Source organism: Mycobacterium sp. NPDC006124, from assembly GCF_040614235.1.
Taxonomy (GTDB): Bacteria; Actinomycetota; Actinomycetes; order Mycobacteriales; family Mycobacteriaceae; genus Mycobacterium.
Window position 1 is genome coordinate 55,965 of the sequence record NZ_JBEXUA010000009.1, and the last position, 56,770, is coordinate 112,734.

At 68.1% G+C, this 56,770-nt stretch carries 56 protein-coding genes, 1 other RNA gene and 1 pseudogene (2 of these 58 only partly in view); 32 read left to right on the forward strand and 26 right to left on the reverse strand.

Annotated elements, in window-relative coordinates:
- The 9 genes from ABZ195_RS19020 to ABZ195_RS19060 all read right to left on the reverse strand — a co-directional run.
- Positions 1-730 carry the 5' portion of a ferric reductase-like transmembrane domain-containing protein gene (locus ABZ195_RS19020; RefSeq protein ID WP_355220468.1) on the reverse strand. The gene continues 635 nt to the left of window position 1, outside the view, so the window shows 730 of its 1,365 coding nt (coding positions 1-730); its start codon is at positions 728-730; its stop codon lies beyond the left edge, outside the window.
- Positions 731-773: 43 nt separating this feature from the next.
- A complete protein-coding gene (locus tag ABZ195_RS19025; RefSeq protein WP_355220470.1) occupies positions 774-1,577 on the reverse strand; it encodes a phosphatase PAP2 family protein in 804 nt (267 codons plus the stop codon).
- A gap of 90 nt (positions 1,578-1,667) precedes the next feature.
- Positions 1,668-2,036: a transfer-messenger RNA gene (gene ssrA, locus ABZ195_RS19030) on the reverse strand.
- A gap of 64 nt (positions 2,037-2,100) precedes the next feature.
- On the reverse strand, positions 2,101-2,868 hold the full coding sequence (locus ABZ195_RS19035) for an aldolase/citrate lyase family protein (protein WP_355220472.1): 768 nt from the start codon (positions 2,866-2,868) through the stop codon (positions 2,101-2,103).
- A 15-nt stretch (positions 2,869-2,883) separates the two neighbouring features.
- Entirely contained in the window at positions 2,884-3,840 is a 957-nt protein-coding gene (locus ABZ195_RS19040; protein WP_355220474.1) for an aldo/keto reductase, read from the reverse strand.
- A complete protein-coding gene (locus tag ABZ195_RS19045; RefSeq protein ID WP_355220476.1) occupies positions 3,840-4,658 on the reverse strand; it encodes an ATP-binding cassette domain-containing protein in 819 nt (272 codons plus the stop codon). The genes ABZ195_RS19040 and ABZ195_RS19045 overlap by 1 nt, the downstream gene beginning before the upstream one ends.
- A complete protein-coding gene (locus ABZ195_RS19050; RefSeq protein ID WP_355220478.1) occupies positions 4,655-5,467 on the reverse strand; it encodes an ABC transporter ATP-binding protein in 813 nt (270 codons plus the stop codon). The genes ABZ195_RS19045 and ABZ195_RS19050 overlap by 4 nt, the downstream gene beginning before the upstream one ends.
- 1 nt (position 5,468) lies before the next feature.
- A complete protein-coding gene (locus ABZ195_RS19055; protein ID WP_355220480.1) occupies positions 5,469-6,410 on the reverse strand; it encodes an ABC transporter permease in 942 nt (313 codons plus the stop codon).
- Positions 6,407-7,342 carry an ABC transporter permease gene (locus ABZ195_RS19060; RefSeq protein ID WP_355220676.1) on the reverse strand — a complete coding sequence of 312 codons (936 nt, stop codon included), beginning with the start codon at positions 7,340-7,342 and terminating at the stop codon, positions 6,407-6,409. Before ABZ195_RS19060 ends, ABZ195_RS19055 begins: the two co-directional genes overlap by 4 nt.
- 274 nt (positions 7,343-7,616) lie before the next feature.
- On the opposite strand from ABZ195_RS19060, the gene ABZ195_RS19065 reads away from it, so the two are divergent.
- The 6 genes from ABZ195_RS19065 (at position 7,617) to ABZ195_RS19090 (ending at position 14,200) form a co-directional block, all read left to right on the forward strand.
- Positions 7,617-9,194 carry an ABC transporter substrate-binding protein gene (locus ABZ195_RS19065; RefSeq protein WP_355220482.1) on the forward strand — a complete coding sequence of 526 codons (1,578 nt, stop codon included), beginning with the start codon at positions 7,617-7,619 and terminating at the stop codon, positions 9,192-9,194.
- A 34-nt stretch (positions 9,195-9,228) separates the two neighbouring features.
- Positions 9,229-10,416, forward strand: coding sequence for an exo-alpha-sialidase (locus ABZ195_RS19070; protein WP_355220484.1), 1,188 nt, complete (start codon positions 9,229-9,231; stop codon positions 10,414-10,416).
- Positions 10,413-11,108 carry an SDR family oxidoreductase gene (locus ABZ195_RS19075; RefSeq protein ID WP_355220486.1) on the forward strand — a complete coding sequence of 232 codons (696 nt, stop codon included), beginning with the start codon at positions 10,413-10,415 and terminating at the stop codon, positions 11,106-11,108. The genes ABZ195_RS19070 and ABZ195_RS19075 overlap by 4 nt, the downstream gene beginning before the upstream one ends.
- 76 nt (positions 11,109-11,184) lie before the next feature.
- Entirely contained in the window at positions 11,185-12,390 is a 1,206-nt protein-coding gene (locus ABZ195_RS19080; protein ID WP_355220488.1) for a four-carbon acid sugar kinase family protein, read from the forward strand.
- Entirely contained in the window at positions 12,387-13,412 is a 1,026-nt protein-coding gene (gene pdxA / locus ABZ195_RS19085; RefSeq protein WP_355220490.1) for a 4-hydroxythreonine-4-phosphate dehydrogenase PdxA, read from the forward strand. The genes ABZ195_RS19080 and pdxA overlap by 4 nt, the downstream gene beginning before the upstream one ends.
- Before the next feature lie 11 nt (positions 13,413-13,423).
- The gene (locus ABZ195_RS19090) at positions 13,424-14,200 is read left to right on the forward strand and encodes a DeoR/GlpR family DNA-binding transcription regulator (RefSeq protein WP_355220492.1); all 777 of its coding nucleotides are present in this window, start codon (positions 13,424-13,426) and stop codon (positions 14,198-14,200) included.
- A 13-nt stretch (positions 14,201-14,213) separates the two neighbouring features.
- On the opposite strand, the gene ABZ195_RS19095 is transcribed toward ABZ195_RS19090, so the two are convergent.
- From ABZ195_RS19095 to prfB, 8 genes are all read right to left on the reverse strand, one after another.
- On the reverse strand, positions 14,214-15,245 hold the full coding sequence (locus ABZ195_RS19095; protein ID WP_355220494.1) for a tetratricopeptide repeat protein: 1,032 nt from the start codon (positions 15,243-15,245) through the stop codon (positions 14,214-14,216).
- Positions 15,242-16,474 (reverse strand): AAA family ATPase, encoded by a 1,233-nt coding sequence (locus ABZ195_RS19100; RefSeq protein ID WP_355220496.1) that lies wholly within the window; start codon positions 16,472-16,474, stop codon positions 15,242-15,244. Before ABZ195_RS19100 ends, ABZ195_RS19095 begins: the two co-directional genes overlap by 4 nt.
- Positions 16,475-16,540: 66 nt before the next feature.
- A complete protein-coding gene (gene smpB, locus ABZ195_RS19105; protein WP_355220498.1) occupies positions 16,541-17,038 on the reverse strand; it encodes an SsrA-binding protein SmpB in 498 nt (165 codons plus the stop codon).
- Between the two features lie 2 nt (positions 17,039-17,040).
- Positions 17,041-17,937, reverse strand: a complete 897-nt coding sequence (gene ftsX / locus ABZ195_RS19110) for a permease-like cell division protein FtsX (RefSeq protein ID WP_355220500.1) — start codon at positions 17,935-17,937, stop codon at positions 17,041-17,043.
- Positions 17,938-18,627, reverse strand: coding sequence for a cell division ATP-binding protein FtsE (gene ftsE, locus ABZ195_RS19115; RefSeq protein ID WP_355220678.1), 690 nt, complete (start codon positions 18,625-18,627; stop codon positions 17,938-17,940).
- A 41-nt stretch (positions 18,628-18,668) separates the two neighbouring features.
- Entirely contained in the window at positions 18,669-19,205 is a 537-nt protein-coding gene (locus tag ABZ195_RS19120) for a hypothetical protein (RefSeq protein WP_355220502.1), read from the reverse strand.
- On the reverse strand, positions 19,202-20,173 hold the full coding sequence (locus tag ABZ195_RS19125; RefSeq protein ID WP_355220504.1) for a mechanosensitive ion channel family protein: 972 nt from the start codon (positions 20,171-20,173) through the stop codon (positions 19,202-19,204). The genes ABZ195_RS19120 and ABZ195_RS19125 overlap by 4 nt, the downstream gene beginning before the upstream one ends.
- Positions 20,163-21,278 carry a peptide chain release factor 2 gene (gene prfB / locus ABZ195_RS19130; protein ID WP_355220506.1) on the reverse strand — a complete coding sequence of 372 codons (1,116 nt, stop codon included), beginning with the start codon at positions 21,276-21,278 and terminating at the stop codon, positions 20,163-20,165. The genes ABZ195_RS19125 and prfB overlap by 11 nt, the downstream gene beginning before the upstream one ends.
- A gap of 122 nt (positions 21,279-21,400) precedes the next feature.
- On the opposite strand from prfB, the gene ABZ195_RS19135 reads away from it, so the two are divergent.
- Positions 21,401-22,765, forward strand: coding sequence for an FAD-dependent oxidoreductase (locus tag ABZ195_RS19135; protein ID WP_355220507.1), 1,365 nt, complete (start codon positions 21,401-21,403; stop codon positions 22,763-22,765).
- Between the two features lie 68 nt (positions 22,766-22,833).
- Here the strand turns inward: ABZ195_RS19135 and ABZ195_RS19140 are convergent, their stop codons facing one another.
- Positions 22,834-23,241 (reverse strand): PPOX class F420-dependent oxidoreductase, encoded by a 408-nt coding sequence (locus tag ABZ195_RS19140; RefSeq protein ID WP_355220509.1) that lies wholly within the window; start codon positions 23,239-23,241, stop codon positions 22,834-22,836.
- 60 nt (positions 23,242-23,301) lie between these two features.
- On the opposite strand from ABZ195_RS19140, the pseudogene ABZ195_RS19145 reads away from it, so the two are divergent.
- A pseudogene (locus tag ABZ195_RS19145) lies at positions 23,302-24,557 on the forward strand (DUF222 domain-containing protein).
- On the opposite strand, the gene ABZ195_RS19150 reads toward ABZ195_RS19145, so the two are convergent.
- Positions 24,554-25,003, reverse strand: a complete 450-nt coding sequence (locus ABZ195_RS19150) for a hypothetical protein (protein ID WP_355220511.1) — start codon at positions 25,001-25,003, stop codon at positions 24,554-24,556. The pseudogene ABZ195_RS19145 and the gene ABZ195_RS19150 sit on opposite strands and share 4 nt — an antisense overlap.
- Before the next feature lie 24 nt (positions 25,004-25,027).
- Between ABZ195_RS19150 and hisN the strand changes: the two genes are divergently transcribed.
- The 4 genes from hisN (at position 25,028) to ABZ195_RS19170 (ending at position 29,593) form a co-directional block, all read left to right on the forward strand.
- Positions 25,028-25,810 carry a histidinol-phosphatase gene (hisN, locus tag ABZ195_RS19155; protein WP_355220512.1) on the forward strand — a complete coding sequence of 261 codons (783 nt, stop codon included), beginning with the start codon at positions 25,028-25,030 and terminating at the stop codon, positions 25,808-25,810.
- Between the two features lie 93 nt (positions 25,811-25,903).
- Positions 25,904-27,313, forward strand: coding sequence for an acyl-CoA dehydrogenase family protein (locus ABZ195_RS19160; RefSeq protein WP_355220514.1), 1,410 nt, complete (start codon positions 25,904-25,906; stop codon positions 27,311-27,313).
- A gap of 35 nt (positions 27,314-27,348) precedes the next feature.
- Entirely contained in the window at positions 27,349-28,557 is a 1,209-nt protein-coding gene (locus ABZ195_RS19165) for an acyl-CoA dehydrogenase family protein (RefSeq protein ID WP_355220516.1), read from the forward strand.
- Positions 28,558-28,594: 37 nt separating this feature from the next.
- Entirely contained in the window at positions 28,595-29,593 is a 999-nt protein-coding gene (locus ABZ195_RS19170) for an acryloyl-CoA reductase (protein WP_355220518.1), read from the forward strand.
- Between the two features lie 36 nt (positions 29,594-29,629).
- On the opposite strand, the gene ABZ195_RS19175 is transcribed toward ABZ195_RS19170, so the two are convergent.
- Positions 29,630-30,601, reverse strand: coding sequence for an alpha/beta hydrolase family protein (locus ABZ195_RS19175; RefSeq protein ID WP_355220520.1), 972 nt, complete (start codon positions 30,599-30,601; stop codon positions 29,630-29,632).
- Between the two features lie 240 nt (positions 30,602-30,841).
- Between ABZ195_RS19175 and ABZ195_RS19180 the strand changes: the two genes are divergently transcribed.
- The 11 genes from ABZ195_RS19180 (at position 30,842) to ABZ195_RS19230 (ending at position 40,780) form a co-directional block, all read left to right on the forward strand.
- Positions 30,842-31,408: a helix-turn-helix domain-containing protein gene (locus ABZ195_RS19180; RefSeq protein ID WP_355220522.1), complete on the forward strand. Its 567-nt coding sequence runs from the start codon at positions 30,842-30,844 to the stop codon at positions 31,406-31,408.
- A 33-nt stretch (positions 31,409-31,441) separates the two neighbouring features.
- A complete protein-coding gene (locus ABZ195_RS19185; RefSeq protein ID WP_355220524.1) occupies positions 31,442-32,590 on the forward strand; it encodes an acyl-CoA dehydrogenase family protein in 1,149 nt (382 codons plus the stop codon).
- A gap of 74 nt (positions 32,591-32,664) precedes the next feature.
- Positions 32,665-33,045, forward strand: a complete 381-nt coding sequence (locus tag ABZ195_RS19190) for a nitroreductase/quinone reductase family protein (RefSeq protein ID WP_355220526.1) — start codon at positions 32,665-32,667, stop codon at positions 33,043-33,045.
- Between the two features lie 106 nt (positions 33,046-33,151).
- On the forward strand, positions 33,152-34,294 hold the full coding sequence (locus tag ABZ195_RS19195; protein ID WP_355220528.1) for a homogentisate 1,2-dioxygenase: 1,143 nt from the start codon (positions 33,152-33,154) through the stop codon (positions 34,292-34,294).
- The gene (locus ABZ195_RS19200) at positions 34,294-35,460 is read left to right on the forward strand and encodes an alpha/beta hydrolase (RefSeq protein WP_355220530.1); all 1,167 of its coding nucleotides are present in this window, start codon (positions 34,294-34,296) and stop codon (positions 35,458-35,460) included. Before ABZ195_RS19195 ends, ABZ195_RS19200 begins: the two co-directional genes overlap by 1 nt.
- Before the next feature lie 32 nt (positions 35,461-35,492).
- The gene (locus ABZ195_RS19205) at positions 35,493-36,698 is read left to right on the forward strand and encodes a CoA transferase (protein ID WP_355220680.1); all 1,206 of its coding nucleotides are present in this window, start codon (positions 35,493-35,495) and stop codon (positions 36,696-36,698) included.
- Entirely contained in the window at positions 36,695-37,612 is a 918-nt protein-coding gene (locus ABZ195_RS19210; RefSeq protein ID WP_355220532.1) for a hydroxymethylglutaryl-CoA lyase, read from the forward strand. Before ABZ195_RS19205 ends, ABZ195_RS19210 begins: the two co-directional genes overlap by 4 nt.
- An 8-nt stretch (positions 37,613-37,620) precedes the next feature.
- Positions 37,621-38,232, forward strand: coding sequence for a TetR/AcrR family transcriptional regulator (locus ABZ195_RS19215; protein ID WP_355220533.1), 612 nt, complete (start codon positions 37,621-37,623; stop codon positions 38,230-38,232).
- A 12-nt stretch (positions 38,233-38,244) separates the two neighbouring features.
- Positions 38,245-39,483 carry an acyl-CoA dehydrogenase family protein gene (locus ABZ195_RS19220; protein WP_355220535.1) on the forward strand — a complete coding sequence of 413 codons (1,239 nt, stop codon included), beginning with the start codon at positions 38,245-38,247 and terminating at the stop codon, positions 39,481-39,483.
- Positions 39,480-40,460, forward strand: a complete 981-nt coding sequence (locus tag ABZ195_RS19225) for a phosphotransferase family protein (RefSeq protein WP_355220537.1) — start codon at positions 39,480-39,482, stop codon at positions 40,458-40,460. Before ABZ195_RS19220 ends, ABZ195_RS19225 begins: the two co-directional genes overlap by 4 nt.
- Entirely contained in the window at positions 40,457-40,780 is a 324-nt protein-coding gene (locus ABZ195_RS19230) for a DUF6285 domain-containing protein (protein ID WP_355220539.1), read from the forward strand. Before ABZ195_RS19225 ends, ABZ195_RS19230 begins: the two co-directional genes overlap by 4 nt.
- Before the next feature lie 4 nt (positions 40,781-40,784).
- Here the strand turns inward: ABZ195_RS19230 and ABZ195_RS19235 are convergent, their stop codons facing one another.
- Entirely contained in the window at positions 40,785-41,426 is a 642-nt protein-coding gene (locus tag ABZ195_RS19235; RefSeq protein WP_355220541.1) for a class I SAM-dependent methyltransferase, read from the reverse strand.
- 50 nt (positions 41,427-41,476) lie between these two features.
- Here ABZ195_RS19235 and ABZ195_RS19240 point away from each other — a divergent pair, with 50 nt between their 5' ends.
- Positions 41,477-41,863, forward strand: coding sequence for a nuclear transport factor 2 family protein (locus ABZ195_RS19240; RefSeq protein WP_355220543.1), 387 nt, complete (start codon positions 41,477-41,479; stop codon positions 41,861-41,863).
- A 6-nt stretch (positions 41,864-41,869) separates the two neighbouring features.
- Here the strand turns inward: ABZ195_RS19240 and ABZ195_RS19245 are convergent, their stop codons facing one another.
- Positions 41,870-42,154 carry a hypothetical protein gene (locus tag ABZ195_RS19245; protein WP_355220544.1) on the reverse strand — a complete coding sequence of 95 codons (285 nt, stop codon included), beginning with the start codon at positions 42,152-42,154 and terminating at the stop codon, positions 41,870-41,872.
- 1 nt (position 42,155) lies between these two features.
- Positions 42,156-44,990, reverse strand: coding sequence for an AAA family ATPase (locus ABZ195_RS19250; protein WP_355220545.1), 2,835 nt, complete (start codon positions 44,988-44,990; stop codon positions 42,156-42,158).
- 140 nt (positions 44,991-45,130) lie between these two features.
- On the opposite strand from ABZ195_RS19250, the gene ABZ195_RS19255 reads away from it, so the two are divergent.
- Positions 45,131-46,879: a GMC family oxidoreductase gene (locus ABZ195_RS19255; RefSeq protein ID WP_355220547.1), complete on the forward strand. Its 1,749-nt coding sequence runs from the start codon at positions 45,131-45,133 to the stop codon at positions 46,877-46,879.
- Here ABZ195_RS19255 and ABZ195_RS19260 read toward each other — a convergent pair whose 3' ends face one another.
- From ABZ195_RS19260 to ABZ195_RS19270, 3 genes are read right to left on the reverse strand one after another with little or no spacing between them, the layout of a single operon-like run.
- A complete protein-coding gene (locus ABZ195_RS19260) occupies positions 46,880-47,461 on the reverse strand; it encodes a hypothetical protein (protein WP_355220549.1) in 582 nt (193 codons plus the stop codon).
- A gap of 23 nt (positions 47,462-47,484) precedes the next feature.
- On the reverse strand, positions 47,485-48,594 hold the full coding sequence (locus ABZ195_RS19265) for a hypothetical protein (RefSeq protein ID WP_355220551.1): 1,110 nt from the start codon (positions 48,592-48,594) through the stop codon (positions 47,485-47,487).
- Complete coding sequence (locus ABZ195_RS19270; RefSeq protein ID WP_355220552.1) at positions 48,594-51,221, reverse strand: LuxR C-terminal-related transcriptional regulator; 2,628 nt, start codon at positions 51,219-51,221, stop codon at positions 48,594-48,596. Before ABZ195_RS19270 ends, ABZ195_RS19265 begins: the two co-directional genes overlap by 1 nt.
- Positions 51,222-51,351: 130 nt before the next feature.
- Between ABZ195_RS19270 and ABZ195_RS19275 the strand changes: the two genes are divergently transcribed.
- The 7 genes from ABZ195_RS19275 to nuoF all read left to right on the forward strand — a co-directional run.
- Positions 51,352-51,747: a hypothetical protein gene (locus tag ABZ195_RS19275; RefSeq protein WP_355220554.1), complete on the forward strand. Its 396-nt coding sequence runs from the start codon at positions 51,352-51,354 to the stop codon at positions 51,745-51,747.
- Positions 51,748-51,929: 182 nt separating this feature from the next.
- Positions 51,930-52,304 carry an NADH-quinone oxidoreductase subunit A gene (locus ABZ195_RS19280; RefSeq protein WP_355220555.1) on the forward strand — a complete coding sequence of 125 codons (375 nt, stop codon included), beginning with the start codon at positions 51,930-51,932 and terminating at the stop codon, positions 52,302-52,304.
- Positions 52,305-52,310: 6 nt separating this feature from the next.
- Entirely contained in the window at positions 52,311-52,868 is a 558-nt protein-coding gene (locus ABZ195_RS19285; protein ID WP_355220557.1) for an NADH-quinone oxidoreductase subunit B family protein, read from the forward strand.
- On the forward strand, positions 52,865-53,557 hold the full coding sequence (locus ABZ195_RS19290) for an NADH-quinone oxidoreductase subunit C (protein WP_355220559.1): 693 nt from the start codon (positions 52,865-52,867) through the stop codon (positions 53,555-53,557). Before ABZ195_RS19285 ends, ABZ195_RS19290 begins: the two co-directional genes overlap by 4 nt.
- A complete protein-coding gene (gene nuoD, locus ABZ195_RS19295; protein WP_355220561.1) occupies positions 53,557-54,873 on the forward strand; it encodes an NADH dehydrogenase (quinone) subunit D in 1,317 nt (438 codons plus the stop codon). Before ABZ195_RS19290 ends, nuoD begins: the two co-directional genes overlap by 1 nt.
- The gene (gene nuoE, locus ABZ195_RS19300) at positions 54,870-55,718 is read left to right on the forward strand and encodes an NADH-quinone oxidoreductase subunit NuoE (protein WP_355220563.1); all 849 of its coding nucleotides are present in this window, start codon (positions 54,870-54,872) and stop codon (positions 55,716-55,718) included. The genes nuoD and nuoE overlap by 4 nt, the downstream gene beginning before the upstream one ends.
- On the forward strand, positions 55,715-56,770 hold the 5' portion of the coding sequence (gene nuoF / locus ABZ195_RS19305) for an NADH-quinone oxidoreductase subunit NuoF (protein ID WP_355220565.1). Its footprint extends 258 nt past the window's final position; the window shows 1,056 of its 1,314 coding nt (coding positions 1-1,056); its start codon is at positions 55,715-55,717; its stop codon lies beyond the right edge, outside the window. Before nuoE ends, nuoF begins: the two co-directional genes overlap by 4 nt.

Genomic DNA, 56,770 nt, shown 5'->3' on the forward strand with positions numbered 1-56,770 from the left:
CGGGTTGCAACGTCACCGTGTAGACCCCGCCGCGTTCGGGTCGAACCGAGGCCACCGTCCATCGCCGACGAGTCCGCATCACCGGGCGCACGATGCGAACCCATACGAACACCGCGAGGAAGCCCGCGGTCATGAAGACCCACAGCACCCGCTTCCACGGCTGATTGACGTAATGGCCGATCAATTCGACGTGCACCAAGGCGGCGACGATCGCGACGGTGGACAGCACCAGGTGCACGCCCTGCCACACTTCGTAGGAGATGCGCAAGGCCGCCCGCCACACCGATGTGACGATCACCGCCAGCAGGCACAGAATCGACAGCGTGCCGAACCGGCCGGCCCAGGGGGCCGTGAACGGATTGACGCGCTCGAGATAGTCCGCGTTCACCACCGCGATCAGGAGCACCGGATGGGCGAGGATCAACGCGGTGGCGAGGTATCCCATGTAGCGGTGGAAGTGCACCAGGGCGTCTTCGCCGAACGGCGCAGCTACGACCTTGACGCGGGCCACCAGCACGAACTGCAGGCCCATCATCGACAAACCGACGAATCCCAACGCGACGGTGAACTCGCGCCAGAACCCACGATCGTCGTCGACGACTCCGATCACCGCGAAGATCAGCGGCGCCACCACCACCGCTACGTAGGCACCGAACCACAGTGGTCCGCGCAGAGCCGTTGGCAAAGCTCGCCTACGCGTCGGAGCCATCCGAGGGATGCGTGTGGACATCTCGAAACCATAGGCAACCAGGGCTGATTGCGGGCGACATCGATCAGGGATCTCGTCGACGATTGCCAGGCGATCGATCAGACGCACGACGTGGACGTCGGCTTCGGTCATGCGCCGACTCCACGCTCGGTCGGTGAATGATGGCCGACCCCGCGGCGACGACAGCTGCGCCAAGGAACATCCCGCCGATCACGTCTCCGAAGAGGTGCGCGCGGACGAACAGCGCAAGGGCGGCGACGAACAGCACGCTGACGACGACCACGGCCGCCCAGGTCGCCTTCGTCGGACGCGACCGCCCGGCGGAGGCGCAGACCGCGATCATGCCCAGCAACGTCGCGGCACCGGTGACGTGGCCCGACGGGTAGGAGTGGGCGAATTCGGCGACCTTCGCCATGTCGAACGGCGACCCGTCGCCCAGCTTGGCGAGGTTGTCGGGCGTCCGCGTCACCACTGCCTTGAATATCTGCTCGACGATCGCGCCAATGCCGACCGCCCCGATCACGACGACGGCCCGCAACGGGGATCTCGCCCGCCACGCCAGCAGCGTTCCGCTCGCCACCCCGGCGATCGCGACATGAACTGGCTTGCCGATGAACTCGAACGTGTGTCCGGCCAGCTCACGCAACCCTCGGTTGCCTCGGTGAAGGTCGACCCAGTTCCACATCGACGTGTCGAGATCGGTCAGCCACACCAAGTTGATCTGCAGCGCCACGAGCGTCAGAACGCTGGCGTTGCCGGCGGACAGCAGCATCATCCCCGCACGGCCCCCACGACGAAGGGCGGCCGCAAACAGAACTGCGGCCGCAACGATCAGTGCGATCTCGATGATGACGTCGACGGCGACCATTGTGCACGACGTCGACTTTCGACGACGACCGGTGCACGGCTCGGACACAAGAAAGGCCCCCCAGTTCTGGGGGGCCTGACCTGCGGTTTCTGGTGGAGCTGCCGGGAATCGAACCCGGGTCCTACGGCATTCCCTCGAGGCTTCTCCGTGCGCAGTCCGCTATGTCTCTACTTGGATCTCTCGTTCACGCGGACGAGACGAGATGACGATCCCAGTCGCTGTTTGATGTCCCCGTACATCCCGCGACCGGACGTATGGGTTTGTCCCTCTAGATGACGCCAGGGTCCGAGTCGAGGGCTCTCTCGGTCTGACGGACACACCGTCGCTTAGGCAGCGAGGGCGTAGTCGCGCTGATTGGAATCGGCGCTTAATTGGTTGCAACGACGCTTACGGTGGTCTCTTGCCTGCACCGGCACGCTTCCCTTGATTCGATGCGCGAAGTCGAAACCGTTCAGCCCCTCGCACCCCTGCCGAACTTCAGCAGGATGTTCATCGTACCGCCTTCAGCACGATTGCCCAGCGATTAATTCCCGCCCGTCGCGGCATTGAGGTGCGCGGCGGAGGTTGCCTTCAGGTGGGTCAGGTCCGAGGCCACCGAGGCGAAGGTGAACCCCTCGGCAAGTCGACGCGCGGCCACCGCTCCCTCGGGGGTGTGAATGCCCGCGGCGACGCCCGCCGCCGCGGCGGCCTCCCGGACCCGGGTGACCGCGGCCTCGAACTCGTCGGCCACCGCGGGATCCTGGGGATGCGCCCCGCCCACGGCCAGCCGCAGATCCGACGGACCCACGTACACCCCGTCCAGGCCGGGCACGGCGCAAATCTCCTCGACGTTGGCCAGGCCCTCGGGCGTCTCGATCATGGCGAGCACGACGGTGTCGCGGTCGGCGTCGGCCGGCACCGGCCCGATCCGCAACTGGGATCGCATCGGACCGTAGGACCGGATGCCGGTGGGTGGGTAGGTGGCCGCGGCGACCGCCCTGGCCGCCCCGGCCGCGTCGTTGACCAACGGCACGATGACCCCGGCCGCGCCGGCGTCGAGAGCCCGTCCGATCGGAGTCGGGTCGTTGGCCTCCACCCGCACCAGACCCACCGGCCCGGCCGCGGCGTCGACGGCCGTGAGTCCGGCGACCATCCCCGAGTAACCGATCAGACCGTGCTGCAGATCCAGTGCGAGGTAGTCCCACCCGACGTAGGCGAGCCACTCGGTGGCCACCGGGCAGTCCAGGACCGACCAGTAGCCCAGGATGCGTTCCCGGTTCCGTAGGCGGGCGGCGAATTCCCGTGCGCTCATGTGGAGATACCTTCCTCAGCGGTTGTAGTTCGGCATGGGCCCCCGCAGCGCGGCGCCGACGTCGTCGCACGCGTCGACGACGTCGCGCTCCAGCGGCCCCTTGGCCACCGCGGCGATGTTGGCCCGTAGGTGTTCGACCTTCGAGCCACCCAGCAGGAGAGGTCCCGCCGCCGGGCTGGACACCAGCCACCGCAGCGCCAGTTCGGTCAGCGGCACGTCGGCCTTCTCGGCGATGAGCGTCAACTGCTCGATGCCCTCGAATATGGCGGTGTTCCAATATCTTTGCTTGTACATCTGCGCCAGTCGCGAATCTCCGAAGCGGCCGTCGGCGGGTTCGTCGTCGAAGGAGTGCCGCCCGGTGAGCAGGCCGCCCCCGAGCGGGTTGTAGACCATGGTCGCCAGACCGGTCACCCGGGCGAATTCGACGTATTCGTCCTCGATCCGGCGGGCCAGCAGGTTGTAGAGCTGCTGCGCCACGACGGGTCTCGGCATCCCGAGGTCGTCGGCGAGGTGGTTGATCTCCGCGATCTGCCAGGCTGCGAAGTTGGACACACCGAGCGCCCCGACCTTGCCCTCGCCCATCAGGTCGGCGACTGCCGAGAGCGTCTCGCCGATGGGCGTGGCCCGGTCGGGCTGGTGCAGATAGAACAACTCGACGTGGTCGGTCCCGAGGCGGGCGAGGCTGCCCTCGACGCTGGCGCGCAGACCCGCCGGCGACAGCGGCGAGTGGTCGCCGGCATCGGGATGCGGCATGCCCGCCTTGGTGGCCAACGAGACTCGGTTGCGACGCCCTTCGAGCAGGCGGGCCAGCATTCGTTCGGTCTCGCCGCCGGCGTAGCCGTTGGCGGTGTCGACGTGGGTGACGCCGGCGTCGAGCGCGACGTCCAACATCGCCGCCGCGCCGTCGAGGTCGACGGTGTCACCGAAGGTCATGGTGCCCAGCACCAGGTCGGACAGCTGAAGGTTGGACACTATGCAACTCCCTGGGCGACGACGCTTCGTGGTTTGAGGCCGACCATCGTGGTCGGGTCGAGCGCGGCAGCGCGCAACGCCTTGGTATATGGCTCGCGAGGATCGGCCAAGACCTCGGCGGTGGCGCCCCGTTCCAGGATCCGCCCCCCGCACATCACCACGATGGTGTCGCTGATCTCGCGCACGACACCGAGGTTGTGGGAGATGAACAGATACGTCAAGCCGGTGTCCCGCTTGATCTCTCGCAGCAAGTCGAGCACCTGCGCCTGTACCGAGACGTCCAAGGCGCTGGTCGCCTCGTCGCACACCAGCAGATCGGGTCCGCTGGCCAGCGCCCTGGCGATCCCGATGCGCTGGCGCTGTCCGCCGGAGAACTCCGCGGGCTTGCGGTGCAGCGCGGTCGTCGGCAGCCCGACGCGGTCGATCAGCTCGGCCGCCTTGCGGTCGCGGGCCTGCCGGTTGCGAATACCCTGCAGCCGCAACGGTTCACCCACGATGTCGACGGCGCTCAGATGGGGGTCGAGTGACCCGTACGGATCCTGGAACACCATCTGGATGCGAGAGCGAAACGGGCGTAGCGCCTTCTCCGACAGGCGCGAGACGTCGACGCCGTCGAACCGGATGGCACCCGAGGTGGGGGTCAGCAGGCGGACGATGGACTTGGCCAAGGTCGACTTCCCGCACCCGGACTCACCGACGACGGCCAGCGTGGTGCCGGCGTCGACGGAGAAGCTGACCGAGTCCAGGGCGCGGAATACGCCGTTCGCGCCCGGATATTCGACGACGAGGTTCTCTACTTCGAGCAGCGGGGTGGTCATGCCGGAATTCCCGTGGGGACGTGCCGCTCGAGCCGTGGCACGGCGTCGAGCAGCTTCTTGGTGTAGGCACTTCGCGGATTGCGCAACAGGTCCTCGGCGCCGCCGCTCTCGACGAAGCAGCCGCTCTTCATCACGAAGATCCGATCCGACATCAGCCGGGCGACGCCAAGATCGTGGGTGATCAAGAGCATGCCGACGCCGGTGCGCTCCTGCAATTCGAGCAGCAGGTCCAAGATGGAGGCCTGCACGGTCACGTCGAGTGCGCTGGTGGGTTCGTCGGCCACGATGAGTTCCGGTCCGGCGGCCAGGGCCGCCGCGATGAGCACGCGCTGCAGCATGCCGCCGGAGAGTTGATGCGGGTACTTCGCCAGTTGGTCGGCGGGCTTGGGGATGCGCACCTGCTCGAGCAGTTCGACCGCACGGGCATTCTGCTTCGTGCGGCCGCGCACCCCGCTGTGACGGATGGCGTCGCGCAGCTGCGCCCCGACGGTGTGCACCGGACTCAGCGCCGTCATCGGGTCCTGCGGGATGAGCGCGATGTGCTTGCCCCGGACCTTCTCCAGTTCCCCTGGCCTGCCGAGGATCTCGCCGCCCTGGAACGTGGCGGACCCGGACAGCACGGCCAAGTCGTCGGGCAGCAGGCCGAGGATGCCCATCGCGGTGGTGGACTTGCCCGAGCCGGATTCGCCGATGATGGTGACCGTTTCGCCGGCGTCGATGTGGAACGAGACCCCGTCGACGGCGCGAATGACGCCACCGGCGGTGATCAGCTCGACCTGCAACTCGTCGACGGTCAAGAGGTTGCCCATCTCAGCTCTCCTTCTTCTTGCGCAGCGAGAACCTGGCCAGCAGTCCGGTCTTGGGGCCTCCGCTGCGGTCACGCAGTCCGTCGCCGAGCAGGTTCACCCCGACGACCAGCAGGGCGATCACCAACCCGGGCAGCGTGACCAGCCACCAGGACGTGGTGACGTAGTCCTGCCCGTCGGAGATGATGCGACCCCAGGTGGCGAAGGGCCGCTGTGGACCCGCGCCGAGGTAGCTCAGGGCGCTCTCGAGCAGTACCGCCTGGGCGAGCAGCAGCAACACGACCAGCGAGACCTGCTTGATGATGTTGGGGATCACGTGGCGCACCAGGATCGCGACGTGGCCGAGTCCCAGCACGTGCGCGGCCGCGATGTAGGGCTTCTCGCGTTCGACCAGCGTGAGCGATCTGGTGAGGCGGGCGATCTCCGGCCACTGTGCGATGGCGATGACGAACGTGATCACCGGGATCGAGGGGCCGAAGAGCGCGACCACCAGGAGCAGCATCATCAGCAGCGGCAGCGACAGCTGGGCCTCGAGCAGGCGGCTGACGACGGTGTCGATCCAGCCCCCGCGGTACCCCGCGAGCGCGCCGAGCGTCAGCCCGATCAGTCCGGAGACGACGACGGCGAGCACGCCGATCGCGAGGGAGACCTGGCCGCCGAACAGCACCCGCGCCAACAGGTCTCGGCCCAACTGGTCGGTGCCGAAGAGGTGACCGTCGGTCAGCGGCGGCAGCCGGCGTCCGGACAATTCGGTGGCATCGGGTGACGGCAGCGGCAGCACCCTGGCCAGCGCCACCGGGGCGATGACGATCAGGGCGGCGATCGAGCCGACCCAGATCTTGACCCTGCTGTCACGGGCTCGTCGGGTGGCGCCGGCACTGGCGACGTCGCGCGGCGTGACGGCCGACGGCCGGGGCTGATCTGGGGCGTCGATCACGGTGGTCACTTGGACGTTCCCTTCCCGAGCCGGACCCGCGGGTCCAGGAGCGGATAGCAGAGGTCGACGAGCAGTTGAACGAGGACCGCGAGCACCGCGGTGACCAGGACGGTGGCCTGGATCAGCGGGTAGTCGCGGGTCTCGAGAGCGCGGACCACGAGCGAGCCGACGCCAGGCCAGGCGAAGACCACCTCGACGACGACCACGCCGTTGAGCATCGAGGCGAATCGGGTGCCCAGCGCCGTCAGGACCGGGATGGCCGAGTTGCGCATGGAATAGCGCCAGATCAGCTCGCGCTCGGACACGCCACGCGACCGGCCGACGGTGATGTATGGCGACGCGAAGGCGCCGACCATCTCGCGGCGCACCATGCGGGAGATGAGGGCGATCTGCAGCACCGCGATCGTGACCGTCGGGAGCACCAGACTCGACCAGGTGGTGAAGCCGGCGGCCGGAAAGACCGGGACGAGTACCGCGAACAGGGTGATCAGCATTAGCCCGGTCCAGAAGTCCGGCATCGACTGACCGGCGATCGTCACCGCGTTGGCGGCGAGTTCGCGGCGGGTGTCGGCGCGGCGGGCCATCCAGACCCCGAGCGGAACGGCCACCAACGTGGTCAGCGTGATCGCCGCAACCGACAGCGTGATCGTGTACGGCAGGCGGGCGAGGACGACGTCGAAGGCCGGCGCCTGGAAGGAGTACGACGTGCCCAGGTCGAGGTGCAGCAGACCCTGCAGGTAGCGCAGGTATTGCACGAAGACCGACTGGTCGAGCCCCATGGTGACCCGGATCTTGGCCAGGTCTTCCGTCGTGGCCAACGGCCCCGCCATCGCGTAGGCGGGATCGCCCGGTGCCAGGCGGATCAGCACGAACACGGTGGTGAGGGTCAGGAAGACGGTCAGAAGGCTCTGACCGAGCCGCTTGAGCACGTAGCGCGGCATCGCTCCGCCCGGCACGCGGAACGTTCCGCGGCGCCGGCCGGCGGCGGTGGGCGCCGCCGCCGGAGGCGGTGGTGCGAGCTGTTGAGTCATCGGCGACCTTTCGAACGCGTTGTTACTCAGCTCACAATGGCACTAGTGCGCGTTTTGCGCAAGAACCATTTCGTTTCTTGCGCGTTGTACGCATCAAGGCTTACAGTCGGACTGTGTCAGCGATCACACGCCGCCCATCCGGCAGCGGCCGCCGACTGCCCCGTAACCCTCAGCTCGGAGGTCGATGGTGACCAAACCCATTCTGGCTCAGCCGTTCTCGCGGAGGACGCTGTTTCGATCCAGCCTCCTACTCGGCGCCGGCCTGGCCGTCGGCACGGCCGCCGGTTGCGCCACGCCCACCGGTCGGCCCGGCCCCACCACGGTGAGCCTGGCCCTGAACCGCTCGCTGGTCACCCTCGACAACAAGCTGCTGCAGTACGACGCCGCGCTGACCGTCCAACGGGCCGTCCGCCAAGGACTCACCGAGATCGACCAGAACCTCAAGCCGCGACTGGTGTTGGCCGACGTCTTCGAGTTGCGTTCTCCCACCCAGTGGTTCGTCCATCTGCGGCCGGGCATCCGCTATTCCGACGGCTCCCCCGTGCGCGTCGAGGACGTCGCCACCGCACTGAAGATGTACAGCCAGGTCAGCGGTTCGTTCGTCGGCACCTTCTTCCCCGAGTGGCCGACGGTGGAGAAGATCGACGACTCCAGTTTCACGCTCAACACCCAACGCCCCATCCCGGTGCTGGACTACTTGATGTCCAACATCCTGATCACCCCGGCGGCGGCCAACCGGCCCGAAGACCTCCAGACCGGCGTCGGCACGGGTCCCTACGTGGTGACCCAGTCCGATCGTGGTTCGGGCACCTACACTCTGGCCCGCAACGAGAAGTACTGGGCCGCAGCACCGCTCGTCGAATCGGTGCGCGTCCGGTTCATGCCGGACGAGTCCAGCCGCGTGGTGGCACTGCGCAGCGGGGAGGTCGACGTCATCGACTCCATCACCCCCGACGCCACCGACCAGATCGCCGGCCTGTCCGGGGTGGCGGTCGACCGGGCCGACGGCGTCCGGCTCAACCAGTTGTTCTACAACTTCCGCAAACCGTCGAACAGTCCGATGGCCGACGCCCGAGTGCGCCGCGCGCTCACCTACGCCATCGACGGCAGGTCCCTGGTGAACGACGTCATGCAGGGCTCGGCGACCGCCTCGCGCGGCGTCATCCCCCTGAGCCTCGACGGGGCGATCGAGACCGGCGAATACACCTACGACCCCGACCGCGCGAAGTCCGAACTGAACGCACTGGGACTCCGCGACCTGAAGATCAAGATCATCTGGGAGAGCGGCGAATTCGCCGCCGATACCGACATCATGGAATCGGTGCTGCAGATGCTCTCCGCCGTCGGCGTACAGGGCACGCTCCAGCAGTTCGAACCCGGGGGTGACATCGCCACCTGGCGCCAGGGCAAGGCCGGCGACTGGGACGTGCTCGGCAACGGCTATCCCAGCCCCACCGGCCTGGCGTTGACGATCCTGCAGGGCATGTACGCCGGCACCGCCGCGAAGGAGGCCACGCGCGACACCTACCACGGGTACCTGTTCCCCGAGATCACCGACGTCATCACCAAGGCCTCCGAGGAGGCCGACCCAGCCCAGCGCGCCGCACTGCTGGCCGACGCCCAACGCAAGATCTGGACGACCTGTCCGATGATGTGGTCGTTCGTCCCCAAGGCGGTGCTGGGCCGCCGCACGCGGATCGACGGGCTGACGCTGCGCCCCACCAACTCCTACGACCTCGCCGCCATCTCACTGAAGGGCTGACACCGTGTCTTCCAGCGAAGCATCCGTTGCCGCCATGCCAGCCGACGGAGTCCTCCGCGGCACCGCGGAACGGGGTCGCCGCGAAACCCTGCTGCCCGCGCCGCGCGTGCAGAATCACGCCGCCAACCTGGCGGTGCTGCCCGACGGCTCACTCGGCTGCGTGTGGTTCTCCGGCACCCAGGAGGGGGTGCCGGACATAGCCGTCTGGTTCTCTCGGCTGACGCCCGGCGAGACGGCGTGGTCGGAGCCGGTGCAACTCTCCGACGACCCGACGAGATCGGAGCAGAATCCCGTTCTGCACGTTCATGATTCCGAGCAGGTGTGGCTCCTGTGGACCTCCCAGCACGCCGGAAATCAGGACACTGCCCGCGTACTGCGCCGAATCTCCCCCGACGGCGGTCGGACGTGGGGCCCGACCCAGACGTTGCTCCCCGAGACCACCGACGGCGGAGTCTTCGTCCGGCAACCGCTGGTGGCGCTGCCCAGCGGGCGACTGCTCCTGCCGATCTTCCACTGCGTGCGCCTCCCGGGGCGCCGGTGGGTCGGCGACCGCGACTACAGCAGCGTCATGGTCTCCGACGACGGCGGCCGGACGTGGCGCGAGGTCACGGTGCCCGGTAGCACCGGTGAGGTCCACATGAACATCGGCAGGCTCTCCGACGGTCGGCTGGTGGCCCTGTATCGAAGCCGGTGGGCCGACCACGTCTACCGCAGCACCTCCGACGACGACGGGGACACCTGGACCGAACCAGAGCCCACCGAACTGCCGAACAACAACTCCTCGATCCAGTTCGTTGTGCTCCCGGGCGATCGAATGGCATTGGTGTTCAACGAGTCCAGCGCCGCCGACGCCACCGCGCGGCGCACCTCGCTCTACGACGAGATCGACGACGACGGCCTGGCCGACGCAGCGGCGCCGGAATTCGAGTCCGTCGACCTCGCCGACGGCGACGACCGCCGGGCCTTCTGGGGCGCCCCGCGGGCCCCGATGACCCTGGCGATCTCCGACGACGCCGGGCTGACGTGGCCGACGCGACGCAACATCGAAGTCGGCGACGGGTACTGCCTGTCCAACAACTCCCGCGACGGGCTGAACCGCGAGTTCTCCTATCCGAGCATCACCGCCGGCGAGGGCGTGCTGCACGTCGCGTTCACGCGCTTCCGGCAAGCGATCGAGTACGTCGAACTCGACGACGAGTGGATCACCTCGGACGACCGATGACCGAAGTGCAGTCGGAGTCGAGACACGCGGTCGTCACCGGTGCGAGTTCGGGCATCGGCGCGGCAGTGGTGCGTCATCTCCTCGAGGAAGGCTGGCTGGTCACGGGATTGAGCCGGCGCGCACCGGACTTCGTCGACGACCGCTTCACCTGGCTGGAGGCCGACCTCGACGACTTCTCGCGACTCGACGCTCAAGCCCGGGCACTCGGCGCCGCCGACGCCGTCGTGCACGCGGCCGGACTACAGCATTCCGCGCCACTCGGTCGCTTGAATCCAGAGCACGCACTGCAGATGTGGCGCATTCACGTCGGGGCCGCCGAGGTCGTGGTCAACGCCATGGCACCCGAATTGCGCGACGGGGCGCGCATCGTGCTGGTCGGCAGCCGCACCATGACCGGCAATGCCGGCAAGAGTCAGTACGTCGCCACCAAGTCCGCGCTCACCGGCATGGCCCGGTCCTGGGCCGCCGAACTCGTCGACCGAGGCATCACCGTGAACGTCGTGGCACCCGGGCCCACCGACACGCCGATGTTGACCGACCCCGCGCGCGCCCACACGCCGCCGAGGCTGCCCCCATTGGGTCAGTTGATCGAACCCCGTGAGGTGGCCGGCCTCATCGGCTTCCTGTTGAGCCCTCTGGGCCGCAACGTCACCGGTCAGGCGATCGTGCAGTGTGCGGGGGCATCGCTGTGAACTACTGCGCGAATCACGCATACTTGCTACCATCAGGTGCGCGTTTCGCGCAATCGATGGCATTGGGAGACGTCGCATGACCGAGCACACGGGCACGCACCCCGCGGTCGTCGTGCTGGCCGACGACCTCTCCGGTGCCGCGGAGACGGCGAGCGCCTTCCTGGGACGCCGCCCCTCGGTCAGCCTGCACCTCGAGTCGGGCATGATTCGCGAAGGCGACGCCGACATCCACGTCGTCGACCTCGACACCCGCTCGCGGACCGCCCCCGAGGCTGGGCAGGCATTGCGCAACGCGCTCACCGCCGTCGCACCCGACGCCATGGTGGTCACCAAGATCGACTCGCTGCTGCGTGGCCACGTCGGCGAATGGGCCCGCGTCCTCGCCGAACGAGGACCCGTCGTCGTCGCCGCGGCACTCCCCGCGCTCGACCGCACGGTCCGAGACGGCGTCCTGCACGTTGCCGGTGTCCCGCTGCATCGGACCCGCGCCTGGCACGCGGAACCGTCGACGCCCCCCGCTGCGGTGTCCGACCTCTTCGCCAATCTCCCGACGACGACGATCGCCGTCGGTCCCGACCTCGTCGGCCGACTCTCGGCGGCCGCCGAGCAGGGCCGAATCGCGGTGTGCGACGCCGCCACCGACGATGATCTGGACGCGATCCTGCGGGCGAGTCGCGCCGTCCCCCACGCCCACCTCGTCGGCACCGCCGCCCTTGCGAAGGCACTGGCGCGCACGCTGCCGATGGCCGCGCCGACGGTAGCTCCCACGGCCCGTATCGCCGCATCGATCCTCATGGTGGTGGGTACTGCCGAACCCGTTGCCGCCGAACAGGTTCGGCGGCTCGTCGCCACCGGCGCGACGCGTCTCACCCTCGACGCCGACGATCTCCTCGGTGGCACCGTGGACCCCGCCGCCCTGGCCGATGCGCTCGATCGCGGATCGGTAGTCGTCACCATAGGCGGCGACGTCCGCCCGGCCCTAAGTGGCGCACTGTCTTCCGCGTTGGCCCGGTTCGTCGCCGCCGGACAGTCCCGGCACAGCCCGGACCTGATGCTCACCGGCGGCGCCACCGCCCGCGCCGTCATCGAGGCCATCGGGGTGAGGACGCTGCACCCGGTCCACGAAGTGCACCACGGGGCCGTCGCCTCCGTCGCCTCCGACGGTCGCACCGTCGTCACCCGCCCGGGCAGCTTTGGTGACGCAGACAGCCTGGTCGCCGTCGCCGCCTACTTCGCGCACCAAACTCCCTCCGTCCCAACTCAACCGAAGGCATACACATGACAGTCCTGACCAGCAAGGCCGCCCTGCCCGTCATCGCGGTCACGATGGGCGACGGCGCCGGCATCGGGCCGGAGGTCATCGTCCGGGCGCTCCTCGACGACGTGGCCACGAGCTTCTGCGACCCGATCGTGATCGGTGACGCGAAGCGCCTCGTCCAGGCCGCCGAGATCCTGGGGCTCGACGTCGACGTCGTCACCGTCGAGGGGATCGCCACCGCGGAGAAGGCTCCCGGCCGCATCAACGTCGTCGACCTCGACTTGCTGCCCGCCGACCTGCCGTGGGGTCAGCTGTCGGCCGTCGCCGGACACGCGGCCTACGAATATCTGCGCGTGGCAGCCGAACTCGCCGTCCGCGGCGACGTCCAGGCGATCTGCACGGCCCCGTTGAACAAAGAGGCGCTGCACGCGGCGGGGCACGTCTTCCCCGGCCACACCGAGCTGCTCGCCCACTTCACCGGCATCGACGAGGTGTCGATGATGCTCTCGACGCCGAAGATGAAGGTCATCCACGTCACGACGCACATCGGGCTGATCGACGCCGTCTCGCGCATCGAGCCCGGCCTCGTGGAGCGCACCATCCGTCGCGGGTACGAGGCGCTGGTCCGATCCGGTGTGCCCCAACCGAAGATCGGCGTCTGCGGCATCAACCCGCACGCCGGGGAGAACGGACTGTTCGGGTACGGCGAGGAAGAGGAGAAGATCATCCCCGCCGTCGAGCGTCTCGTCGCCGAGGGCATGGACATCCACGGACCACTGCCCGCCGACACCGCGTTCTTCCTCGCCGGGCGCGGCGACTACGACCTGATCGTGGCCATGTACCACGACCAGGGTCACGGTCCCGTCAAGGTGCTGGGACTCGAATCGGGGGTGAACATCACCGTCGGCCTGCCGGTGATCCGCACGTCCGTCGACCACGGCACCGCCTTCGACATTGCGGGCAAGGGGATCGCCGAGGCCGGTAGCATGGTGGAAGCGCTTCGCCAGGGTGCCGAAATGGCAACCAGCACAGCACGTGTCGACTAGGAAAGAACGAGATGCCGGTTCGTGGTTCAGAGGCGCGGCGCGCCGAGATCGTCCACCTCGCGCGGTCGAGCGGGCTGGCGAGCGTCGAGGAGCTCTCGGTGCAGTTCGGCGTGACCGCCTCCACCATCCGCCGCGACCTCGGACAGTTGACGTCCCAGGGCCTCATCGCGAGGACCTACGGCGGTGCCATCGCATTGGACCGTCAGCCGGAATCCTCACTGCGCCAACGTGCCCTGGAGGGGTACCAGGCCAAGCACGACATCGCCCGATGGGCGGCCCGGCAGGTCCAACCCGGTGAGACCGTGCTGCTCGACGCCGGCACCACCGTCGGTGCGATGGGCGAATACCTCTGCGACGTCGCGGGCCTCACCGTCGTCACGGCCGGCCTCACCGCCCTGGAAGCGCTCGCCGACGCCGACGACGTCCGCGTCGAATGCATCGGCGGCACGCTGCGTCATCTCAGCCAGGGATTCGTCGGCCCGATCGCAGAGGCCAGTCTGCAGCGCCTCACCTTCGACCGGGCGTTCCTCGGGGCAGACGCGGTCGACGCCGCGCTGGGCATCTGCGAGGCAGAGCTGGAGCAGACCCGGCTCAAGGAGATGATGATCGAGCGGGCCGGCACCGTCTACGTCCTGGCCCACGAGAGCAAGCTGGGCGGCCGGCCGTTCCACGCGTGGGCGCCGATCCCGCCGGGAACCACGTTGGTCACCGACGACTCCGCGACCGACGCACAGACCGAGCCCTTCGCCTCTGCGGGTCTGACCGTGGTCCGCGCACCCCGCTCCTAGACGTCCCCACGCGTCAGCCGCCGGCGAACCGCCCGACCAGCGTCACCACGACGGCGCCGAACAGCAGTGTCGGGCCGACGACCTCGACCACCGTCAGGCCCTCGCAGACGACCGCAAGCACACCCAGCGGTATCGCGGCGACCAACAGCACGACTCGCACCGCGAGGGTCCGCTGCGCGCGCAGCGCCGAACGCCACGTGCGGCTCGGGACCACGCGGCTGAGCCACCCCGCGTATCCCGCCAACGCCAGCGTGCAGACGCCGACGGCAATCCGGTGTCCCACGTCGGGAGTGGTGCCCTGCCCCACCGCGGGGATGCTGATGACGATCACCCACCCCAACACCAGCACGCCCACGGTCGCCAGGCGCAGCAGCCGAGCCAAGGCGATGCCGATGTTGCGGCGCGCCAGGTCACCGAGGTCGGGATCGAGGCGGGCCGCACCGAGGAAACCCTTCAGCGCGGCCGACCACTTGCTGCGGGCGAGGCGGTTGACGCCGATGTTGTGAATGGCCGACGCGTTGCCTGGATCCAGTCGAAGCGCTTCCTCATACGCGCGCGTCGACTCCTCGGACCGGCCCAGCCGGGCCAGGATCTGGCCGCGCAGGACGTGGCTGTCGGCGCTGGCGGGATCCAGCCGCAACGCCTCGCCGATCACCACGAGGGCGTCGTGGGGACGTCCGACCTTCATCAGCATCTCGGCGTAGACGAAGTGGGCCAGCCGGTCGTGGGGCGCAGCGGCGACACCGCGCCAGGCCATGTAGAGGGCCTGCTCCACCCATCCTGCTCCGTCGAGGGCCACGGCGTAGATGCGCATCGCGAAGCCGTACTCGGGTGAGATCGACAGTGCGGCAAAGGCATTCTGGGTGGCAGCGGAATGCTCTCCAGCCAGCACCTGCACCCGGGCCAGGTTGGCCAGCAGAACCGCGTCGTCGGGCGAGGTGACCAGCGCCTGCCGCAACACCTGCTCGGCGCGGTCGAGGTTGCGGGCGTCGGCGTACGCGGTGGCGAGGGCGACCACGCCCTCGGTGTCACCGGCAGCGGTCAACGCAACTTCTTGCGGCGCAGGTAGTTCGCCAGCTCGTCGTAGGTTCCGTCCCCGTTGGCGAACTCGACGACGTTGCGGGCGGTGTCGAACCACGGTCCGGCGCTCGGCCGGATCTGCTTGAGCGCCGCCTCGACGTCGTTCATCCGGACCGGACGCACCTCCCCCGCCCGCAGCGTGTCGGCCATCGCGAGTTGCGTTGCCGTATCGCAGACGTGGGCGATGTCCGCCCCGGAGAAGCCCTCGGTGCGTTTGGCCACGGCCGCGGGGTCGATGCGTTCGACCGGCCGGTCGCGCAAGTTCATCCGCACGATGGCCGCCCGCGCGTCGGCGTCGGGCAGCCCGACGAAGATCATCCGGTCGAAGCGACCCGGCCTGCGCAGCGCCGGATCCACGTCCCACGGCATGTTCGTCGCGGCCAGCACGTAGACCCCGTCGTTGGACGAGGTGGCCGTATCCAGTTCGGCGAGAAGTGCGTTGACCACGACGCGCAACCCCGAACTGTTGCTCAGCGCTGCCCGTCGCTGGCCCAGCGCGTCGACTTCGTCGAAGAACAGCACGCACGGCGCATTGCGGCGCGCCGTCTCGAAGATGCGGTTCAGTGCGCGCTCGCTGTCGCCGAGCCAATGCTGCAGCACGTCGGCGATGCCGACGGCGTAGAAGTTCGCCCCGAGTTCGCCGGCCACCGCCCTGGCCAGGTAGGTCTTGCCGCACCCCGGCGGACCGTACATCAGCAGGCCGCCGCGGGCGTTGACCTTGTAGGCCCGCATCAGTTCCGGATTGCGGATGGGGCCCAGCAGTGACACCTCGAGCCGTTGCTTGACCACCTGCATGCCCACGACGTCGGCGAGGGTCACGTCGCTGCGCCGGACCGCGTCGACGTCGGCGTCGTCGATACCGTCGGCGGACTCGGCCTCACCGTCGACGAAGGCGGGACCGATGATGTCGGACACCTCCTCCTCGGCGGCCGACCAGTTGAACTCCGGCGTCGGGCGCGACGGGGCCGGCTCCGGGGCGGTGCCGGTCGCCAGGCCGGCGGTGCACCTTTGCAACAGGGTCAGGGCAGCGGCGCTGGAGGCGTCCTGCGCCAGCGCCGCGCTGCAATGGGTGAGCGCCTCGGTGAAACTGCCCTGCTGGATCAGCAACTCGACGAGGTGAAGCCGGAGTTCCATGGCGTCGGGAGTGCGTTCGACGGCGGCCGTCAACTTGCGGATCACGGCGTCACTGGCCATTCCGTACCCCCTCCGCTCGGCGCACGTTCGATCCTACTGACGGCCTCTCGACGACGGCGTGACCGGTCACATGCCCTTGGAACGCCTACCCAGTTCGCGGATCACTTCGCGGTCGGCGTCGCGCTTGGCCAGATCCTGGCGCTTGTCGTGGGCCTGCTTGCCGCGGGCCAGGGCCAGTTCGACCTTGACCTTGCCGTCGGTGAAGTACAGCGACAGCGGTACCAGGGAGAGGTTGCCGTCCCTGATCTTGCCGATGAGATTGTCGATCTGACCGCGGTGCAGCAGCAGTTTCCGGTTGCGGCGCGGTGAGTGATTGGTCCACGAACCGTGGTGATACTCCGGGATGTGCAGGTTGCGCAGCCACACTTCGCCGTCGTCGACGGTCGCGAAGGAGTCCGCCAACGAGGCCTGCCCCTCGCGGAGGCTCTTGACCTCGGTGCCCATCAACGCCACCCCGGCCTCGAAGGTCTCGAGGATCGAGTAGTTGTGCCGCGCCTTGCGGTTGGTCGCGACCACCTGGTTGTTGCGGTGCTTCTTGACCTCCGCGGCCGACTTCTTCGCCACCGTTAGCGCCGGACGTACAGCCGCAGGGTGACGTAGGCCGTGACACCGGACATCGCCAAACCGAGGAACAACATGATGGGTGCGCTGAAGTAGAGGACGTCCTTGTAGTCGACCTCGGCGATGAGGTTGGCGTCGTAGAACTGCTTGAGCGCCCTCTCGAGGAACAGCGCCCGCACCAGGATCAGACCCCCGATCGCGATGACGACACCGATGAGTGCGGCCAGCATCGCCTCCACTAGGAACGGCAGCTGGGTATACCAGCGACTCGCGCCCACCAAGCGCATGATGCCGATCTCCGTTCTTCGGGTGTACGCCGCGACTTGAACCATGTTGGCTATCAGCAGGATCGCGCCGACGGCCTGGACGAGCGCGATGGCGAAGGCCGCCGCGCTCAACCCGTCGAGCACCGCGAACAGCCTGTCGATGAGATCCTTCTGGTTGAGCACGTTGAGGACGCCGGGTTGGGCCCGCAGCGCGTCGTCAAAGTCCTTGTGCTGTTCGGGGTCGTCGAGCTTCACCACGAATGATGCGGGAAAGGCGTCCTTGCCCGCAACGTCTTTGTACTGCGGGAACTTCTTGATCGCGTCCTCGTAGGCGTCGCCCTGGTTGAGGAAGCGGACCGACTTCACGTCGGTGCGGTCCTCGATCTTCTTGCGCACCGCCTTGCAGGGATCCCCGTCGCACGTGGGGTCGTTGGCCGAGATGTCGTTGGTCAGGAAGACCTGGCTCTCGACGCGGTCCAGATAGATGCCCTTCGAGCTGTCGGCCAGCCGGACGACGAGCAGGCCGCCGCCGAACAGGCCGATCGAGATGGCGGTCGTCAAGATCATGGCGACCGTCATGGTGACGTTGCGACGAAGCCCTGTTAGGACCTCGTTGACGAGAAAGCCGAAGCGCACTTACCGATCCATTCCATAGACACCGCGCTGTTCGTCGCGGATCAGTCGTCCCAGCTCGAGTTCGATGACTCGCTGGCGCATCGAGTCGACGATGTGATGGTCGTGGGTTGCCATCAACACCGTCGTCCCGGTGCGGTTGATCCGCTCGAGCAGATCCATGATGTCCTTGCTGGTCTCGGGGTCCAGGTTGCCGGTCGGCTCGTCGGCCAGCAGCACCAGCGGCCGGTTGACGAACGCGCGCGCGATGGCGACGCGCTGCTGCTCACCGCCGGAGAGCTCGGAGGGCAACCGCTGGGCCTTGCCCGACAGGCCGACCATCTCCAGGACGTCGGGCACCACCCGGTCGATCACGTCGGAGCGCTTGCCGATCACCTCCAGTGCGAAGGCGACGTTCTCGAAGACCGTCTTCTGCTGCAGCAGCCGGAAGTCCTGGAACACGCAGCCCAACACCTGCCGAAGTCCGGGGATGTGCCGGCTGGGCAGCTTGTTGACGTGAAACTTCGACACCCGGATGTCTCCGTGCGTCGGGGTGTCCTCGGCGAGGAGCAGCCGCATGAACGTCGACTTGCCCGATCCGGACGGCCCGATCAGGAAGACGAACTCACCCTTTTCGATCTTGAGCGAGACGTTGTCCAGAGCTGGCCGTGCCGAGGATTTGTACTGTTTGCTCACGTGGTCGAGGGTGATCATCACGGCACGCCAGTGTAGCCGTGCCGACTTCGGGGGCCGGACTACCCGGGGGGCGGAGGCGCCAGCACGGGGAGCGTGACGCCCGGCAGGATCACCGTCGTCGTCGCGGTCGAGGTGCCCGAACGGTTCGGCACGGGCTGCCCGGGAGAGGTGATCGGAGTCTGGGTCACCGTCGTCGCCGGGAGAGGTCCTAGGCCGTCGGGGTCGACGACGGTCGTCGCGGTCTCCGGCGTGCTCGTGGTGGGCGTCGCCGACCCGCTCGTGGTCTCCGTCGGGCTGGACTCCGTGGTGGTCTCGGTCGTGCTCGTCGTCGTCGGCGTGCTGTACGTCGTCCTGGGTCGGGTCTCGACGTTGGTGCGGGGCACCCAGGTGTACTCCGGGTCCGGAACGAACCCGGGCGGCACGACCTGGGTGGGCTCCGTGACGGGCGGCGTCGGCGGCGGAGCGTAGGTGGCGTGCAGCCACCACGTGAAGCAGAAGGCGACGATGAGGGCGAACGTCGACGTCCGGACCCGACCACCGGGCAGGTAGGCCGGCCACTCGCGTCCCTCGCCTCCCTTGCGGAACGTGAACTTCACTTGTCGTGACCCCCGTTCTGCGGGTCCTCGGCGATGGCGGAGGTCGCCGTCGGCGACAGGGCGCCGATCGTGGGCGACGCTTCGGCCGGGCTGGCGATGCCGGCGCGACGCAGGGCGGCGACGACGAGCACGCGCAGTTGCCGGCCGACCTCGAACTGCTTGCCGGGCAGCGTGCGCGCGACCATCCGCAGGTTCACCGTGTCCAGTTCGATACTCTCGACGCCCATCAGCTGCGGCTTGTCGAGCATCAGGGCGGCCATCTGGGGGTCCTTCATCGCGTCGTCGCACACGTGGTGGAGGACGTCGTTGACCTTGTTCAAGTCAGAGCTGGTCGGCACCGGAATGTCGACCACGGCGCGGGCCCAGTCCTTCGACTGGTTGACGGTCTTGACGATCTGACCGTTCGGGATCGTGAACACCTCACCCTCGCTGGAGCGCAGCTTCGTCACCCGAAGCGTGACGTCCTCGACGGTGCCCTCGGCGGGCAGCGCGATACCCGCGACCGTCAGGGCGACGAGGTCACCGAAGCCGTACTGCTTCTCGGTGATGATGAAGAACCCCGACAGCAGGTCCTGGACGACGCGCTGCGCGCCGAAGCCCAGCGCGGCGCCGAGGACCGCGGCCGGCGCCACCAGGGACCCGACCGGGATCGCGACGATGTCGGTGATCTCCACGATGACCATGACGCACAGCAGCGCGATCGTGACCCAGGAGATGACCGAGGCGACGGCCTGGCGATGCTTGGTCGTCTCCGACCGCACCAGCGCGTCGCTCTCGCGGAAGTCGGCGTCGATGCGGCGCGTGATCTTGCGCGCCGTCCACTGGACGAACCGGGCGGCGAGGATCGCCGCCAGGATCAGCATCACGATCCGAAGACCGCGGGTGATGATCCATTCGCCGATGTCGCCGCGCCAGAAGTCGTGCCAGCTGTCGGCCCAACTGAGTGCCAAGAACGTGTTAGTCGTCATCTTTCCTATTGCGCCAACGGATGCCTGCTTCCAGGAAGCCGTCGATGTCGCCGTCGAGTACTGCGGCCGGATTCCCGACTTCGTAGTCGTTCCGCAAATCCTTGACCATTTGGTACGGATGCAGGACGTAGGAGCGCATCTGATTGCCCCACGAACTGCCGCCGTCGTTCTTCAGCGCGTCCATCTCCGCGCGCTCTTCGAGCCGTTTGCGTTCGAGCAGCTTTGCCTGAAGAACGCGCATCGCAGACACCTTGTTCTGCAACTGCGACTTCTCGTTCTGGCAAGTGACGACGATACCGGTGGGGATGTGGGTCAGTCGAACGGCCGAGTCGGTGGTGTTGACCGACTGCCCGCCGGGCCCGCTGGATCGGTAGACGTCGACCCGCACGTCGCCGTCGGGAATGTCGATGTGGTCGGCGGTGTCGACGACGGGCAGCACCTCGACGTCGGCGAAGGACGTCTGACGCCGGCTCTGGTTGTCGAAGGGGCTGATGCGCACCAGGCGGTGCGTGCCCTGCTCGACCGAGAGCGTGCCGTACGCATAGGGCGCGTGCACCGCGAAGGTGGCGCTCTTGATGCCGGCCTCTTCGGCGTAGGACGTGTCGAACACCTCGACGCCGTAGTCGTGCTTCTCGGCCCAACGGATGTACATCCGCATGAGCATCTCGGCCCAGTCCGCGGCGTCGACGCCGCCGGCGCCGGACCTGATGGTCACGACGGCCTCGCGTTCGTCGTACTCCCCCGACAACAGGGTGCGGACCTCCATGCCCGCGATGTCCTCGCGCAGCTTCGCCAGCTCGGCGTCGGCGTCGTCGAGGGCCTCGGCGCTGCCAGCACCCTGCTCCTCGGCCGCCATCTCGTAGAGCACCGGAAGGTCCTCGAGCCGCTGCCGCAACTCCTCGACACGGCGCAGTTCGCTTTGGGCGTGGGACAGCTCGCTGGTGACCTTCTGGGCGTTGCTCTGGTCGTCCCACAGCTTCGGATCCGACGCCGCGTCCTCCAAGGTCTTGATGCGGTCGCGGAGGCCGTCGACGTCGAGCACCCGCTCCACGGTCGTCAGAGTCGTGTCGAGCGAGGTGATGTCGTCTTGCCGGTCGGGATCCACGGGAGATCAGGTTACCGACACCTCTGCGGGTCTAGCATCGGCTTGGTAACCAGCCCGGTGACCACGCGACAGCCCCTTGCGGGTTTCCGGGGCTCGTCATCTTCCCCATGGAGGGCTAGTACATGCGCCCGTACCACGTGGCGATCGTCGGTTCCGGCCCGTCGGGCTACTTCGCCGCTGCCTCACTCTTGAAGTTCGCAGACTCGTCGGGCGACTCGGGAGACCCGAGGGACGTGCGGGTCGACATGCTGGAGATGCTGCCGACCCCGTGGGGCCTGGTGCGCTCGGGCGTGGCCCCGGACCACCCCAAGATCAAGACCATCAGCGCCCAGTTCGAGAAGGTCGCGAGCGATCCTCGCTTCCGCTTCTTCGGCAACATTCGGGTGGGTGAGGACGTACACGCCGACGAACTGGCCGAACGCTACGACGCGGTCGTCTACGCGGTGGGAGCCCAGGCCGATCGTCCCCTCGGCATCCCCGGCGAGGAGTTGCCCGGCAGCGTCGCAGCCGTCGACTTCGTCGGGTGGTACAACGCCCACCCTCACTTCGAGGAAATGGCGCCGGACCTGTCGACCGGGCGGGCCGTGGTGGTCGGCAACGGCAACGTCGCGCTCGACGTCGCGCGCATCCTCGTCAGCGACCCCGATGCGCTGGCCAACACCGACATCGCCGACCACGCCTTGGAGTCTCTGCACGCGCGCGGTGTCGAGGAGGTGGTGGTGATCGGGCGTCGTGGCCCCCTGCAGGCCACCTTCACCACGCTGGAGTTGCGCGAGCTCGGAGATCTCGAGGCGATGGCCGACGTGGACGTGGTCGTCGACCCGGCGGACTTCGCCGACATCTCCGAGGAGGATCTGGAGGCGGCGGGCAAGACCGTCAAGCAGAACGTCAAGGTGCTACGCGGATACGCGGACCGGCCCCTTCGGGGAGCCAAGCGTCGCATCGTGTTTCGGTTCCACACCTCGCCCGTCGAGATCAAGGGCGACGGGCGGGTGTCCTCGATCGTGTTGGGGAGCAACGAGTTGGTCGACGAGGGTGGCCGGCTGGTCGCCAAGGACACCGGTGCCCGCGAAGAGCTTCCCGCGCAGCTGGTGGTCCGCGCCGTCGGGTACCGGGGCGTGCCCACGCCGGGGCTGCCGTTCGACGAGCGCTCGGCGACCATTCCGCATTCCGACGGCCGCGTCGAGGGCACCAAGAATTCCTACGTCGTCGGATGGATCAAGCGCGGCCCCTCCGGAGTCATCGGCAGCAACAAGAAGGACTCGGCGGCTACCGTCGAGACGCTTCTCGCCGACCTGGCGACGGCAGACCTGGGCGACGAGCCGCAGGACGCCGCCGCCTGGTTGCTGGCACGCCAACCCCACCTGGTCACCGACGACCACTGGAAGCGGATCGACGCGCACGAACGCAGCGCCGGTGGACCGTCGGGGCGGCCGCGGGTAAAGGTGACGAATGTGGCGGAGTTCTTGCGGATCGGGCACGGCTGAGGACCGATCTGCGAGGCACGAGCACGTGAGGAGTCAGCCCAACGGGCACGGCTAGACCTCCTGCACGACTACCCCCGTCGCGGCGAGTTCACCGAGTCGGCCTCGATGGTGATCAGCACCCGGGTCTCATGGGGATTGCCGCTGAAGTTCGGGTACGGGATGCCCAGATATTTCTGCGAGAGTTCCTCGATGCTCTCCCGTCCGCCCTCGGTGGTCGTCTTCACCACCCGCCCGCGGACGGCGTAGTAGCCGTAGACGTTCTCGGGGTCGACGACGTTGACGGCGACGCGCGGATCTCGGGCTATGTTGCGCGCCTTCTGCATGCCGTCGACGATGTTGACCACGATGTTCTCTCCGTCGGTGGTGACCCAGGTTTCGGTCAGCTGGGGCGATCCATCCGGCATCAACGTGGCGATGAAGCAGGGGCTTGGCTTGCGGAGGAGATCTAGCAGACCTTCTGGCAGTGGTTGCGGCATGACTTCGTCATACACCCGCGTCGCATACCCGTGTCATACGCCCGTCGTAGAATCGAACACATGTTCGACATGGACGAGGCGCGGTTCCTCGACCGCATCGCCGCACTCGAGCGCGCCAAGTCCGCGGCCCGCGGCCGAACAGGCCGCCCTGACCGCCCGCCTCGACACCACCCGCCGGGCGCGGGAAGCCGCCGCCGGGATACCCGCGGCCAGGCGGGGCAAGGGGTTGGGTAGTGAGATCGCCCTGGCCCGCCGCGACTCCCCGAACCGTGGTGGGCGCCACCTCGGATTGGCCCGCGCTCTGGTCCACGAAATGCCCCACACCCTGGCCGCCCTACGAGCCGGGGCACTGTCCGAATGGCGGGCCACCCTCATCGTGCGCGAATCGGCCTGCCTCGACGTCACCGACCGCCGAATCCTCGACGCCCGGATGTGCGCCAACCAGACCACCCTCGACGGCAAGGGCGACAAGAAGATCACCGCCGACGCGAAGGCCATCGCCTACCAACTCGACCCGCGTGCTCGACCGTGCCGCCCGCGCCGAGGGCGAACGCTCGGTCTGGGTCCGACCTGCACCCGACGCCATGACCTACGTGACCGCACTGCTCCCCATGACCCAGGGTGTCGCGGTGTACGGCGCACTGCGCAGGGAAGCCGACACGTGCGGAGACGGGCGCTCCCGCGGCCAGGTCATGGCCGACACCCTGGTCGAACGCGTCACCGGCCGCCCCGCCGCGGTGCCCGTTCCGATCGCGGTCGAGGTGGTGATCACCGACGAGACCCTGGTGGGCGGGGACACCACACCCGCCCGCGTACCCGGGTACGGACCCATCCCCGCCGCGGTGGCCTGCCAACTGGTCGACCGCGCCGCCACCGACGACCGATCCAAGGCCACCCTGCGCCGGCTCTACCGCCACCCCAGCCCCGGAAACCTGATCGCGATGGAATCTCGGGCCCGAACCTTCCCGAAGGGGTTGACCCGGTTCATCGCCGTCCGCGACGACACCTGCCGCACCCCGTACTGCGACGCCCCCATCCGCCACACCGACCACGCCCACCCCCACGCCCGCGGTGGACCCACCACCGCAGTCAACGGCCTCGGCGACTGCGAAGCCTGCAACAACACCAAGGAAGCCCCCGGCTGGTCGGCGACCACCACCCTCGACCACGACGGTCACCACGCGGCAGAATTCACCACCCCCACCGGCGCCCGCCACCACTCCCAAGCCCCACCACTACCCGGCCGCACCACCCACCACCGAAGCGCCGTCGAGATCGCCTTCGCCGACCACCTCGCCTGGCCCAACGCCGCCTAGCGGAGCTCGGTGGGACCGCTGGGCGGCGGCGGGGGCATGTTGGGCGGCGGTGGCGGCATGTTGGGAATCTCGGGCGGAGCGAAGGACCACTTCTCGGGATTCTTGGTGCTGTAGACGATGGGGATCAACTGACCCATGTTTGGCGCGGTCCCCACTGCCATCTGCAGGCGACCGTAGACCTCGTAGTCACGCACCGTCGGACCGCTGATGACGCCGGTGATCGTCACGAACTGCGAGCCGCCCGACTCCGCGCCCGCGCTCACCCCGGTGACGAGCAGGGTGCCGGCGGCATTCGCTCCCCGACCGACGGGGTTGCGACGCTCGCGGGGGTCTCCTACGCTGCCGGGTCCGCCCGACGCCCCCGGGCCACGCCTCCCCATGATCCTGGGTCCAAGCAACAGCACGATGCCACCGACCACCAGCAAGAGCACGAGGATTTCGAACACGAACCCCATGGTAGGACTGCACCCATGAGAACAGTCTCAGATGATCTCGGCCTCGCCCTGCAGATGGCCGACGAGGCCGACGCGTTGACCCTCGACCGGTTCGGCGCCCTGGACCTCCACGTCGAGACCAAACCCGACCTGACCCCGGTGACCGACGCCGACGAGTCCGCCGAGGAATTGCTGCGCGGCCTGCTGGTGGCCAATCGCCCCGACGATGCCGTCCTGGGCGAAGAGTTCGGCGGCACAGCGATTTTCGAGGGTCGCCAGTGGGTGCTCGACCCCATCGACGGCACCAAGAACTTCGTCCGCGGGGTTCCGGTGTGGTCCACGCTCATCGCCCTGCTGGAGGACGGCGTTCCGACCGTCGGCGTCGTGAGCGCACCCGCGCTGGCACGACGATGGTGGGCCAGCGCGGGCGGAGGCGCATTCACCTCGTTCAACGGAGCCACCCGCCAGATCTCGGTGTCGGGCGTGTCGGAACTCGAGTCGGCGAGCCTGTCGTTCTCCGATTTGACCACCGGCTGGGAGGATCGCCGAGACCGGTTCGTCGAACTCACCGACGCGGTCTGGCGCGTTCGGGGTTACGGCGACTTCTGGTCGTACTGCCTGGTGGCCGAAGGGGCGGTCGACGTCGTCGCCGAACCCGAGGTCAAGCTTTGGGATCTCGCACCGCTCGACATCGTCATCCGCGAAGCCGGTGGTCGTTTCACCAACGTCGACGGCGCCCCCGGCCCGCATGGCGGAAGCGCGGTCGCCACGAACGGTCACCTGCACGACGACGTGCTCGGCTGGCTCGCGACGCCGTGACGATCAGGTGACGTTGATAACAGTCTCGGCGTATCTTACTCAATAGTAAGATACGGTCATCACGTACTGCCCCAACGATGCGAGGCTGTCGACATGACCAACACCCTGCCGTCCCCGAGCGGCACCAATCAACGCCCGAAGCGCACCGGCCGCGAAAGCGCCGTAGGCCTTCAAAAGCACAAGCGGTCGGCGACCGACATCGGCCTCGCCCTGCTCACTCCCCTTCTCGGCCAAGAGTTCCTGGACCGCCGCGGGCTGCGGGATCCGCTCAATCGCGGTCTTCGCAACGGAGTGCAGACGGTCTTCTCCGCACTGGGCACGACGACGCGTCAGTTCAACCGGGTGCAGCGACTTGGGAAGCCCGCCACCCGGCTCAAGCCGAGCGGCGCCGACTACTTCGACCTGACGCCAGACGACGAGCAGAAGATGATCGTCGAGACGATCAGCGAGTTCGCCGAGGAAATCCTTCGGCCCGCGGCTCATGACGCCGACGCCGCGGCCACCTACCCACCCGAGCTCATCGCCAAGGCCGCCGAGCTCGGCATCACCGCCGTCAACGTCCCGGAGGACTTCGACGGCATCGCCGCACACCGCTCCACCGTCACCAACGCGTTGGTGGCCGAAGCCCTTGCCTACGGCGACATGGGTCTGGCGCTTCCCATCCTCGCGCCGGGCGGCGTCGCATCAGCCCTCACCCACTGGGGCAGCGCCAGCCAGCAGGCCACCTACCTCCCCGAGTTCGCCGGCGAGAACGTGCCTCAGGCGTGTGTCGCGATCGCCGAGCCCCACGCGTTGTTCGACCCCACGGCACTGAAGACCGTCGCCACCCGCACCCCGGGCGGATACCGGCTGACCGGCGTGAAGTCGCTCGTGCCCGCGGCGGCCGACGCCGAACTGTTCGTCGTCGCCGCCCAGCTCAACGGCAAGCCCACACTGTTCATCGTCGAGGCCAACTCGACGGGGCTCTCCGTCAAGGCCGACCCGAGCATGGGCATCCGCGCCGCGGCACTGGGCCAGCTCGAACTCGCCGACGTCGCGGTGCCGCTACACAACCGGCTCGGCGAGGACGAGACGACCGAAGCCGAGCATGCCAACAACTACTCCGAGGCGATCGCCCTGGCCCGATTGGGTTGGGCCGCACTGGCGGTCGGCACGTCACACGCCGTACTCGACTACGTCATCCCCTACGTCAAGGAGCGCGAAGCGTTCGGTGAACCCGTCGCGCGCCGGCAGTCGGTGGCGTTCATGTGCGCCAACATCGCCATCGAACTCGACGGGCTGCGTCTGATTACCTGGCGCGGTGCCGCCCGCGCCGAACAGGGCCTGTCCTTCGCCCGAGAAGCGGCGCTGGCCAAGAAGTTCGGCACCGACAAGGCCATGCAGATCGGGCTGGACGGTGTGCAGTTGCTCGGCGGCCACGGCTTCACCAAGGAACATCCCGTCGAACGCTGGTACCGCGACCTTCGTGCACTCGGCGTGGCCGAAGGCGTCGTCGTCCTCTAGTCCCTGGTATCTCGAAACTAACCGGAAGTCCTCTCATGGCAATCAATCTCGAAATGCCCAAGAAGTTGCAGGCCGTCATCGACACGAGCCACGGAGCCGCCGCCGAGATGCTGCGGCCGATCTCCCGCAAGTACGACCTCGCCGAGCACGCCTACCCAGTCGAACTGGACACGTTGGCCGAACTCTTCGAGGGCATGACCGCCGCGAACACCATCTCCTTCGCCGGAGCCGAGGCGTTCCGCGACGGCGCCGACTCGAAGGTGAACGTCAACGGCGCCAACATGTCCGCGTTGGTCAATGCGCTCGAGATCAGCTGGGGCGACGTCGCCTTGCTCCTGTCGGTGCCGTTCCAGGGGCTGGGCAACGCCGCACTCTCCGGCGTCGCGACCGACGAGCAGCTGAGCCGCCTCGGCAAGGTCTGGGCGGCGATGGCCATCACCGAGCCGAGCTTCGGTTCGGACTCAGCGGCGGTCTCGACGACGGCGAAGCTCGACGGCGACGAGTACGTCATCAACGGCGAGAAGATCTACGTCACGGCCGGGGCTCGGGCCAGCCACATCGTGGTGTGGGCGACGTTGGACAAGTCGAAGGGCCGCGCGGCGATCAAGTCCTTCATCGTGCCGCGCGACCATCCCGGTGTCACCGTCGAGAGACTCGAGCACAAGCTCGGCATCAAGGCCTCCGACACCGCCGCGATCCGCTTCGACAACGCGCGGATCCCGAAGGACAACCTGCTGGGTAGTCCGGAGATCAACGTCGACAAGGGTTTTGCCGGCGTCATGGAGACCTTCGACAACACCCGGCCCATCGTGGCCGCGATGGCCGTCGGCGTCGCCCGCGCGGCGTTGGAGGAATTGCGCACGATCCTCACCGACGCGGGCGTGGAGATCTCCTACGACAAGCCCGCGCACGCCCAGAGCGCGCCTGCCGCGGAATTCCTGCGGCTGGAGGCCGAGTGGGAGGCCGGCTACCTGTTGACGGTCCGCTCCGCCTGGCAGGCCGACAACAAGATTCCGAACTCCAAGGAAGCCTCGATGGGCAAGGCCAAGGCCGCCCGCGTGGGCAGCGAGGTCACCCTCAAGGCCGTCGAAATGGCCGGAACCACTGGCTATTCCGAGGCCACGCTGCTGGAGAAGTGGGCCCGCGACTCGAAGATCCTCGACATCTTCGAGGGCACTCAGCAGATCCAGCAGCTCGTCGTGGCCCGTCGGCTGCTCGGGTTGTCCTCGGCAGAGCTGAAGTAGCGCACCAGCCGGGGCCAGGGCCGCTAACGTCATCGGAATGGATGACTTTCAAGCCCTGGTCGCACGGCAGCACGACGATCGCGTCGACGCGACGGTCGAGACCCTCACCGAGGCGGACTTGCCGCCCGGCGAGGTGACCATCCGCGTGGCCTACTCGAGCGTCAACTTCAAGGATGCGCTGGCGCTCACGCCGAAGGGTGGCGTCGCGCGGGAGTATCCGCTGGTGCCGGGCATCGACCTGACCGGTGAGGTGGTTTCGTCGGCCTCGGAGGACTTCTCGGTCGGCGACGCCGTCTTGGCCCATGGCTATGAGATCGGCACGGGCCGCCACGGTGGGTACGCCGAGTTCGCGCGCGTCCCCGCCGACCAGGTCGTCGCGCTCGGTTCCCTGACGCCCTACGAGGGTGCGGCGATCGGCACCGCGGGTTTCACCGCCGCCATGAGCGTGCAGGCCCTGATCGGCCACGGCATCCGACCCGAAGACGGTCCCGTCGTCGTCACCGGTGCCACCGGCGGAGTGGGTTCGGTGAGCGTCGACCTGCTGTCCGCGGCGGGCTATCACGTGGTTGCGTCGACCGGAAAGTCCGACGCCGAGGGCCGCCTGACGGCGTTGGGTGCGGCCGAGGTGATCCCGCGGCTGCCGGCCGATCCGGACGCCAAGCCGCGGGCGCTGGGCAAGACACGCTGGGCGGGTGCGGTGGACTGCGTCGGCGGCGCCACGCTGGCCGACGTCATCAGCACGCTGTCCTACGGCGGTGCCGTGGCGGCCAGTGGACTCACCGGCGGGCCGGGGCTGAACACGACGGTGATGCCGTTCATCCTGAGGGGCGTTGCCCTGCTGGGCATGGACTCGGTGATGATGCGGATCGGGCCGCGCCGCGACCTGTGGACGCTGCTCGGCGGATCCTCGAAGCCCCGGCGGCTGTCGCAGATCACCCACGACGTGGACGTCAAGGACGTCGTCGAGGTCATCGATCAGGTGCGGGCCGGCGCGTTCTCCGGTCGGGCAGTCGTGAAAGTGGCGGGTGGGTTCTGAACCCACCCGCCACTCGTCACAGTCGAATCAGTCGCCTCAGAGGAGGTGGCTGATCAGGTCGGGCTTCATCTGCTGCAGCTGCGCGCCCCAGTACGGCCAGTCGTGCGTACCGGTGTCCGGGAAGTTGAAGACGCCGTTCTTGCCGCCGGCAGCGATGTAGTTGTCCTGGAACGTGCGGTTGGTGCGGATCGTCAGGCCCTCGAGGAACTTGGCGGGCAGGTTGTTGCCGCCCAGTTCACTCGGGGTGCCGTTGCCGCAGTACACCCAGATGCGCGTGCCGTTGGCGACGATCGTCGGGATCTGCACCATCGCGTCGTTGTACTGCCAGGCCGGATCGGTCTCGGCCGGGCCCCACATGTCGTTGGCCTTGTAGCCGCCCGCGTCACCCATCGACAGGTTGATCAGACCGGGCCACTGTCCCTCGGACGGGTTCAGGAAGCCGGACATCGAGCCGGCGTAGGAGAACTGTCCGGGGTGGTGCGCCGACAGGACGAGGGCGGCGCCACCGGCCATCGAGAGACCGACGGCCGCGTTTCCGGTGGACTTGACCTCTTTGTTGGACGCCAGGTAGGACGGCAGTTCCGAGGTGAGGAAGGTCTCCCAGTTGTAGGTCAGGCAACCGGTCTTGCCGCAGGCGGGCTTGTACCAGTTGGAGTAGAAGCTCGACTGGCCGCCGACCGGCATGACCATCGACAGGCCGGAGTCGAGGTACCACTCGAAGGCCTGGGTGTTGATGTCCCAGCCGTTGAAGTCGTCCTGGGCGCGCAGGCCGTCGAGGAGGTAGACCGCCGGAGAGTTGGGGCCGCCGCTCTGGAACTGAACCTTGATGTCGCGCCCCATCGAGGGCGAGGGGACCATCAGGTACTCGACCGGGAGGCCGGGACGCGAGAACGCCCCTGCGGTCGCGCTGCCACCTACCGCGCCGATCATGCCCGGCAGCAAGAGCACCGCCATGGTCGCCATCAGTAGTCGGCGCGTCCAGCGCCCGAGAACACCGTCAATCGACATCTACGAATCCATCCAGTTCCTGTTACGGGTAAACCGACGATTTTGTGCGATGCGTAATCGCCCCAGCGACGACGGGATCGCCGCCTGCCGCGCCCGCGCAGCCGTAGCAGGCGGACCTGAGTATTAACTTGTCGTTAGGAAGTAAAACATGGCGCTGCGACCACCAGCCACCCCGGCAGACGTCCAGTAGATGACGTGTCCGTCAACCGAAGGGCATTTCAGAGCCCTAAACTGCTGGTCGTGGCGAGTTCCCGCAACGCTGCCGGCAACCGGCTGGCCATCGACGACTGGATCGAAGCTGGCTACGGCCTGCTCGCCGAGGAGGGTATCAAGGCGCTCAAGATCGACCGCCTGTGCGAGCGCCTCGGTGTGACCAAGGGCAGCTTCTACTGGCACTTCGACGGAATGCCCAGCTATCGGACGGCACTCGTCCAAGCGTGGGCGCCACTGCGCGAAGCGGACCGCGCCGCCGGCGACGTCACCGGACGTTCGACCCCCCGCGAGCGGTTGTCGCTCATGATGTCCTCACTCCTGAGCCCCAGGCACTGGACCCTGGAGCGAGCCATGCGGGAGTGGGCACGCACCGACGACGAGGTGGCCCGCAGCGTCCAGGCCGCGGATCGCCGCGTGTTGCAGGCCGTGCGGCAGGCCTTCGAGGACTACGGCTTCGACGCCGAGGACGCCGCACTCCGCGCCAACGCCACCTTCGCCGCCGGCATCGGCTTCCTTCACCTCTCGGGCCAGACACCCGATGCCAAGCACGCGGTGACCGGCGAGCGCTTTCTGGATTTGATGCTCGCCCGCTAGTTCCATACTTTTTAGTATGGTACCGTCATCGGCATGAACGCCCTGATCAGCGACGACTTCGTCGACCGCCTCGCCGAGCGGGCGCGCGACGCCGAGGAGCTCCGTCGCCTCCCCGACGCCACCATCGCCGACCTCCGGGCCTCCGGCCTGACCGAACTGTTGGTCCCCAAGCGTTTCGGCGGCCAGCAGGCGGACTTCCCCGCCCTGCTCGACCCCGTCCGCCGGATGGCCCACGGCTGTACCTCCAGCGCGTGGACGATCGGGTTCTATGCGCTGCACAACTGGATGGTGGCGCTCTTCGGCGAGCAGGCCCAGGAGGAGGCCTTCGCCACCCGCCCCTTCCTGGCGCCGGCCCCGCTGGCACCGACGGGCCGCGGCGTCCCGGTCGACGGCGGGATCCGGTTGACCGGGCGCTGGTCGTGGGCGACGGGCGTGATGGCCGGCAACTGGCTCGTGGTCGGCGCACTATGCGGGCCCGACGACGCCATCTACCCGGCCCTGGCCCTGCTGCCCGCGGGTGACTTCACCGTCGAGGACGTCTGGCAGACCGACGGCATGCGGGCCACCGGGTCCAACGACGTGGTGGTCACCGACGCCTTCGTCCCCGAGCACCGGATGGTTCGGGTGGTCGACATCTACCGCGGCACCGCGCCGGGGGCAGAGCTGCACGACTCGCCGACCTATCGCTGGCCCATGGTGCCGGCGCTCGCCCTGCTGGCGGCGATGCCGGCCCTGGGCAGCGCCGAGCGGGTGCTCGAGCTCTACGCCGAGCGACTTGCCGGGCGGGTCCTGGCCTACGAGGGCGTCACCCAGCGCGACAAGCCCATCGCGCAGTCTCACCTCGGCGAGGCCGCCGTGCGCTTGCGCGCTCTGCGCGGGCTGCTCGCCGACACCGTGGGCACGATCGAAGATCTCGTCGACGCGGGTGGCACGGTGCCAAAGCTGGTGCGGGGCGACGCCCGGCTGGCGGCGGCCCACGTGGTGCACGAGTCGCGGGCCGTCATCGCCTCGCTGACGGAGGCCTCCGGAGCCAGCGCCCACTTCCTCGACAGCCCTCTGCAACGGTTCAAGCGCGACGTCGACGTCATCTCCGGCCACGTCGTCTTCGACTACGACACCAGCCGCGAGCTCGCCGGCGCCTTGCACCTGGGGATGAAGGTCTCGCCGACGGCGATGGTCTGATGCGCACCAAGGCACCCACCCCGCGCGTGCGGCGGCACGCGCCAACCCCTTGACCGACGGTGTGAAATGGATCCATGGCCCGCGATGCCGTGACGACCTTCTTTCAGAGGCGGGTGGCCAACCCGCTGATGCGCCGAGTGCCGTTTCAGACACTCCTGGAGACGACGGGCCGCACGTCCGGTGCGCCCCGGCGCACCCCGATCGGCGGGCGACGGGTTGGCGACCAGTTCTGGTTCGTCTCCGAGTTTGGCGACCGTTCGCAGTACGTCCGCAACATCGCGGTCGACCCGCGCGTGCGGGTGCGACTTCGGGGCCGCTGGCACACCGGGATCGCCCACCCGATGCCGGCCGACGATCCTCAGGCCCGGCTACGAGATCAGCCCTCCTTCAACGCCTTTGGCGTACGAACATTCGGCACCAACCTGCTGACCGTCCGCGTCGACCTCGACCGCTGACGCCTGGAATCGGCTTCGCGGGGCCCTTGCCTCGCCGAGGAAATAAAAGTAACGTCAGTTTCAGTTTAGTGCGATCGGATCACCACCGAGGACCTGGGAGACAGCCATGGAATCGTTCGTCCACCTCCGCAAGGGCACCACCCCCAGGCGTCTGCACGCCGATCTCGACGGACTCAAGGACGACGAACTCGGACGCGGCGGCTTCACCGGTCGGACGGCCAACATCTACCGGCGCAACGATCCGACGGCCTACCGAACCGTCGGCCCGCTGCGACCCCTCGACGTTTTGTCCACCGAACTGAAACCCAGTGACGCCACCGACGCCAACGGCGGTCCGCTGCTGATGTTCTCCAACGCCGACTGCCTCGTACTGCTGTCGCGCCGCACCGAGCCCATGCCGTTCTTCGCGCGCCACGTCGACGGCGACCTCCTGCTCTTCGTGCACCAGGGTTCGGGCCTCCTCGAGACAGAGTTCGGTCCCCTGCCCTATCGCGAGGGCGACTGGGTGTACATCCCCAAGGCGTGTACGTGGCGCCACGTACCCGGCCCTCGGGGGCAGGAGCGCGGCGACCCGGGGGCAGGCGCAGCCGAGACCACGCTGCTGATGCTCCAGGCCACCGACGAGTTCCGGGTGCCCCCGCCGGCGCAGCTGGGCAGGCACTTTCCCTTCGACCCCTCGCAGATCGTCATTCCGGAGCCCGCCGCGATCGACGACGGTGAGGGCCCGCAACGCGACGGCGAGTACGAGGTCCGGCTCATCCACGAAGGTGGCCCGACTTCGCTTTTCTACCAACATCATCCACTCGACGTCGAGGGCTGGCGCGGTGACAACTTCCCGTTCACCTTCAACATCGCCGACTACAACGTGGTGACCTCCGACACCGTGCACCTTCCTCCGACGGTGCACCTGTTCATGCAGGCGACGGGCGTGTACGTGATGAACTTCCTGCCCAAGCCAGCCGAAGGCGCACCGGGCACCGAACGCACTCCGTGGTACCACCGCAACGTCGACTTCGACGAGATCGCGTTCTTCCACAGCGGCTCCCTCTACGGCATCCCGATGCCGCCCGGGCTGATTTCCCATGCGCCGCAGGGGGTTCACCACGGCGCACCGGAGAAGGCCCGCGAGCGGGCCCGTCGCAAGTTCGACGAGTACTCCCGGGTGGACTGGTCGGTGATCTCGATCGACACGCGGCGGCGATTGGTGCCGTCTGCGGAGGTGCTGGCGAACGACCTCGGGCAACACTGATGAAGCACCCCTATGAGCGCATCCCCTATCTCGTTGCCTATCAGAACAATTCGACGGTGCGCGACGTCTACGGCGGCGTCGCCGAACTGGTGGTCCTGGAGAGCTACCTGCTGAAGCCGGACCGGCCCAGCGACACCGTGCTGGTCTTCATGCACCCCATCGGCGGCGGCGCCTACCTGCCGATGATCAACGCCCTCGCGCGCGCCGGAAACCACGTCATCTATTGCAACAGCCGCTTTCGCGGCACCGACTCGGCCTTGCTGATGGAGAAGGTCGTCGAGGATCTCGGCGAGTGCATCAAGGACGCCAAGAACCGCCTCGGCTACGCCAAGGTGGTGCTCGCCGGATGGAGCGGCGGCGGCTCCCTGTCGGTCTTCTATCAGCAGCAGGCCCAGCATCCGACGGTCACCGCCAGCCCGTCGGGCGACGGACCCGATCTGACCACGCTGGGCCTCATCCCCGCCGACGCCGTCATGCTGCTCGCCGCTCACGTCAGCCGGCACGGCACGATGACCGAGTGGATGGACGCCTCCATCCTCGACGAGTCCGACCCGTCCAAGCGCGATCCCGAACTCGACCTCTACGACCCGGCCAATCCCAATCAACCGCCCTACACACCGGAATTCCTGGAGCGCTACCACGCCGCGCAGATCGCCAGGAATCGGCGCATCACCGCCTGGGTCAAGGACAAGCTCGCCGAACTGAAGGCGGCAGGCCGACCCGAGGACGAGTTCGCCTTCGTCGTGCACGGCACGATGGCCGACCCGCGCTGGCTCGACCCCACGGTGGATCCGAACGATCGCACCCCGGGGACCTGCTATCTGGGCGATCCTCGAGTGGTGAACAACTCACCCGTCGGCCTCGCGAGATTCTGCACCCTGCGCAGCTGGCTGTCCCAGTGGAGCTACGACGACGCCAACGGTGACGCGTTGAAGGCCGGGCCTGACGTCGCGGTGCCCACCCTGGTGATCGGCAACCTGGCCGACGACGCGTGCACGCCCAGCCACACCCGCAGGCTCTTCGACGCAATTGGTCACCCTGACAAGGAGATGCACGAAATTCCCGGTGCCAACCATTACTACGCGGGCCCCGACCAACGCGACACCCTGCGTCACGCGGTGGACATCTGCACGGACTGGTTGCAACGGCACGGGCTGGGCCGGTGACATACGGCGGGCAGGAGCGAAGCGACCGGGGAATCGACTGCACCGGTCCGCTCGACGGCATTCGCGTCATCGAGGTCGGCACCCTGATCTCCGGGCCGTTCGCCGGCCGGCTGCTGGGTGACATGGGCGCCGACGTCGTCAAGATCGAGCCACCCGGCGCCCCCGACCCCCTGCGCACCTGGGGTCAAGCCGAACTCGACGGACACCACTTCTTCTGGACGATCCACGCCCGCAACAAGAAGGCCGTCACGCTCAACCTGCGGGAGCCGAAGGGCCGCGACCTCTTCCTCGACCTGGTCGAGCGCTCCGACGTCATCGTCGAGAACTTCCGTCCCGGCACCCTGGAGAAGTGGAACCTGGGATACGACGTCCTGCGAGAACGCAATCGCGGCATCATCCTGGTCCGCGTCTCCGGCTACGGGCAGACCGGGCCGGACTCCCACAAGGCCGGTTACGCCTCCGTCGCCGAGGCCGCCAGCGGGCTGCGGCACATGAACGGCTTCCCCGGTGGCCCTCCCCCGCGACTGGCACTGTCCCTCGGCGACAGCCTGGCGGGAATGTTCGCCGCGCAGGGTGCACTCGCCGCGCTCTACCGGCGCACGGTCACGGGAGAGGGCCAGGTCGTCGATGCCGCGCTCACTGAATCATGCCTGGCGGTACAGGAATCCACGATTCCGGACTACGACGTCGGCGGCGTGGTTCGCGGGCCGTCCGGTACCCGCCTCGAGGGCATCGCGCCGTCCAACATCTACCCGACGGCGGACGGCAGTTGGGTGGTCATCGCCGCCAATCAGGACACCGTCTTCCGGCGGCTCTGCGCGGCGATGGATCGACCCGAGTTGGCCGCCGACGAGCGCTTCGCCAACCACGTCGCCCGCGGCCGCAACCAGGACGCGATCGACGCGGTCATCGCCGCGTGGGCCGCGCAACGACAACCCGCCGACGTCATCGCCACCCTCAGCGAGGCCGGGGTCATCAGCGGGCCCATCAACACCGTTGCCGAGGTCGTCACCGATCCGCAGCTGGTGTCCCGGGGGATGATCGCCGACCATTGGGACGAGAGGATCGGACGCCACGTGAAGGGCCCGGGGGTGGTGCCGGTGCTGTCGGAGTCACCGGGAACCATCCGTCACGGCGGTTCGCTCGCACCCGGTCAGCACAACACCGAGGTGTACGGCGACCTGCTGGGCCGCTCCGCCGAGGAACTCGAGGCGCTCCGAAAGGAGGGGATCCTGTGACGGTCGCAATTCCTCGGCACGTGACCATCCGCGAGGTGAGCCTCCGCGACGGTCTGCAGATCGAGGCGCCAATTCCCCTGTCCGCCAAGATCGCACTGTTGGAGGCCGTCGTCGCCACCGGCGTGAAGGAGGTCGAGGCGACTGCCTTCGTGTCGCCGTCCAAGGTGCCTGCCCTTGCCGACGCCGCCGCGCTGGCCGCGGAGCTTCCGCGCTTCCGGGAGTCCCATGGGGTCGAATTCTCCGCACTGGTCGCCGGACCGGGTGGGGCGGGTCGCGCCGTGGCCGCCGGCATGGGCTCGATCGAGTACGTGGTATCCGCCGCGGATGGACACAGCCGTGCCAACGTCGGCCGTTCGACGGCCGAGTCCACCGACTTGATCGCGGACATCGCCCGCATCGCTCACGACGGCGGTGCGACCATCGAGGTCATCATCGCAACGGCCTGGGACTGTCCGTTCGACGGGCCGACCGACCCCAGTCGCGTCGTCGACGTCGCCGCCGCGGCCGCAGAGGTCGGCGCCGACCGAATCGCGATCGCCGACACGATCGGCACCACCACGCCGCGACGGGTGACCGCGCTCGTCGAACTCCTCCGGCCGATCGTCGACGACCTACCCTTCGGCGCTCACTTCCACAACACCCGCGGCGCCGGACTCGCCAGCGCATACGCCGCCGTCCTCGCCGGCATCCGGCGGCTCGACGCGTCGGCCGGTGGGCTCGGCGGCTGCCCGTTCGCCCCCGGCGCGAGTGGCAACATCGCCACCGAGGACCTCGTCTACCTGTTGCGCGACAGCGACATCGGCACCGACGTGGACCTGCCCGCCGCCATCCGAGCCGCGGACGTCGCCCGTGCCGCCGTGGGACACGACCTGCCGAGCGCCTTGTTGCGCGCCGGTGACCGGATCCTGAGCTGAGTGCGCCCGTGCCCGCCGCCTCGTTGACCGCCAAGGGCCGTCAAACCCGGGACGCCATCGAGTCCGCGGCTCGGAAGTTGTTCGCCGAGCGCGGGTTCCACGGCACGACGCTGGCCGACATCACGTCGACCGCCGGAAAGTCGTCGGCGGCGTTCTACCGCTACTACGCGGACAAGGAAGACCTGCTGTACTCGCTGGCGGAGTCGTTCTTGCACGACGTGGTGATGCCGTCGAGTCTGACCGTGAGTCTGCCCGAGTCACCGCAGGACACCGCGTTCTTCACCGCGGTCGTGACGGGCTACTGGAACATGTTCTCGCAGAACATCGGAATCATGATCGCCGTGAACCAGCTCGCCGACACCCGCCCGCGGTTCGCCGACGTCCAGAACGAATTTCGCCGATTCGGCATCGACATGGTGGCCGCGACGGTGCACCGGGCCCGTGAACAGGGCTACGCCGACGACGTCGACCCCCTGCTCACCGGCGCGGCGATAGCGCTGTTGTTCGAGAACTTCACGGTCGTGTCGCTGCGGCCATCCGGGCTGGGCTTGAACGTCGGCGACGTCGACGCCATCACGACGCTGTCGACCATCTGGCGCAAGACTCTCTACGGAAACTGAGGAGCCATCACCGTGGATTTCGCCCTACCCGAACACCTTCCCGGCCTCCTGGCCGAGATGGACGCCTTCATCGACGCCGAGATCAAACCCCTGGAGGCCGAACACCAACAGTACTTCGACCGGCGACGCGAGTACGCCCGCACCGACTGGGAGAACGGCGGCACACCGCAACGCGCGTGGGAGGACCTCCTCGACGAAATGCGTCGCCGGGCCGACGCCGCGGGCTGGCTGCGGTACGGGTTGCCGTCGAGGTTCGGCGGCCGCGACGGCACCAATCTCGACATGGCCGTCATCCGAGAACACCTCGCGCACAGGGGTCTCGGCCTGCACAACGACCTGCAGGACGAGTCGTCGATCGTCGGCAACTTCCCGCAGGTGATCATGATGGACCGCTTCGGCACCGACGAGCAGAAGAAGGAGTGGGGTGAAGCCCTGCTCACGGGCGAACGATCGATGGCGTTCGGGCTCTCCGAACCCGATCACGGCTCCGATGCCACCTGGCTCGAGACGACCGCCGTGGCCGACGGCGACGACTGGGTGATCAACGGCACCAAGCGGTGGAACACGGGCGTGCACCGCGCCACCCACGACCTCGTCTTCGCCAGGACGTCGGGGCAGGCCGGGTCCGCGACCGGCATCACCGCGTTCCTGGTGCCGTGCGACTCACCCGGATTCAGCGTGCCGTTCTACTGGTGGACGTTCAACATGCCGACCGATCACGGCGAGGTCGAACTCGCCGACGTCCGGGTGCCCTCGAGTGCGGTGCTCGGCGAGGTCGACCACGGGCTGGAGGTGGGTCAGACGTTCCTGCACGAGAACAGGATTCGTCAAGCGGCCAGCAGCCTGGGCGCAGCCCAGTACTGCATCGACCGGGCGGCTCGGTATGCCTCGGAGCGGGTGGTGTTCGGCAAACCGCTCTCGGTGAACCAGGCGGTGCAGTGGCCACTGGTGGAGTTGCAGACCGAAGCGCAGATGGTGCGATTGCTGGTCTACTACGCCGCCTGGCATCTCGACCGCAACCACCACATGGAGGTCAGCGACAAGGTGTCGATGGCCAATTACCGCGCAAATCGACTGGTCTGCGAGGCCGCCGACCGAGCCATGCAGATCCACGGCGGGCTCGGCTACAGCCGGCACGAGCCGTTCGAGCACATCTACCGCCACCACCGCCGGTACCGGATCACCGAGGGGGCCGAGGAGATTCAGATCCGCCGGGTGGCGCAACGGATGTTCAAGTTCGGCCGGTCGTGAATCCCGACGAGCTCGCACCCGCGCTGGCCGCTGTGTTGGCGCCCTCGTTGGGTACCGTCACCGTCGCCGGGTTGCGCGTCCTCACCGGTGGCGCCAGCCGGGCCACGTGGGCGTTCACGGCCGACACGGACACCGGACCCCGAGAGCTCATCCTGCGCATCGGGCCGCCGGACGAGATTCACGCCGGCATGCGGTTGGAGGCAGCCGCCCTGACGCGGGCCGCCGCCGCGGGCGCGCCGGTACCGCATGTCTTGGTCGCCGAGGATTCGTCTGCGACCCTTGGCAACCCGTTCCTGGTGTGCGACTTCGTCGAGGGCGAGACCATCGTGCGACGCATCCACCGAGCCCTGGACGACGCGTCGCGGGCCACGCTTCTGCAAGAGTGCGCCGAGGCGCTGGCGGCGATTCACCGGGCGGATCCGGCGGGCATCGGGCTCGAGGAGTCCGACCAGGTCGAGGCGTGGCACGGGCAACTCGACGAAATGGCCGACACCACCGCCACGTTCGAATGGGCGTTTCGCTGGCTGGCGACCCACCGCCCTCCCGCGTCGCCGAAGGTGTTGGTGCACGGCGACTTCCGGATGGGCAACCTGATAGTCGCCGTCGACGAACAACCGGCGCGGCTCGCCGCGGTCCTCGACTGGGAGCTGACGCACGGCGGCGAGGTGTACGAGGACCTGGCGTGGTTCTGCATCCGCGCCTGGCGGTTCGGCGCGCCTCGGTCACTCGGAGCGGGCGGCCTCGGCGGCGTCGACGAGTTCCTCGGCGCCTATGAACACGCCTCCGGCAGTGCGCTGGACCGGTCGGCCATGCACTGGTGGCTGGTGCTGTCGACGCTGCGGTGGGGCGTGATCTGCCGCTATCAAGCCGAGCGTCACCTGTCGGGGCAGACGCGGTCGGTGGAACTGGCCGCCATCGGCCGGCGCGTCTGCGAGACGGAGTACGACCTCCTCGAGCTACTGGAGTCGGCGTCGTGAACTCCGTCCACGGCAGACCCACGGCCGCCGAACTCGTCGCCGCCGTAGCCGAATTCCTCGAGGGTGAGGTGAAGGAGGCGACGTCCGGCGCGGTGAACTTCCACGCGCGCGTCGCCGCCAACGCATTGCGCACCGTCGAGCGCGAACTGCTCTCCGAGACGGCGGGGCCGGCGCTTCTCGGCTTCGACGACGAACGGGCCCTCGCCGCGGCCATCCGCGCCGGCGACCTCGACGACCGGGCCGCCGAGGTGGCCGAGACCCTGCGCCTGCTGGTCGCCCGCCGCCTCGCGGTCTCACACCCCGGCTATGACGCAGAGTAGACGCTCAGCGGCGACGCACCCGGGCGAGCCAGGCGGGCTCCTCCACGACCGTCCCGACCGGCAGGTCAAGGGATTTCGACTGTGCCGCGCCGACGACGCCGCGGTAGGTCGTGACCTCGAGCGTCTCGAGGTTCCACCCCGCGATGAAGGCCGTCCGAATGGTGTCCTCGCCAACCGACGGGCCGAATCCCCGACCCTCATCGGAGAGGGCCAGGAGATGCAGCACGCCACCGGGGCGAATCACGGCGTGCAGGCTTGCGACGTAGCGAGCACGGTCGGTGTCGTCGCCGAAGACGTGGAACAGCGCGCTGTCCAGGACGGTGTCGTAACGAGCGGCCTGGTCGGCCTCGAGGCCCAGGGAGAGGGCGTCGCGCACCTCGAACCGCGCGTCGACCCCCTTGGCCACCGCGTTGGCCCTGGCTTGCGCGACGGCGTTCGGCGCGAAGTCGACGCCGAGCACGTCGTAGCCGAGGGACGAGAGCAGGATGGTGTGCTCCCCGAGCCCGCACCCCACGTCGAGCACCGTGCCCCGGATCGCACCGCTCTTCTCGAGTGCGACGACGGCAGCCTGCGGTTCACCGATGACCCAAGGCGGAGTGCCGGATTGGTAGGCCTCGTCGAATGCGTTCCTCGCTGGTGTGGTCATGGTTCCAGTCTGCAACCTGAACCAATGTCGAGGTCAACCCCCCGAAGGAGATGCCCGTGAACGCCGAACTCAGCCGCGCCGTGGCCGACCGACTCTTTGCCGCGATCGAGGCCGGCGATCAGGACGCCGTCGCCCGCATGTGGTCGCCCGGCATCGCGGTGTGGCACACCGGCGACGAGGCCGACCTCGACCGGGACCGAGCCCTCAAGGTCATCCGGTGGTTCATCAGGAGCACCACGGCGCGGAGCTACGAGATCCTCGACCGCCGGTACTTCGACGGGGGTTTCGTACAACAGCACGTGCTGCGCGCCTCCGGCGCCGACGGGGCCTCGATCGCCATGCGCGTCTGCATCGTCATCTCGATCGACGCCGACGGGTCGATCGTCAGGATCGACGAGTACTTCGACCCCGCCGACCTCACACCGCTGCTGACCTGACCTGGATCACGCGATCCTCGACCCCGGAGCGATCCACGTCTGCACCTGCGGCGTGAGCCGATGAGGAAGTGCGCCCGCGCGGGTGCACGTGCGGAGAACGACCTCGGGCGCCTCGGCTTCGAACACGCCGTAGAGCGCGTCGTCGGCGGGCACCGACAACGTGATCAGCAGTCGGACCGGGGTCGCCTCCACCGACATCGCCTCTGCGGTCGACTCCAACAGCGACGTCAAGCCACCCACGGCCTTCTCCGTCAGCTCGGTCCGATACCACTCGGCGAGGAAGCAAGCCACCTCAGCTCCTTTCGTCCGCGGCTGGACCGCGGTCGTCGACGTTCATGACACGGATCAACTCGACACGGGTGCGAATGCCGAGTTTGCGATAGGCCCGACCGAGGTTGCACTCCACCGTCTTCGGACTGATGAAGAGGGCGGCCGCGACCTCCTTGTTCGTCATACCGGTGGCGGCCAGTTCCGCGACGCGCCGCTCGCCGGGGGTCAATCCCAGGTCGCGTCCCTTCAGCTGGCCGGTCCGTGCCAGTTCGGCGGCGGCCCGGTCGGCCCAGATCGGTGCGCCCACGCCGGCGAAGGTGGCGAGCGCCTGCTCGAGAGTTGCCCGCGCAGCCTGCCTCTGGCGCATCCGGCGTTGCAGCTGGCCGAGGAACAGCTGCGTTCGCGCGCGTTCGAACGGAGCGGCAAGGCGTTCGTGCGCCGCCAGGGCCAGCAGCGCCATTCGTTGCGCGCCGTCGAGATCGCCCCCGGCGGCCAGCAGCATGCTCCGGCACCGCGCGCCAATGGCCGACATCCACGGGTGGTCGAGTCGAGCGCCGCACGACTCCAGCGCTCTCACCAGGTCGTCGGCCGCCTCGAAGGTGTTCGTGCCGATCATCGCCTCGACGGCGTCCGGGATGAACAGGTAGGTGGCGATGTCGGCGTCGACGCCCTGCCGCCAACGGGAAAGCAACGGCTGCAATGCGTTCAACGCCTCGGCATGGTTGCCCAGCGACACCTCGAGGAAACCGAGCACCATCGACGGCCACGTCGTCGTCCATCGCCCGTCGGGTATCGAGGAGTCCGTCAGCGCTTCCTCGATTTCCTTGCGGGCGTCCTGTTCGCGACCCGCATGGGCGGCGGCGAGCGCACCGGGCACCGCGGCGATCATCCGGACGTAGCTGCCGCCGATCTGTTCGGCGCGCAACGCCATGTCTCGTGCGGTATGCGTGGCATCGGCGTAGCGGCCCAGCCAGATGTCGACCATGGCGGCGTGGAATTCGAGTTGGAGCAGGTCGGATTCGTCTCCGCGCGAGGCGCTTCGGGCCATCGCGGCCGCGAGCGCAGGCGCTGCCTCTGTCAGCCGTCCCGTCCACCCCAGCACCAGGGCACCGACGGTGCGCGCGCTGAAGTCGGCCGGGACGAAGGCGTCCCGATCCTCGAGCCGCTCGGCGCGATCAAGCGTCGACTGGTCGACACCGAGTCCCCGGCGACACTGCAACGCGACGTGGACGGTCAGAGCTTGACTCAACAGGTGCGGATCGTCCAACCGTTCGGCGCGGGTCAACGCCTGCATCGCGTGCCGACGCGCGACGTCACCATGGCCGAGCGACGACTGCGCGATGGCGGAACACAGATGCGCCCGCACGCGCAGGCCGGACGTCTTGGGCATCTCCGTCATCGCATCTCGAAGTGTCTTCGCGGCCAAGCCGAAGTCGCCGCGGTGCAGGAGCGTTTCCGCAACGAGCACGAGCGCGACGGCGCGCTGCTCGCCGGCGGGCAGCGCGGCCGCCGCCGCATCCGCCTGCATCCTGGCACGGTCGAGCTCTCCGGCTCGGAGATGATGGCGCGCGGCGGTGAGCCGGCGTGCCGGGGTACCGCCGCCGAGTCCGATGGCCAGCTCGATCAACTCCGCGGCGGCGACGGGGTCCCCCCTGAGGCCGAGGGCCCTAGCCGCGTCGTCGAGACCCAGCAGCGTGTCGGGGTCGGCGTCGACCGAGGACAGCGCCAGGTGCCTCGCCCGGTGTTCGGGTGTCGGACCCAGATCGGCCAGGGCACGGTGCATTCGGCGCCGGTCCGCGGGTGCGGCTTCGCTGTAGACGCCGTACGCCAGCAAGGGATGGGTGAAGCGCACGCGATTCCCCTCTATCGCGACCACTCCGTCCTTCTCGGGTTCCTCCAGCAGAGCGACCAGGTGCTCGACCGTCGTCGACGTCGTCGCCGCCATCGCGTCGACGGTCGGGTCATCCATGCACGCGCCGGCCAAGAGCGCCAGCTTGACCTCGTCGTCGAATCGGTCGATCTGGTGGCCAATGATCTCCTTGAGTGCGGGCGGCAGCACAGCCGTGGCCATGGACGTCGTATCGTTCAGTGCGCGAGCGAGTTCAATGGCATAGAACGGGTTGCCACCGGACACCTCGACGATGCGGCTCATCGTCGGCCGGGAGAAGGAACGGCCCATGCGGTCGGTGACCACCCGCTGCAACCTGCTCGGATCCAGCGGCCGAATGCGCATGCGCGACAGGGTGTCCGGACTGCCAAGCGTCAGCCAGGTGGCCGCCCCGTCGGCCGAGGGAATCTCGGTCAGCAGCAACCCGACCCGTCCCCTCAACCGTCGCGCGGCGAATGCCAGAAGGTCACGGCTCTCGGCGTCGATCCATTGAACGTCGTCGACGGCGACGAGAACCGGGGAGTCGGCGGACAGCTTGTTGAGGATCGCGGTGAAGGCCGCGACGACCGCGCGCCGGTCGTCGAGTGTCCGGCCGCCGGGCACGTGCAGGAGGTGTCGCTCCGCGGCCATCCGTTGCACGTGCGGCAGCGACTTCACCACCTCGGGTTCGACGTCGGCGATCAATTCGGTTGCGATGCCTAGGGCGAACCCCGTGTCGTCCCGGCTGGCCCGTGCCGACAGCACCCGGAAGCCGGCCAGCCGCGCCTCCTCGCATGCGGCGAGCCAGGCCGTCGTCTTGCCGATCCCGACTTCACCCTCGATCAGCAGGGCCGCAGGCCCGCGGGACGCGGATGACAGAAGCGACGACACCTGCCCGACATCGTTGAACCCGTTCACCGACACGCCTTTCGATCGCCGAACGCCGCTGAAGAACCGATGTGGGCCCGGATCCAGCGCCTGGACCGTCATGCCGCCTCCTGATCGCCGGACATCCGGCGTGGTGTAGTCGAAAGGCTAGGAAGGGTGAGGTACCTGCGTCACGCGTAGTGCACTACGTGTTTTCCGGCGAACGTGCGCTCCGCGGGGGTGCACGAACTAGCGTCGCGCCCATGACGGTGGAGACTGACGAGGTACCCGAGACGACCGACTACCTGGTGGTCGGCAGCGGTTTCGGCGGTTCGGTGATGGCGGCGACGCTCGCGACGTCATCGCACCGGGTGTGTTTGCTCGAGCGCGGCAAGGCCTATCCCCCCGGCTCGTTTCCCCGCACACCCGACGGATTCGCCAGGAACTTCTGGGATCCGTCGGCGGGGCTGCACGGCCTGTTCAACGTGTGGTCGTTCAACCACGTCGACGCCATCGTCTCCAGTGGGCTCGGGGGCGGTTCGCTGATCTACGCCAACGTGCTGCTGGAGAAGCCTGCCGGATGGTTCATCCAGCCCCGGCCCGACGGGACCGGCGACGAGGCGTGGTCATTCGGCCACGGCGATCTCGAAGAGCACTACGACGCGGTCAGAGAGGTGCTCCACGTTCAGGAGATGCCCGAGGAGTTCATCGAGAACGAGTCGACGAAGACACGACGCTTCCTCGACGCGTCCGAGGGCGCCGGCGTCCTCGCTCCGTTGGCGGTGCGGTTTCGCGGCACGGACGGCCAGCCCGCCATCGGTGCGCCGCTGCCGCCGGAGCCCTACGGCAGCATCTTCGGCGCGCCACGCCGGACGACCTGCCGGATGATCGGCGAGTGCGACATCGGCTGCAACGAAGGCGCCAAGAGCAGCATGGACCACACCTACCTATCGTTGGCCGCCAACCAGGGCGCGTCGATACACGCGCGCACCGAGGTTCGGACGCTCCGGGTGCTCGAGGGGGCGCCCGACGGTTACCGCTTCGAGGTGAGCTTCGTTCGACATCCCGCGTGGGCCGAGGGCCGGCCGAGGAACACCAAGTCCATCGAGACGCACACGATCAGGGCTAAACGGGTGGTCCTCGCCGCCGGGTCGTTGGGCACGACCTATCTGATGCTCCTGAACCGCGACCACCTCGCCGTCCCGACGAATTCGCCCGTGGGCGAGCGGTTCTGCGACAACGGCGACCACCTCGCCGTCGCAGTGCCGCGGCGCGACACCCAGGACTTCGCGGCGAACGAGGGTCCCGTCATCACCGCCTACCGACGGTTCGAGACGGATCCGGAAACCGAGGGGGCCCAGCCGCCCGTCCGAATGTACCTGCAGGACGGCGGGGTTCCGACGATCATGGTCTGGGTGCTGCAGACCCTTGGCGCACCCGGATTGGTGGGCCGCCTCGTCAAGAAGGGCACCCAGTACTGGTGGCAGCGCATCACGAACACCAACGACGACAACGTCTCCAAGGAGCTCAGCGAGATCCTGGGCGTCTCACCCCCGCTCGCCAGAAGCCTGCCGCTGCTCGGCATGGGCGAAGACGTCGCCAACGGCTCGTTGCACGTGAATTCCAAGAAGATTCTGGTCAATTCGTGGACACCGGCGGATTCCCGCCGCCACTTCAGCGCGATGCGCGTCAGGATCAACGATCTCTCCCGCCGCCTCGGGGGCCAATGGAAGGCCAAGCCCGACGTTCCCACCGAACGCACCGTCACCGTGCATCCGCTGGGTGGCTGCCCTGCCGACACGTCCGAGTTCACCGGCGTCGTCGACTCGTTCGGTCGCGTCCGCGGGGTTCCGGGACTGTGGATCGCGGACGGTTCGGTGATGCCGGGACCGGTGGGGGCCAATCCGTCGCTGACGATCGCCGCGTTCGCCCGGCGCGCCGCAGTCACCTTGCTGACAGAGGACGTTCACGGTCCGCCGTCGGCACCACGACCTCCGCCGACAGCCGGGTGACTACCATCTGACTCGTTGAACGTAGATCTTCCGCAGACCGACGAGAAAGAACTTCACGTAGGTCAGCACCGCCCGGCGTCGCTGCTTCCACGTGCATCCTTCGCCGAACCCACGCATGGTGGTGAGCTGAACGAGGAAGCTTCGCGGTGAGATCCTGATGAATCCGGCAGCGCACCACGGCCGGGCACCGTCGGATCGGACCGACGTCTCCGTCAACGTGACGTGCGCGGTCGTCGAGTCTCGCCACGGATGCCAGCTCGGTTGGAGGTACTTGATGGCGCACATATGGATTCGACGGTCGTCGTTGACGAGATCCGCCTCGTACGTCATCAGACGCGCAGGCTTGCCGTCCGGGTCCGGGCCTGAGGCGAACAACCTGAACGTTCCGTCCTCGGAGAGGAAGCGGCCTCCGACGACCGGGATGACCAGTTCGGCACGCAGCCGGGCAGTCGGTACGGCGCTCGCGACGAAGTCCGCGACGTCCACGATGTCGATCGAGGCGTTCATCGACGCGGCGAAGGCGCTCGTGGCCGCATACCCGGCGACGGGATCGGTGGACTTCAGGGCCACCCGGCCAGTCATCGTCTCCCTGAATCGAAGTCCGGTCACACGTCCTCGCTCAACCAACCGATGATGTCCGGAAAGACGTCGACGGCCGCGTACTGGCCGAGGAACACGTCGAGATGCCCGTACCCCGGATACTGCTGAAAGCCGTGTCGCGGGGGCGCTCCGACCGGCACCGGTGAATGGTCGTTGAAGAACTTCCACGACTCGCGCATCGCGGAGGGCCGGAATGTGTGGTTGTCCTCGCCGGTGATGAAGGTGAAGACCGCCTCGGTTCTCGGCGCCTCGATCCCGAGTTGGGCGGGAATCTCGGGGTAGTTCAGGACGGGCACCAGATGGCCGACCTTCAGACACTCGCGGGTCTGCCGAAACAAGCTCACCGGCACGTGGGCGAACTCACCCTTGATCCAGTCGTGCGTCTCGGGCTCGAGGTTGTGATGGCTCCAGAGGGTCGGAAACCCCACGCCGTAGACGAAGCTCGAATGCTTGCACACCGCATTACGGCACTCGTGGTGCGTCACGTCCACCATGAAGTCCATGAGCTTGGCCCCGAAACTCGGCGGATACAGGCCGTATTGCGGGTTGAAGTAGTCCATGAACGTGCCGAGGGTCGCCAACGCAATCGGCAGCTTGACCGCGGCGGCGCGCCGCACTCTGGGAGTCATCGCGGTCGAATTCGCCACCACCCGCGTCACCTCGGGTAGCAGTCCAGAGGCGATGGACATCGTGAAGGCGTGCGAGCCCTGGCAGTGCACCACCGCCTTGACGGTCCGCTTGCCGGTGACCTCGAGGATCTTCGCCACCGCGGCGGGGAAGTCGTGAACCGCCGCGTCGTCGAGGGTGTACTCAGACGGTTCGAGGTCGATGCTGGAGCGCCAGTTCAGGATCCACACGTCGAAGCCAGCTGCGGACAGCATCGCGGGCAGGGTGATGATGCCGGGCGGGCAGAACAAGTTGGCGCGCACACCGGCCCCGTGCACCAGCATCACCGGACCCATGTCGTCGGTGCCAGGCACTGGCCGCAGGCGCCGGAAGTTGAGTTCGAACCCGTCCCTGGCCGGGAACCAGACGGTCTCGACGTTCGGCAACACGACACCCGGGGGTGACGCGAGCCGGATGTCGGTGCGGGGCGGAACGGTGAAGCGGCGCATCAGATTCGACCTTCACCCGAAGGTGTCGTCGGGCTGGCCGCAACGGTCGTCGCCAGCGCGGACCGGTCGGGCAGTCCGAGCTTCATGCACGCCTTGTAGACGTGTCCCTCGACGGTGCGCACCGACACCGACCACAGCGACGCGATGGCCTTGTTGGTCATCCCCTGAGCCACCATCACGGCGACCTCCCGTTCACGACCGGTGAGCGGCAACGGGCTCAACGCCTTCTCCAAGGCGGGCGTCGTGGGATTGCCGCACCGCTGGGACAACGCCGCTGCTCGCGCCTTCGCCGCCAACTCACCGGAACGGTGGCCGGCAGCCTGGTGGATCACTGCGGCCTGCGCGGCAGCGTCGGCGGCAACGGCCAGGAGCCCGGCGTCCTCCAGCTTCGTCGACACCGCGTCCAAGGCGGCACCGTCACGATCGGCCAGCGCTTGGCCGTGCTCGACGCAGAGACTGCCGGTCGCACAATCGATCTGGGCGTTGATGCGGATGGCCGTCGGCACGCCGCCGACGTCGCCGAGGCGCACCAGGTCGTGCAGCGCCCTCATGGCGACTGCGTGCTGTCCGGAACGCTCGGCGGCGTGGACGGCGTCGCGAGCGGCGCTCGTCGCGCCGCGGACGTCGCGAGCGGCGGCACGGGCCCACGCCCTGGCCATTGCCAGGTCGGGAGCGTACAGCTCGGAGCGCATCCCATGAGCAGCCGCGGCGCGGTCCAGCGCGACGGCGGCCTCGGCTGCCTTCCCCTGCTGCCCCAGCGCCTGCGCCAAGCCGATCAGCGCCAGCGGACCCCAGCTGTAGCCGGTGGTCGTGAGCGCCGCCGCGGCCTGACGCAAGAGGGTGACGGCCGCGTCGAACTCGCCACCGGCCACCAACGCATGGCCCAGGAGCACTTCCCCGATCGCCCGGCCTGGCTGCTGGAATTCCGAGAAGCTCAAATAGTGCCGTGCCAGCTCGACGGCGGCGCCCACGTCACCTGCCATGATCAGGCCCGTCGTCTGTCCGAGGCCGATGGTGAATCGCAACAGTCCCGGGTGCGTCGCGCTCAGTCCACGCTGCGCGAGCTCATCGACGTCCTCGAAGCGCCCGAGTCGGGCGCTCGACAGCGTTGCGGTGGCTGCCGCCCACGCCACCGCGAGCTCCAGAGCCTTGGGACTCTCCAGGACGCCGGCGGCCACCCGGACTGCCCGGCCCGGCTCCCCGCAGTTCATCGCGAAGGTCGCGGCGAGCGCGTCGAGCGTGTGGAAGGCCGCGGGTTCGGAGACCCGGGCGCGCATCTCGGCGAGATAGGTGACCGCCTCGTCGGGCCGCGACAGCATCCAGAACCTGTTGGCGGCCTTCGGGAGTGTCCACGCCGTGACGTCCCACTCGGACAACGTGTCGGGGTCGACCGGGTCGAGCACCTCGTCGGCGTCCCGGCCACGGCCCTGCCACGACAGTGAATGCGCCAACGGCAGCCGTGCGGACAGGTCACCGGTTTGCACGAGCGCGGCACGGGCCAACCGCTCGCCGAAGGCCAGGTCGCCCATCCGCATCGCCTCCCACGACAGGGCGATCAGATCGCCGGCAGCCGGCGGAGAGTCGGTGTCGAGCGCCAGCCCCGCGATGCGCAATCGCCCACTGATGTCGGTCGGCGCATCGGCGGAGAGTTGCCCGACGAGGATCTTCCGCAGCCTGCGGAAGGCCAAGCGCCCGAGGCTGGATCGCACGCGCTCGGCGTAGAGCGGATGCCACGGACGTACGACCAGGCTGCCAGCCTGATCGCTGACCGTCACCACCCCGGCCGTTTCCGCGCGATCGACGGCGTCGAGGCCCGCAATCTCGGCAAGGGTCGACACCGAGAGGGGGTCCTCCACGGCGAGGAACTCGAGGACCGTCCTGACCTCTGGCGCCATGGCACTCAGATGCTGATCGATCAACGTGGAAAGTTCTGGAGTGAAGGACATTTCGCCGCGAAGCTGCCACACGCCCTCGACCTGGCGCAACGCTCCCGCGTCGACGGCGGCCACGACGAGGTGACGAAGATAGAGCGGGTTGCCCCGGCTGACCTCGAACATCCGAGCCGAACTGACGCCTTCGACGGGACCGCCGAGGACCTGCTCGAGAAGCGTGGCCGTTTCCCCGGCGTCGAACGGGTGGATGTCACAACGGGCTAGGAGGTCGTCCTTCCACAGCGTGGTGACGGCGTCGGGGCAGGTCTCACCCTCGCGCACCGTGAGCAGTAGTTGGGCGAATCCGCTGATCGCGACCTGGTGGACCAGCGTGGCCGACAGCGTGTCGAGGTGGTGGGCGTCGTCGACGACCAGCACGAGTCCGTCGGCGGCGTCGCGCCGCAACGCATCCTGCGCGACGCGAAGCAACATCGCCGGTTCGTCAGCGCCGGCGAACTCGACGAGGTGACTGAACGCACCGAAGGGGATGAGTTTCGCCGACTCGGTCGCCGAGACCCAGAGCGAGGTCGCCCGCGGGTGCTCCTTGGCATAGGCCCGTGCCGCGGCGCGCGCCATCACCGTCTTGCCCACTCCCGGCGCGCCGACGAGCACGGCGCCCGGCCCCGAGCCGAGAGCGGATTCGAGTTGCTTTCGCGTCCCACCCCGACCCGCCGTCATCCAGCGAACCCCCACCACGGGTGGAGTGTAAGCCCGCGTGCGCGGATTCATTGGGCGAACGAATGCGGCAACCGCCCGTCGCGACGCGTCACTCCCGTTGCGGCCAACCGGGGCTCATCGGCGCCTAGACCGTCGTAGCATCGCCCTCGTGCCCACAGCGCCCCTGAAGATCCTGGTCTACAGCGACAACGCTCGCACCCGCGACCAAGTCCGGAGTGCGCTCGGCACGCGGGTGCACCCGGACCTTCCGGACTTGGAGTACCTGGACGTGGCCACCGCACCGGTCGTCGTGGCGAACGTCGACAGGGGTGGCATCGATCTGGCGATCCTGGACGGGGAGGCCAGCCCGACCGGCGGATTGGGGCTGGCCAAGCAGCTCAAGGACGAGGTGGCCAACTGCCCGCCGATTCTGGTGCTGACGGGCCGCCCGGACGACGCCTGGTTGGCGTCGTGGTCACGGGCGGAAGCAGCGGTGCCGCACCCCGTCGACCCGATCCGGCTCGGCGAGGCCGTCGCGGCGTTGTTGCGCCCGTCAACTGGCTAGCACTGGTTGACGCACACGAAAAAGACTGGCGCCATTGGGTTCTCGCGGTGAAGACCTCGCGAGCCGTCGGTACGCAGCCGCTAGGGCGGATCCTATCCAAAATGCGCCACCTCGACCGTTAACGAGACTAAGCTGTGTCGTAGCTCACATCGACAGCCCCAACGAGGGAGCGACACAGCGGTATGAATGCCTATCTGCCCATCCTGGTACTCGGCACGATTGCGGCGCTCTTCGCCGTCGGATCGGTCGGAATCGCAGTGCTCATCGGACCGCGGCGCTACAACCGGGCCAAACTCGAGGCCTACGAATGCGGCATCGAGCCCGTCGCCCCGGGATCGCCCGGTGACCTGCAGACCGGTCAACGATTTCCGGTGAAGTACTACCTCACCGCAATGCTGTTCATCGTCTTCGACATCGAGATCGTGTTCCTCTACCCCTGGGCCGTCGCGTTCGACTCACTCGGACTGTTCGCCGTCGTCGAGATGCTCCTGTTCATGCTGACGGTCTTCGTCGCCTACGCCTACGTGTGGCGCCGCGGCGGACTGAGCTGGGACTGATTCGCCATGGGACTCGAGGAACAACTGCCCGGCGGCATCTTGCTCTCCACCTTGGAGAAGGTCGCCGGTTACGTGCGCAAGGGATCACTCTGGCCCGCCACGTTCGGCCTGGCATGCTGCGCCATCGAGATGATGGCGACGGCTGGCCCTCGTTTCGACATCGCCCGCTTCGGCATGGAGCGGTTCTCGGCGACGCCGCGGCAGGCCGACCTGATGATCGTCGCCGGCCGGGTCACTCAGAAGATGGCGCCGGTGCTGCGCCAGGTGTACGACCAGATGGCCGAGCCCAAATGGGTTCTGGCCATGGGGGTGTGCGCCTCCTCGGGCGGGATGTTCAACAACTACGCCATCGTGCAGGGGGTCGACCACGTCGTTCCGGTCGACATCTACCTGCCCGGCTGCCCACCCCGTCCGGAGATGTTGCTCAACGCGATCTTGATGCTGCACGCCAAGATTCAGGAGATGCCGCTGGGCGTGAACCGGGCCGAGGCCATCGCCGCCGCCGAGGAGGCGGCCCTGGCGTCGCGGCCGACGATCGAGTTCAAGGGGCTGCTGCGGTCATGACGGGCGCCGAGGGCAACGGCGCCCGACCCGACGGGCCCGAGAAGATCGGCCAGCGACACGGCATGTTCGGCGTCAAGGGAAGCGGCGACACCTCGGGCTACGGCCGCCTGGTGCGCGAGGTGGCGCTTCCGGGTGGTTCTCCGCGCCCGTACGGCGGTTACTTCGACGAGGTGGTCGACGGGCTGGCCGCCGCCCTCGGCGACGAGGTCTTCGCCGCGGCCGTGGAGCGCGTCGTGGTGTTCCGCGACGAGTTGACCCTCGACGTGCGGCGTGAGCATCTGGTGGCCGTGGCCCGGGCGCTGCGCGACGAGGCTGCGCTGCGATTCGAACTGTGCCTGGGGGTCTCCGGGGTGCACTATCCGGCCGACCAGGATCGCGAGTTGCATGCCGTCTACCCGCTGATGTCGATCACCCACAATCGCAGGATTCGCGTCGAGACCGCCGCCCCGGACGCCGATCCGCATGTGCCGTCACTGTTCTCGGTGTATCCGACCACCGACTGGCACGAGCGTGAGACGTATGACTTCTTCGGAATCGTCTTCGACGGGCACCCGTCGCTCACCCGCATCGAGATGCCCGACGACTGGGTGGGTCACCCGCAGCGCAAGGACTACCCGCTGGGCGGCATCCCCGTGGAGTACCACGGCGCCGAAATCCAACCGCCCGACCAGCGGAGGTCCTACAACTGATGGCCAAGCCCACGAACCCGCCTCAGGAGACCGTCGTCACGGTGGGCGGTGAAGACTGGCAGGACGTCGTCGATGCGGCTCGCGACGGCGCCGTCGCCGGTGAGCGCATCGTCGTCAACATGGGGCCTCAGCATCCCTCCACCCACGGCGTCCTCCGCCTGATCCTCGAGATCGAGGGTGAGACCATCACCGAGATCCGCTGCGGAATCGGCTACTTGCACACTGGGATCGAGAAGAACCTGGAGTTCCGCAACTGGACGCAAGGCGTCACGTTCGTGACGAGGATGGACTACCTGTCGCCCTTCTTCAACGAGGCGGCGTACTGCCTCGGGGTCGAGAAGTTGCTCGACGTCACCGACGAGATTCCCGAACGCGCCAGTGTCATCCGGGTGATGCTGATGGAGCTCAACCGGATCTCGAGCCACCTGGTGGCCCTGGCCACCGGTGGCATGGAACTGGGCGCCATGTCGGCGATGTTCTTCGGCTTCCTCGGTCGCGAACAGGTGCTGTCGGTCTTCGAGACCATTACCGGGCTGCGCATGAATCATGCCTACATCCGGCCGGGTGGCCTCGCCATGGATCTGCCGGACGAGGCCATCCCGCAGATCGAGGAACTCCTGGCGACCATGCCTGCCAAGCTCACCGACCTCGAAGACCTCCTCAACGAGAACTACATCTGGAAGGCGCGCACCCAGGGCATCGGGTACCTCGATCTGACCGGCTGCATGGCGTTGGGCGTCACCGGCCCGTGTCTGCGCTCCACCGGTCTGCCGCACGATCTGCGCCGCGCCCAGCCGTACTGCGGATACGAGACCTACGACTTCGACGTGATCACCACCGACGAGTGCGATGCCTACGGCCGCTACATGATCCGCGTGCGGGAGATGCGCGAATCATTGAAGATCGTCGAGCAGTGCATGGCCCGGCTGAAGCCCGGACCGGTGATGATCACCAACAAGAAGCTGGCCTGGCCGGCTGACCTGAAGCTCGGACCCGACGGGCTCGGCAACTCCCCCGACCACATCGCCAAGATCATGGGCGGCTCGATGGAGGCCCTCATCCACCACTTCAAGCTGGTGACCGAGGGCATCCGCGTTCCGGCGGGCCAGGTCTACGTCGCCGTGGAGTCGCCCCGCGGCGAGCTGGGGGTGCACATGGTCTCCGACGGCGGGACACGGCCCTACCGGGTGCACTACCGAGACCCGTCGTTCACCAATCTGCAGGCGGTGGCGGCGATGTGCGAGGGCGGGATGGTGGCCGACGCGATCGCGGCGGTGGCGTCGATCGACCCGGTGATGGGCGGGGTGGACAGATGACCTTGATCGACCTGCACCTCGGGCCACGCCCGGACGAGCCGGGACCGCCCATTTCCCAGGGGCCACAGTCCTATTCGATGGAGGTCACCGAGCGGTTGGCCGCCGACGCCGCCCAGATCGTGGCCCGTTACCCCGAGCCCAGATCGGCACTGCTGCCGCTGCTGCACCTGGTGCAGGCGCACGACGGCTACCTCACTCCGGCCGGAGTCGCCTTCTGCGCGTCGCGACTGAACCTCAGCCCCGCCGAGGTGACCGCCGTGGCCACGTTCTACTCCATGTACCGACGCACCCCGACCGGCGAGTACCTGGTCGGGGTCTGCACCAACACGCTGTGCGCGGTGATGGGCGGCGACGCCATCCTCGAGGTCCTCGAAGAACACCTCGACCTGCCCGCCGGACAGACGACCGCCGACGGAAAGGTCACCCTCGAACACCTCGAGTGCAACGCGGCGTGCGATTACGCACCGGTGATCATGGTGAATTGGGAGTTCTTCGACAACCAGACACCGGCCTCGGCCCGCAACCTGGTCGACGATCTCCGCTCGGGCACACCGGTGTCCGCCACCCGAGGCGGTACGCCGTGCTCCTTCCGGGAGACCTCGCGCATCCTGGCGGGATTCCCCGACCCGCGACCGGGCGCCAACGACGGTCCCACCGCGGGTGACGCCACGCTGGCCGGGCTGCGGATCGCCCGCGAGCGCGGCATGTCGGCGCCCACCCCCGGGGAATCCCATTCCACGGCCGCCGGACCCGACGACGACGCCTTGACCGAGCAGGCCGTCCGCAACGAGCCGGCTCCCGGCCCACGAGCCGACCTTCCGCCGACGAACGGGACGCGCTCGTGACGTTGACACCGGTGCTGAGCCAACATTGGGACGAGCCCTCGTCGTGGACGCTGGCGTCCTACCGCCGCCACGACGGCTACCAGGCCTTGGACAGGGTGCTCGACATGGCGCCCGACGACGTCATCGCCCTGGTGAAGGACTCCGGGCTGCGGGGCCGCGGCGGTGCGGGCTTCCCGACGGGGCAGAAGTGGTCGTTCATTCCGCAAGGCACCGACGGCGCGGCGGCCAAGCCCCACTACCTGGTGGTCAACGCCGACGAGTCAGAACCCGGCACCTGCAAGGACATTCCGCTGATGATGGCCACCCCGCACGTGCTCGTCGAGGGCGCGATCATCGCGGCCTACGCGATCCGGGCCCGGCACGCGTTCATCTACGTGCGTGGTGAGGTGCTGCCAGTGCTGCGGCGGCTGCAGACCGCCGTCGCCGAGGCCTACGAGGCAGGCCTGCTGGGTACCGACATCCTCGGTTCGGGATTCGACCTCGACCTGGTGGTGCACGCCGGCGCAGGTGCCTACATCTGCGGTGAGGAGACGGCGCTGCTGGACTCACTGGAGGGCCGGCGTGGCCAGCCCCGGCTGCGACCGCCGTTCCCCGCCGTCGCCGGTCTCTACGCCTGTCCGACGGTGGTCAACAACGTCGAGTCCATCGCCAGCGTGCCCGCCGTCGTGCGCGGCGGTGTCGAATGGTTCACGTCGATGGGATCGGAGAAGTCGCCGGGCTTCACGATGTACTCGCTGTCGGGTCACGTCACCACCCCGGGCCAGTACGAGGCGCCGCTAGGCATCACGCTGCGCGAACTGCTCGACTACGCCGGCGGGGTACGCGCGGGGCACGAACTGAAGTTCTGGACGCCGGGCGGGTCGTCGACGCCACTGCTGACACCCGAACACCTCGACGTGCCACTGGATTACGAGAACGTCGCCAAGGCCGGGTCGATGCTGGGCACCAAGGCGCTGCAGATCTTCGACGAGACGACGTGCGTCGTGCGGGCCGTGCGCCGGTGGACGCAGTTCTACGCCCACGAATCCTGTGGCAAGTGCACACCCTGTCGC

What these genes read in the sequence shown, in the direction of transcription:
- ABZ195_RS19025 (WP_355220470.1), bottom strand. Translation starts at nt 1,577, where the DNA reads ATGGTCGCCGTCGACGTCATCATCGAGATCGCACTGATCGTTGCGGCC.
- ABZ195_RS19035 (WP_355220472.1), bottom strand. Translation starts at nt 2,868, where the DNA reads ATGAGCGCACGGGAATTCGCCGCCCGCCTACGGAACCGGGAACGCATC.
- ABZ195_RS19045 (WP_355220476.1), bottom strand. Translation starts at nt 4,658, where the DNA reads ATGACCACCCCGCTGCTCGAAGTAGAGAACCTCGTCGTCGAATATCCG.
- ABZ195_RS19050 (WP_355220478.1), bottom strand. Translation starts at nt 5,467, where the DNA reads ATGGGCAACCTCTTGACCGTCGACGAGTTGCAGGTCGAGCTGATCACC.
- ABZ195_RS19060 (WP_355220676.1), bottom strand. Translation starts at nt 7,342, where the DNA reads ATGCCGCGCTACGTGCTCAAGCGGCTCGGTCAGAGCCTTCTGACCGTC.
- ABZ195_RS19065 (WP_355220482.1), top strand. Translation starts at nt 7,617, where the DNA reads ATGGTGACCAAACCCATTCTGGCTCAGCCGTTCTCGCGGAGGACGCTG.
- ABZ195_RS19070 (WP_355220484.1), top strand. Translation starts at nt 9,229, where the DNA reads ATGCCAGCCGACGGAGTCCTCCGCGGCACCGCGGAACGGGGTCGCCGC.
- ABZ195_RS19075 (WP_355220486.1), top strand. Translation starts at nt 10,413, where the DNA reads ATGACCGAAGTGCAGTCGGAGTCGAGACACGCGGTCGTCACCGGTGCG.
- ABZ195_RS19080 (WP_355220488.1), top strand. Translation starts at nt 11,185, where the DNA reads ATGACCGAGCACACGGGCACGCACCCCGCGGTCGTCGTGCTGGCCGAC.
- pdxA (WP_355220490.1), top strand. Translation starts at nt 12,387, where the DNA reads ATGACAGTCCTGACCAGCAAGGCCGCCCTGCCCGTCATCGCGGTCACG.
- ABZ195_RS19090 (WP_355220492.1), top strand. Translation starts at nt 13,424, where the DNA reads ATGCCGGTTCGTGGTTCAGAGGCGCGGCGCGCCGAGATCGTCCACCTC.
- ABZ195_RS19100 (WP_355220496.1), bottom strand. Translation starts at nt 16,474, where the DNA reads ATGGCCAGTGACGCCGTGATCCGCAAGTTGACGGCCGCCGTCGAACGC.
- ftsE (WP_355220678.1), bottom strand. Translation starts at nt 18,627, where the DNA reads ATGATCACCCTCGACCACGTGAGCAAACAGTACAAATCCTCGGCACGG.
- ABZ195_RS19125 (WP_355220504.1), bottom strand. Translation starts at nt 20,173, where the DNA reads ATGACGACTAACACGTTCTTGGCACTCAGTTGGGCCGACAGCTGGCAC.
- ABZ195_RS19135 (WP_355220507.1), top strand. Translation starts at nt 21,401, where the DNA reads ATGCGCCCGTACCACGTGGCGATCGTCGGTTCCGGCCCGTCGGGCTAC.
- ABZ195_RS19140 (WP_355220509.1), bottom strand. Translation starts at nt 23,241, where the DNA reads ATGCCGCAACCACTGCCAGAAGGTCTGCTAGATCTCCTCCGCAAGCCA.
- hisN (WP_355220512.1), top strand. Translation starts at nt 25,028, where the DNA reads ATGAGAACAGTCTCAGATGATCTCGGCCTCGCCCTGCAGATGGCCGAC.
- ABZ195_RS19160 (WP_355220514.1), top strand. Translation starts at nt 25,904, where the DNA reads ATGACCAACACCCTGCCGTCCCCGAGCGGCACCAATCAACGCCCGAAG.
- ABZ195_RS19165 (WP_355220516.1), top strand. Translation starts at nt 27,349, where the DNA reads ATGGCAATCAATCTCGAAATGCCCAAGAAGTTGCAGGCCGTCATCGAC.
- ABZ195_RS19170 (WP_355220518.1), top strand. Translation starts at nt 28,595, where the DNA reads ATGGATGACTTTCAAGCCCTGGTCGCACGGCAGCACGACGATCGCGTC.
- ABZ195_RS19175 (WP_355220520.1), bottom strand. Translation starts at nt 30,601, where the DNA reads ATGTCGATTGACGGTGTTCTCGGGCGCTGGACGCGCCGACTACTGATG.
- ABZ195_RS19185 (WP_355220524.1), top strand. Translation starts at nt 31,442, where the DNA reads ATGAACGCCCTGATCAGCGACGACTTCGTCGACCGCCTCGCCGAGCGG.
- ABZ195_RS19190 (WP_355220526.1), top strand. Translation starts at nt 32,665, where the DNA reads ATGGCCCGCGATGCCGTGACGACCTTCTTTCAGAGGCGGGTGGCCAAC.
- ABZ195_RS19195 (WP_355220528.1), top strand. Translation starts at nt 33,152, where the DNA reads ATGGAATCGTTCGTCCACCTCCGCAAGGGCACCACCCCCAGGCGTCTG.
- ABZ195_RS19200 (WP_355220530.1), top strand. Translation starts at nt 34,294, where the DNA reads ATGAAGCACCCCTATGAGCGCATCCCCTATCTCGTTGCCTATCAGAAC.
- ABZ195_RS19235 (WP_355220541.1), bottom strand. Translation starts at nt 41,426, where the DNA reads ATGACCACACCAGCGAGGAACGCATTCGACGAGGCCTACCAATCCGGC.
- ABZ195_RS19240 (WP_355220543.1), top strand. Translation starts at nt 41,477, where the DNA reads ATGCCCGTGAACGCCGAACTCAGCCGCGCCGTGGCCGACCGACTCTTT.
- ABZ195_RS19250 (WP_355220545.1), bottom strand. Translation starts at nt 44,990, where the DNA reads ATGACGGTCCAGGCGCTGGATCCGGGCCCACATCGGTTCTTCAGCGGC.
- ABZ195_RS19255 (WP_355220547.1), top strand. Translation starts at nt 45,131, where the DNA reads ATGACGGTGGAGACTGACGAGGTACCCGAGACGACCGACTACCTGGTG.
- ABZ195_RS19260 (WP_355220549.1), bottom strand. Translation starts at nt 47,461, where the DNA reads ATGACTGGCCGGGTGGCCCTGAAGTCCACCGATCCCGTCGCCGGGTAT.
- ABZ195_RS19265 (WP_355220551.1), bottom strand. Translation starts at nt 48,594, where the DNA reads ATGCGCCGCTTCACCGTTCCGCCCCGCACCGACATCCGGCTCGCGTCA.
- ABZ195_RS19280 (WP_355220555.1), top strand. Translation starts at nt 51,930, where the DNA reads ATGAATGCCTATCTGCCCATCCTGGTACTCGGCACGATTGCGGCGCTC.
- ABZ195_RS19285 (WP_355220557.1), top strand. Translation starts at nt 52,311, where the DNA reads ATGGGACTCGAGGAACAACTGCCCGGCGGCATCTTGCTCTCCACCTTG.
- ABZ195_RS19290 (WP_355220559.1), top strand. Translation starts at nt 52,865, where the DNA reads ATGACGGGCGCCGAGGGCAACGGCGCCCGACCCGACGGGCCCGAGAAG.
- nuoD (WP_355220561.1), top strand. Translation starts at nt 53,557, where the DNA reads ATGGCCAAGCCCACGAACCCGCCTCAGGAGACCGTCGTCACGGTGGGC.
- nuoE (WP_355220563.1), top strand. Translation starts at nt 54,870, where the DNA reads ATGACCTTGATCGACCTGCACCTCGGGCCACGCCCGGACGAGCCGGGA.